The sequence below is a fragment of the Clostridium sp. CF012 genome (assembly GCF_018861755.1).
In the GTDB taxonomy this organism is placed as follows: Bacteria; Bacillota; Clostridia; order Clostridiales; family Clostridiaceae; genus Clostridium_AD.
On record NZ_JAHLEF010000037.1, the window covers coordinates 1 to 49,547 of the forward strand.

47 protein-coding genes, 1 tRNA gene, 2 rRNA genes and 1 other annotated feature are annotated in these 49,547 nt (G+C 31.8%); of the genes, 33 read left to right on the top strand and 17 right to left on the bottom strand.

All coding sequences use genetic code 11. The annotated features are described in order from the left end of the window. Positions 1-43 precede the first annotated feature (43 nt). Positions 44-160, top strand: a 5S ribosomal RNA gene (gene rrf / locus KPL50_RS21925). 6 nt (positions 161-166) lie between these two features. Beyond that, positions 167-242, top strand: a tRNA-Lys gene (locus tag KPL50_RS21930). A gap of 29 nt (positions 243-271) precedes the next feature. On the opposite strand, the gene KPL50_RS21935 is transcribed toward KPL50_RS21930, so the two are convergent. Continuing rightward, the gene (locus KPL50_RS21935; RefSeq protein WP_216300665.1) at positions 272-850 is read right to left on the bottom strand and encodes a tetratricopeptide repeat protein; all 579 of its coding nucleotides are present in this window, start codon (positions 848-850) and stop codon (positions 272-274) included. Between the two features lie 421 nt (positions 851-1,271). Here KPL50_RS21935 and KPL50_RS21940 point away from each other — a divergent pair, with 421 nt between their 5' ends. The 10 genes from KPL50_RS21940 (at position 1,272) to kdpC (ending at position 11,960) form a co-directional block, all read left to right on the top strand. Beyond that, a complete protein-coding gene (locus KPL50_RS21940; protein ID WP_216300666.1) occupies positions 1,272-1,925 on the top strand; it encodes a TrkA family potassium uptake protein in 654 nt (217 codons plus the stop codon). Then, a complete protein-coding gene (locus KPL50_RS21945; RefSeq protein ID WP_216300667.1) occupies positions 1,922-2,581 on the top strand; it encodes a TrkA family potassium uptake protein in 660 nt (219 codons plus the stop codon). Before KPL50_RS21940 ends, KPL50_RS21945 begins: the two co-directional genes overlap by 4 nt. Positions 2,582-2,694: 113 nt before the next feature. After that, entirely contained in the window at positions 2,695-4,230 is a 1,536-nt protein-coding gene (locus KPL50_RS21950) for a TrkH family potassium uptake protein (protein ID WP_216300668.1), read from the top strand. Then, positions 4,206-4,706 carry a hypothetical protein gene (locus KPL50_RS21955; RefSeq protein WP_216300669.1) on the top strand — a complete coding sequence of 167 codons (501 nt, stop codon included), beginning with the start codon at positions 4,206-4,208 and terminating at the stop codon, positions 4,704-4,706. Before KPL50_RS21950 ends, KPL50_RS21955 begins: the two co-directional genes overlap by 25 nt. Before the next feature lie 161 nt (positions 4,707-4,867). Next, positions 4,868-6,499, top strand: a complete 1,632-nt coding sequence (locus KPL50_RS21960; protein ID WP_216300670.1) for a DUF4118 domain-containing protein — start codon at positions 4,868-4,870, stop codon at positions 6,497-6,499. Continuing rightward, the gene (locus tag KPL50_RS21965) at positions 6,468-7,169 is read left to right on the top strand and encodes a response regulator (protein WP_216300671.1); all 702 of its coding nucleotides are present in this window, start codon (positions 6,468-6,470) and stop codon (positions 7,167-7,169) included. Before KPL50_RS21960 ends, KPL50_RS21965 begins: the two co-directional genes overlap by 32 nt. A gap of 298 nt (positions 7,170-7,467) precedes the next feature. Continuing rightward, the gene (kdpF, locus tag KPL50_RS28025) at positions 7,468-7,545 is read left to right on the top strand and encodes a K(+)-transporting ATPase subunit F (RefSeq protein ID WP_375372956.1); all 78 of its coding nucleotides are present in this window, start codon (positions 7,468-7,470) and stop codon (positions 7,543-7,545) included. A gap of 26 nt (positions 7,546-7,571) precedes the next feature. Then, positions 7,572-9,245, top strand: coding sequence for a potassium-transporting ATPase subunit KdpA (kdpA, locus tag KPL50_RS21975; RefSeq protein ID WP_216300673.1), 1,674 nt, complete (start codon positions 7,572-7,574; stop codon positions 9,243-9,245). Between the two features lie 29 nt (positions 9,246-9,274). Beyond that, positions 9,275-11,338: a potassium-transporting ATPase subunit KdpB gene (kdpB, locus tag KPL50_RS21980; protein WP_216300674.1), complete on the top strand. Its 2,064-nt coding sequence runs from the start codon at positions 9,275-9,277 to the stop codon at positions 11,336-11,338. Positions 11,339-11,369: 31 nt separating this feature from the next. Further along, positions 11,370-11,960, top strand: coding sequence for a potassium-transporting ATPase subunit KdpC (gene kdpC / locus KPL50_RS21985; protein ID WP_216300675.1), 591 nt, complete (start codon positions 11,370-11,372; stop codon positions 11,958-11,960). Between the two features lie 135 nt (positions 11,961-12,095). Here kdpC and KPL50_RS21990 read toward each other — a convergent pair whose 3' ends face one another. Beyond that, positions 12,096-13,250 carry a universal stress protein gene (locus tag KPL50_RS21990; protein ID WP_216300676.1) on the bottom strand — a complete coding sequence of 385 codons (1,155 nt, stop codon included), beginning with the start codon at positions 13,248-13,250 and terminating at the stop codon, positions 12,096-12,098. A gap of 340 nt (positions 13,251-13,590) precedes the next feature. Here KPL50_RS21990 and KPL50_RS21995 point away from each other — a divergent pair, with 340 nt between their 5' ends. Next, complete coding sequence (locus tag KPL50_RS21995; protein ID WP_216300677.1) at positions 13,591-14,004, top strand: hypothetical protein; 414 nt, start codon at positions 13,591-13,593, stop codon at positions 14,002-14,004. 150 nt (positions 14,005-14,154) lie between these two features. Here the strand turns inward: KPL50_RS21995 and KPL50_RS22000 are convergent, their stop codons facing one another. The 4 genes from KPL50_RS22000 to KPL50_RS22015 all read right to left on the bottom strand — a co-directional run bounded on the left by KPL50_RS22000 (position 14,155) and on the right by KPL50_RS22015 (position 16,412). Then, a complete protein-coding gene (locus KPL50_RS22000) occupies positions 14,155-14,358 on the bottom strand; it encodes a hypothetical protein (protein ID WP_216300678.1) in 204 nt (67 codons plus the stop codon). Positions 14,359-14,436: 78 nt separating this feature from the next. Beyond that, positions 14,437-15,105, bottom strand: a complete 669-nt coding sequence (locus KPL50_RS22005; protein ID WP_216300679.1) for an ABC-2 transporter permease — start codon at positions 15,103-15,105, stop codon at positions 14,437-14,439. Further along, the gene (locus KPL50_RS22010) at positions 15,105-15,965 is read right to left on the bottom strand and encodes an ABC transporter ATP-binding protein (protein ID WP_216300680.1); all 861 of its coding nucleotides are present in this window, start codon (positions 15,963-15,965) and stop codon (positions 15,105-15,107) included. Before KPL50_RS22010 ends, KPL50_RS22005 begins: the two co-directional genes overlap by 1 nt. A 69-nt stretch (positions 15,966-16,034) precedes the next feature. Then, entirely contained in the window at positions 16,035-16,412 is a 378-nt protein-coding gene (locus tag KPL50_RS22015) for a GntR family transcriptional regulator (RefSeq protein WP_216300681.1), read from the bottom strand. Positions 16,413-16,615: 203 nt separating this feature from the next. On the opposite strand from KPL50_RS22015, the gene KPL50_RS22020 reads away from it, so the two are divergent. The 4 genes from KPL50_RS22020 (at position 16,616) to KPL50_RS22035 (ending at position 20,964) form a co-directional block, all read left to right on the top strand. Then, positions 16,616-17,764, top strand: coding sequence for a mechanosensitive ion channel family protein (locus KPL50_RS22020; protein ID WP_216300682.1), 1,149 nt, complete (start codon positions 16,616-16,618; stop codon positions 17,762-17,764). 155 nt (positions 17,765-17,919) lie between these two features. Next, complete coding sequence (locus KPL50_RS22025) at positions 17,920-18,969, top strand: M42 family metallopeptidase (protein WP_216300683.1); 1,050 nt, start codon at positions 17,920-17,922, stop codon at positions 18,967-18,969. Further along, positions 18,960-19,958: a M42 family metallopeptidase gene (locus KPL50_RS22030; RefSeq protein WP_216300684.1), complete on the top strand. Its 999-nt coding sequence runs from the start codon at positions 18,960-18,962 to the stop codon at positions 19,956-19,958. Before KPL50_RS22025 ends, KPL50_RS22030 begins: the two co-directional genes overlap by 10 nt. A gap of 34 nt (positions 19,959-19,992) precedes the next feature. Next, positions 19,993-20,964 carry a M20/M25/M40 family metallo-hydrolase gene (locus KPL50_RS22035; protein ID WP_216300685.1) on the top strand — a complete coding sequence of 324 codons (972 nt, stop codon included), beginning with the start codon at positions 19,993-19,995 and terminating at the stop codon, positions 20,962-20,964. A 47-nt stretch (positions 20,965-21,011) separates the two neighbouring features. Here KPL50_RS22035 and glgD read toward each other — a convergent pair whose 3' ends face one another. From glgD to KPL50_RS22050, 3 genes are all read right to left on the bottom strand, one after another. After that, a complete protein-coding gene (gene glgD / locus KPL50_RS22040) occupies positions 21,012-22,121 on the bottom strand; it encodes a glucose-1-phosphate adenylyltransferase subunit GlgD (RefSeq protein ID WP_216300686.1) in 1,110 nt (369 codons plus the stop codon). Positions 22,122-22,130: 9 nt separating this feature from the next. Further along, complete coding sequence (locus tag KPL50_RS22045) at positions 22,131-23,276, bottom strand: glucose-1-phosphate adenylyltransferase (RefSeq protein ID WP_216300687.1); 1,146 nt, start codon at positions 23,274-23,276, stop codon at positions 22,131-22,133. A gap of 212 nt (positions 23,277-23,488) precedes the next feature. Next, positions 23,489-24,700 carry an Nramp family divalent metal transporter gene (locus KPL50_RS22050; RefSeq protein ID WP_216300711.1) on the bottom strand — a complete coding sequence of 404 codons (1,212 nt, stop codon included), beginning with the start codon at positions 24,698-24,700 and terminating at the stop codon, positions 23,489-23,491. Positions 24,701-25,252: 552 nt separating this feature from the next. On the opposite strand from KPL50_RS22050, the gene KPL50_RS22055 reads away from it, so the two are divergent. The 4 genes from KPL50_RS22055 (at position 25,253) to KPL50_RS22070 (ending at position 30,033) form a co-directional block, all read left to right on the top strand. Next, on the top strand, positions 25,253-25,837 hold the full coding sequence (locus KPL50_RS22055; protein WP_375372957.1) for a TerD family protein: 585 nt from the start codon (positions 25,253-25,255) through the stop codon (positions 25,835-25,837). A gap of 41 nt (positions 25,838-25,878) precedes the next feature. Continuing rightward, complete coding sequence (locus KPL50_RS22060; protein ID WP_216300689.1) at positions 25,879-26,457, top strand: TerD family protein; 579 nt, start codon at positions 25,879-25,881, stop codon at positions 26,455-26,457. Between the two features lie 65 nt (positions 26,458-26,522). Then, the gene (locus tag KPL50_RS22065) at positions 26,523-27,128 is read left to right on the top strand and encodes a TerD family protein (protein ID WP_216300690.1); all 606 of its coding nucleotides are present in this window, start codon (positions 26,523-26,525) and stop codon (positions 27,126-27,128) included. 127 nt (positions 27,129-27,255) lie between these two features. Next, complete coding sequence (locus KPL50_RS22070) at positions 27,256-30,033, top strand: calcium-translocating P-type ATPase, PMCA-type (RefSeq protein WP_216300691.1); 2,778 nt, start codon at positions 27,256-27,258, stop codon at positions 30,031-30,033. A gap of 86 nt (positions 30,034-30,119) precedes the next feature. Here KPL50_RS22070 and KPL50_RS22075 read toward each other — a convergent pair whose 3' ends face one another. From KPL50_RS22075 to KPL50_RS22090, 4 genes are read right to left on the bottom strand one after another with little or no spacing between them, the layout of a single operon-like run. Beyond that, a complete protein-coding gene (locus KPL50_RS22075) occupies positions 30,120-30,989 on the bottom strand; it encodes an HAD hydrolase family protein (protein ID WP_216300692.1) in 870 nt (289 codons plus the stop codon). A gap of 24 nt (positions 30,990-31,013) precedes the next feature. Then, positions 31,014-32,153: a cysteine protease StiP family protein gene (locus KPL50_RS22080; RefSeq protein ID WP_216300693.1), complete on the bottom strand. Its 1,140-nt coding sequence runs from the start codon at positions 32,151-32,153 to the stop codon at positions 31,014-31,016. A 45-nt stretch (positions 32,154-32,198) separates the two neighbouring features. Then, the gene (locus tag KPL50_RS22085; RefSeq protein ID WP_216300694.1) at positions 32,199-33,575 is read right to left on the bottom strand and encodes a phosphoribosyltransferase family protein; all 1,377 of its coding nucleotides are present in this window, start codon (positions 33,573-33,575) and stop codon (positions 32,199-32,201) included. Then, complete coding sequence (locus KPL50_RS22090; RefSeq protein ID WP_216300695.1) at positions 33,535-34,611, bottom strand: HpcH/HpaI aldolase/citrate lyase family protein; 1,077 nt, start codon at positions 34,609-34,611, stop codon at positions 33,535-33,537. Before KPL50_RS22090 ends, KPL50_RS22085 begins: the two co-directional genes overlap by 41 nt. Positions 34,612-34,909: 298 nt before the next feature. Between KPL50_RS22090 and KPL50_RS22095 the strand changes: the two genes are divergently transcribed. Continuing rightward, complete coding sequence (locus KPL50_RS22095; protein WP_216300696.1) at positions 34,910-35,569, top strand: AIM24 family protein; 660 nt, start codon at positions 34,910-34,912, stop codon at positions 35,567-35,569. 21 nt (positions 35,570-35,590) lie between these two features. Next, positions 35,591-36,406 carry a TerD family protein gene (locus tag KPL50_RS22100; RefSeq protein ID WP_253200756.1) on the top strand — a complete coding sequence of 272 codons (816 nt, stop codon included), beginning with the start codon at positions 35,591-35,593 and terminating at the stop codon, positions 36,404-36,406. 126 nt (positions 36,407-36,532) lie between these two features. On the opposite strand, the gene KPL50_RS22105 is transcribed toward KPL50_RS22100, so the two are convergent. Together KPL50_RS22105 and KPL50_RS22110 are read right to left on the bottom strand one after the other, a co-directional pair. Next, positions 36,533-39,070 (bottom strand): YceG family protein, encoded by a 2,538-nt coding sequence (locus KPL50_RS22105; RefSeq protein WP_216300698.1) that lies wholly within the window; start codon positions 39,068-39,070, stop codon positions 36,533-36,535. Positions 39,071-39,246: 176 nt separating this feature from the next. Then, positions 39,247-39,492 (bottom strand): hypothetical protein, encoded by a 246-nt coding sequence (locus KPL50_RS22110; protein ID WP_253200757.1) that lies wholly within the window; start codon positions 39,490-39,492, stop codon positions 39,247-39,249. A 249-nt stretch (positions 39,493-39,741) separates the two neighbouring features. On the opposite strand from KPL50_RS22110, the gene KPL50_RS22115 reads away from it, so the two are divergent. Both KPL50_RS22115 and KPL50_RS22120 read left to right on the top strand, forming a co-directional pair. After that, the gene (locus tag KPL50_RS22115; RefSeq protein WP_216300700.1) at positions 39,742-40,053 is read left to right on the top strand and encodes a hypothetical protein; all 312 of its coding nucleotides are present in this window, start codon (positions 39,742-39,744) and stop codon (positions 40,051-40,053) included. A 155-nt stretch (positions 40,054-40,208) separates the two neighbouring features. Next, a complete protein-coding gene (locus KPL50_RS22120) occupies positions 40,209-40,910 on the top strand; it encodes a glutaminyl-peptide cyclotransferase (protein ID WP_216300701.1) in 702 nt (233 codons plus the stop codon). A gap of 84 nt (positions 40,911-40,994) precedes the next feature. Here KPL50_RS22120 and asnA read toward each other — a convergent pair whose 3' ends face one another. Continuing rightward, positions 40,995-42,017 carry an aspartate--ammonia ligase gene (gene asnA, locus KPL50_RS22125; protein WP_216300702.1) on the bottom strand — a complete coding sequence of 341 codons (1,023 nt, stop codon included), beginning with the start codon at positions 42,015-42,017 and terminating at the stop codon, positions 40,995-40,997. A gap of 102 nt (positions 42,018-42,119) precedes the next feature. Continuing rightward, positions 42,120-42,369 (bottom strand) — a binding site (T-box leader). Positions 42,370-42,601: 232 nt separating this feature from the next. On the opposite strand from asnA, the gene KPL50_RS22130 reads away from it, so the two are divergent. The 6 genes from KPL50_RS22130 to KPL50_RS22155 all read left to right on the top strand — a co-directional run bounded on the left by KPL50_RS22130 (position 42,602) and on the right by KPL50_RS22155 (position 45,925). Beyond that, positions 42,602-43,069 carry a VanZ family protein gene (locus tag KPL50_RS22130; RefSeq protein ID WP_216300703.1) on the top strand — a complete coding sequence of 156 codons (468 nt, stop codon included), beginning with the start codon at positions 42,602-42,604 and terminating at the stop codon, positions 43,067-43,069. A 289-nt stretch (positions 43,070-43,358) separates the two neighbouring features. Beyond that, positions 43,359-43,817 carry an NUDIX hydrolase gene (locus tag KPL50_RS22135; protein ID WP_216300704.1) on the top strand — a complete coding sequence of 153 codons (459 nt, stop codon included), beginning with the start codon at positions 43,359-43,361 and terminating at the stop codon, positions 43,815-43,817. A 152-nt stretch (positions 43,818-43,969) separates the two neighbouring features. Next, positions 43,970-44,455, top strand: a complete 486-nt coding sequence (locus KPL50_RS22140) for an RNA polymerase sigma factor (protein ID WP_216300705.1) — start codon at positions 43,970-43,972, stop codon at positions 44,453-44,455. Then, the gene (locus tag KPL50_RS22145; RefSeq protein WP_216300706.1) at positions 44,452-45,162 is read left to right on the top strand and encodes a zf-HC2 domain-containing protein; all 711 of its coding nucleotides are present in this window, start codon (positions 44,452-44,454) and stop codon (positions 45,160-45,162) included. The genes KPL50_RS22140 and KPL50_RS22145 overlap by 4 nt, the downstream gene beginning before the upstream one ends. A 126-nt stretch (positions 45,163-45,288) precedes the next feature. Further along, positions 45,289-45,594 carry a hypothetical protein gene (locus KPL50_RS22150; RefSeq protein ID WP_216300707.1) on the top strand — a complete coding sequence of 102 codons (306 nt, stop codon included), beginning with the start codon at positions 45,289-45,291 and terminating at the stop codon, positions 45,592-45,594. 124 nt (positions 45,595-45,718) lie between these two features. Further along, a complete protein-coding gene (locus KPL50_RS22155; protein WP_216300708.1) occupies positions 45,719-45,925 on the top strand; it encodes a hypothetical protein in 207 nt (68 codons plus the stop codon). A gap of 398 nt (positions 45,926-46,323) precedes the next feature. On the opposite strand, the gene KPL50_RS22160 is transcribed toward KPL50_RS22155, so the two are convergent. After that, positions 46,324-47,172, bottom strand: coding sequence for a hypothetical protein (locus KPL50_RS22160; protein WP_216300709.1), 849 nt, complete (start codon positions 47,170-47,172; stop codon positions 46,324-46,326). A gap of 214 nt (positions 47,173-47,386) precedes the next feature. On the opposite strand from KPL50_RS22160, the gene KPL50_RS22165 reads away from it, so the two are divergent. Together KPL50_RS22165 and KPL50_RS22170 are read left to right on the top strand one after the other, a co-directional pair. Continuing rightward, positions 47,387-48,520, top strand: a complete 1,134-nt coding sequence (locus tag KPL50_RS22165; RefSeq protein ID WP_216300710.1) for an alanine--glyoxylate aminotransferase family protein — start codon at positions 47,387-47,389, stop codon at positions 48,518-48,520. Between the two features lie 633 nt (positions 48,521-49,153). After that, a 16S ribosomal RNA gene (locus KPL50_RS22170) occupies positions 49,154-49,547 on the top strand; the annotation flags it as partial.

The following is a 49,547-nucleotide window of genomic DNA, read 5'->3' on the forward strand; positions in this document are numbered from 1 at the left end:
AAAATTTCACTGTGCAATTTTGAGAGAATATTAATTTTCTCAATCTGGTGATTATGGCATGAAGGTAACACCCGTTCCCATACCGAACACGAAGGTTAAGCTTCAATGCGCTAATGGTACTGCAGGGGTGACCTTGTGGGAGAGTAAGTTGTCGCCAGGTTTACATGGTTTACTAGCTCAGTTGGTAGAGCACATGACTTTTAATCATGGTGTCCGGGGTTCGATTCCCCGGTAAGCCACCAAAAAAGCACTTCTTTATGAAGTGCTTTTTTTATTTCCATTGATCTGCCATATTATGAAATATTTCAGCTTTTCTTAAGTCCCCTTGCCTACTATATACTATAGATATTAATTCATAAATTTCAGGAGCATTTGGATCAGTAGATAAAACTACTTTTAGTGTATCTAATGCTTTTTTTAGGTTATTTTCAGCTATTAATCGTTTTATAATCACTATTTGATGTTCCATATTTATTGAATTGGGACTCTCCTCTTCTGTCATCATTTCATCAATAATAGTTTTAATCTTATCTGTAGTAAAGGGTTTCTGTAAGTAAGTAATGGCACCAAGCTTTGTACAATCCACTGCATTTTTAACGGTGGCAAAAGCTGTCATAATTACTACAGGAGCAATTATACCTTTAGCTCGGATTCTTTTTAAGACCTCGGTGCCGCTTATTTCGGGCATTTTAATATCTAAAAAAATTAGGTCTATAGGCTCATTATCAATTATGGATAGAGCTTCATGACCATTAGTAGCCATCAAAACTTCAAAGCCGTTTAGTTTAAGATAAATGCCGAGTAATGTACGAATATTTTTTGTATCATCTACAACTAAAATTTTTTTCATAGTTGACCTTCTTTCCCAAATAAAAAATTATATTATTAAATATATAGAGCTATAATTTTAAACATAATTATCATTTATATTTTTAAGTTTATATATTAGTATAAGATATTTATCAATTATAAGCAATCAAAAGTGAATATTTGTAAGGGTTAGTAGTATAAATACAATGTATTCTTTTAATAAAGCTCATATACAGGAGCATGGATTTAGTACTATGAGCAAAATGGCGTATACCTAATATAAACAAAGAATTCCTATGCTATAGTTGTTAAAGCGCATATAATAACTAGGATAATGATTTTAAAAACAGTTAAACGAAGTTGCGTTATGGCCTAAAATTGCTTAAAATATGCATGTGGTATTTAAATTTATATATCACATGCATATTTTAATAAAAAATTTCAAGTAAGGAGAATATATTATGTATATCGTAATAATAGGTTGTGGTAGATTAGGAAGTGGACTTGCCATGGAGCTTTCTAATGATGGTCATGATGTGGTAATAGTGGACAAATACGCAGAAAATTTAGAACGCCTTAGAAGTGGCTTTAATGGAATTAGAATTAAAGGTGTGGAAATAGATAATGATACATTGATGGAAGCCGGAATAGATAAAGCAGATATATTTTTGGCTATGACACCTGCAGATAATATTAATATTATGGCTAGTCAAATTGCAAAGAATATATTTGGTGTACCTAAAGTAATAGCTAGAATCTTTGACCCGTCTAGGGAATTTATTTATAGAAAACTAGGATTACAAACTATAAGTCCAACTGAGCTAGGTATAAATATAATTAAAAACAAAATAATAGATAAAAAATCTGATACATTGATTACGTTAAACAATGATATATCGATAGAAGAGATTACAATAAATAAACTTAATTTTAAAAATGTTTTAGAAATAGAAGATAAGTTTAATTGTAGGATATGTGCAGTTTGGAAAAATGGTAAATTTATACTACCAAATAAAAATGAACTATTTGAAAAGGGAAATAAAATAGTTTGTAGCATAAATAAGGAGAATAAAGAAAAGTTAGTGAAGGCAGTAATGAGGGAGAAGGCTATATGAGAACAATAATAGTGGGTGGTGGAAAGGTAGGGTACTATCTTGTTAAAGCATTAAAAGAAAAAAAACATCAAGTAGTTTTAATAGAAAAAGACATAAAGATTTGCCAAAAGATTGCTGAAGAAATCCAGGTAGATGTAATATGTGGTGATGGTTCGGATGTTGACGTACTAAAGGATGCAGGTATTGAGGAAGCAGATGTGGTAGCTGCAGTAACAGGAAAAGATGAGGAAAATTTGGTAATATGCCAGATGGCTAAAGTGAATTTTAGTATTAATGAAACAATAGCAAGAATCAACAATCCTAAAAATACAGCAATCTTCAAGGCACTAGGAGTAGATAAGACTGTATGCAGCACGCAAGTAATTTGTAATCTAATAGAAGGAGAATTTAATAGCGAACCACTAAAAGTAATAGAAACTATAAATAAAGGAGAAATGATATTAGTAGAAGCAAAAATAGATAAAGACAGTGCATGGAAAGGTAAATCTATAGAACAGTTAAAGTTGCCTAAGGAATGTCTAATACTATCAATAATAAGAAGTGAGAAAGTGATTTTCCCAAGGGGGTCTATAGATATTAAGGAAGGTGATAAAGTACTTATTATCACAAATACGGACAGAAAGAATGATGTAGAGAAATCTATAATTGGAGGATAAATATATTATGACAAACAAAAAAATTATAGGTGGAGTAATTACAGAGATAGGATATACATTGGTATTTTTATTTGTTTTATATGGCATTAATATGATTTTGGCAAGGTGAGTATATGAAAAAGATAATAAAAAACTTTGATGATTTTAAAATAATAAATTTTTATGTAGGATATGTAATCATAGGAACCGCAAGTTTGATGTTGATACCAATGCTTACTTCATTAGTATTTAAGGAATGGAGTGCACTTTTAGATTTTATTATTAGTATAAGCATAGCTGTTAGTTTAGGTATATTGCTTATGGCTACAGGTAAAAGTAAGATCGATAAAGTAAAGGTACAATGGAAGCATGGGTTAATTATTGCATCTAGCTCCTGGCTTATATTAACTTTTTTATGTGCGGTGCCTTATCAACTTAGCGGGAATACCCAATCTTTCTTAGATGCAATTTTCGATGTCATGAGTGGATTTACAACCACGGGAGTTTTACTTACTCAAAATATTGACCATCTTTCAATGGGATTAAATATGTGGAGACATCTTATTACCTTTGTTGGCGGACAAGGTATGGTAGTGCTTGCTTTAAGTTTTATGGTAGACCATACTTTAGGCGCTTACAAAATGTATGTTGGTGAAGGTAAGGATGCAGAACTCGTACCAAATGTAAAAAACACTGCAAGGATAATATGGAAAATAAGCATTATATATCTAGTAGTAGGTACTATTATGCTTTGGATTAATGGAATGATTATAGGCATGCAACCTGTAAGTGCTTTTTTTCATGGATTATTTATTTTTATGTCTGCTTGGAGCACGGGTGGATTTGCACCGATGTCTCAAAATATCCTCTATTATCATAGTCTTTCTTATGAGTTATTAACAATGGTCTTCTTTGTCATCGGTTCTTTGAATTTTGCATTACATTATGCAGTATGGCAAGGGAAGAAAAAAGAAATATTGAAGAATATTGAAACACAGAGTTTTTTCATAACAGCTTTAATTATTTCGTTTTTTGTAGCGTTAAAACTAACAAATTTAGGTGTGTATAGTAATGGTATATCAGTTTTTAGAAAAGGTGTATACAATGTATTATCAGCACATACAACTACAGGATTTGGTAATCTTTATGCAAGGCAGTTTGCTACTGAATGGGGAGATTTTCCTGTGGTTATGATGATAATAGCCATGCTTATAGGTGGATCAGCCTGTTCTACGGCGGGTGGGTTTAAAGGTCTCAGGGTAGGTTTGGTATTTAAAAGCATAGGCGTAGAAGTAAATAAGTTGATAAATTCTGACAGAAAGATAAGAGTAGCTAAGTTTCATCATATAAAAGAAATTGTTTTAGAGGATGCAATGGTGAAGTCTGCTTATCTTATAATAATATGTTATATAATCTTATTTTTTGTGGGGACCGCACTGGGAACCTATTATGGATATCCGGTGCTCAGTTCAGCTTTTGAAGCTGCATCAGTTACAGGAAATGTAGGATTATCTATTGGAATTACTGCGCCATCAATGCCAACTTTACTTAAGGTATATTATATAATTGCAATGTATTTAGGAAGACTAGAATTTATATCTGTGTTTGCGCTAATAGGAGTTACATTTGGAGGAATTAAGAAATTATGGTTAAGACTTTTAAAACAATAATATTAATATGTATTTTAGTTTTTTCTTTTCCCAGAGCATGTATGGCAAAGGAATATAGTAACTTTAATGATTTAATCGAAAATGGTAAAAAGATTGATAATACTAAAATTACACTAAATGGTGAAGCTATTGGGGAAAGCATGAATAGAGGTAAATATTCATGGGTAAATATCAGTGATGGAAGCAATGCTATGGGTATATGGATTAAAAATGAACAAGTTAAAAGTATAAAAAACTTTGGTAAGTATGGTTATAAGGGAGATACATTAAGAATAAATGGTACTTTTAATAGGGCCTGTCTGGAACATGGCGGTGATATGGATATCCATGCAAGCTCAGTTGAAATTATAGAGGTGGGGGGAAAAGTAATAATCCCTATAAGTAACAATAAAAAAATTATAGCAATAATATTAGCACTTATTACACTTACTTTAATTTTTTCATATAAAAAATTCAATAAAAGCATTTCAAAATGAAATGCTTTTATTAGCAATCTAAAAAAAAATTATATTGTCTCAATTTTTGATTTTTGTCTATACTAATTATGGTACCAGATACCTTTTATCAGTGATTTGTTACTGAAGATTGGTATTAGCAACTTAGGGGTATTTAGATATATTAGGAGGCGATGGGTATTTTGAAAAAAAGCAAATTAAATGAGAAGTTTCTAAAAATTTTTGGTGAGTATGAATATAGTGACTATAAAGAAATTAAACCTAAAGAAATGATAATTGCAAATGTATTTAAAACTATAGTAATTATGACTTTATCAACTATATTATCTTTGATATTTAGGAAAATTGGATTTCATGAGTCAAATGTAATAATAGTATATATTTTGGGAGTATTATTTGTATCAACAAGTACTGATGGATATATTTATGGTATAATGGCTGCGATAATTGGAGTACTATCATTTAATTTTTTCTTTACTGTACCATATTATAGCTTTTTAGCTTATAGATCCGACTATCCAGTAACTTTTATTATAATGCTTATAGCTGCAATTATTACAAGTACCTTAACTTCAAGAGTCAAAACGCAAGTTAAGATATCTTATATACGTGAGAAAAGAATGAAAATTTTATATAAAATTAACAAATCATTGCTTACAGCAAGGAATAAAAAACAAGTAGTTCAATTTTGTGGTGACAATTTAGTTGATATGTTTAGCAGAGATATTATGATAGCTGTATTAGATGATAAAAACAATTTGCAACAGCCAACCACTTATAGAGTTAATGGAGAATTCGATGGAAATATTTTCAATTCAGATGTAGAGGTCCTGGCAATTAAAAAATGCTTTGAGATAGTAAAGTCAGTAGGTATTGAAGCTGAAATTCCCACAAATAGTCTTGGACATTATCATCCAATTAAAGGACAAAATAAAATTCTTGGAATTATTGGTATAGCCTGTTTAGAAGGAAACACCTTATCAAAAAATGAGAAAATCCTTTTAGAGTCCGTTTCTACACAAATTGCTTTAGCTATTGAAAGGGAAGATTTATATCAAAAGAAAAAACATATAAATTTAGAGGCCGAAAGAGAGAGGGTTAGGGGTAATCTTTTAAGATCAATTTCACATGATTTAAGAACTCCACTAACGGGAATATTAGGATCTGTTTCTACAATTACTGATAATTACGATATACTTGATAATGATACCAAAAAAGAGCTTCTTAATATTATTTATGAAGATACAAGCTGGCTTATACATTCAGTTGAAAATATATTAAGCATGACGAGAATAGATGAAGGTAAGCTTGAAATTAAGAAGGATACAGAGCTTGTTGAAGAAATTGTTGCTGAATCCATATCGAGAGTTAAAAGGTTTTCAGGAAGTCATAATATCGTAATTGATTTACCACAGAGTATGGTTATATTATTTGTGGATGGGTTATTAATCGAACAAGTGCTTATTAATTTGATTGATAATGCTATAAAGTATACACAGGATGATTCCATCATAGAAGTTAAGGTTACAGTAAAAGAAGATAATGTGGTTTTTGATATATCAGACAATGGAAAAGGTATACCAGAAGAAGATATAACATCTATATTCGATAGATTTTATACAAAAACTAAGGGTGATTCCCTAGAAAAACGAGGCATAGGACTAGGACTTGCTATTTGTAAGTCTATTATAGAAGCCCATGGTGGATGTATGGAAGCTTTAAATAACTCTTCTGGTGGGGCTACTTTTAGATTTAGTCTACCTGGAATAAGGAGTGATGAAAATGGATATAAAGCCTTTGATTTTAATAGTTGAAGATGATAAACCTATTAAAAAATTTATGAGAGTCTCCCTTGAGGCGCAAGGGTATAAATGCATTGAAACTGAATTTGGAAACGTGGCTATAGCGCTTATTTTCTCCAACAATCCAGATATAATAATTTTAGACTTAGGACTTCCAGATATTGATGGTCTTAATGTTATTGAGAAAGTAAGAGAGTCTACAAAAGCTAGGATTATAGTTGTCTCGGCTCGTGGGCATGAAAGTGAAAAGGTTGAAGCTTTAGATAGTGGTGCAGATGATTATTTGACTAAGCCTTTTAGTGTAGCAGAGCTTTTAGCTAGAATTAGGGTGGCGCTAAGACGGTTTAATGGAGACAGCAATTCACAAAATAGTGTGCAATCAGTATTTGTGGTTAAGGATTTAAAAATAGATTTTGAAAAACGCAGGGTTATGATTTTGCATGAAGAAATACATTTAACACCAATGGAGTACAAATTAATTGAGTTAATGTCAAGATATGCAGGACGTGTGTTAACTCATAAGTATATAATTGATGAGATTTGGGGAAGTTATTTTGAAAGTGAGACGCAGTCGCTTAGGGTATTTATGGCTAATATAAGAAGGAAAATAGAAAAGAAGCCTGCTGAGCCGCAGTATATAATAACAGAGGTTGGAGTAGGGTATCGTTTAGTAGATGAATAATATTTAAAGATGAAGCTTTGGCTTCATTTTTTTTTGCAAAAAAAATTCTGTATATTTTTCTTAACATAAAATTTATGTAGAAGATGGCATCTTTACACTATCTTTATTTTTTTTTTGTTAGAATAATTGCATAAGGTGATCAGAAGGAGGCGACGTAAATTCATGATGGATGTAATATTCATAATGGTAACAGCATTTTGTTTTTTGCTAGTATTGCCATTTATTAATTGGTGTGAAGCACAAATAAATAAGTAATAATCAACATATCACTTAAAGTGATAATTAAATGGAGGATTTTATGAAAGTTTTAATTGTAATTGCAATTTTATTGTTTTTGTATTTAGGGTATGCGTTGTTTAATCCCGAAAAATTTTAAAAGGAATAGATGGAGGGTAGTTATTTATGGACATTTTTCAAATTGTATTAACACTTATAATGTTTGTATTGCTTGTTATTCCAACTGGAAAATATATATATAAAGTTATAAATAATAAGAGATCTTTTGTAGATCCAGTTATGGACAAGGTAGATAACACAATATATAAAATTACAGGAATAACAAAAGAAGAGATGACTTGGAAGCAGTATGCCGTTGCTTTTATAGTATCAAATATGGTTATGACATTAATGGCTTACGTGGTGCTTAGGGTTCAGGGAGTTCATTTCTTAAATCCTAATGGTAACAAAGCTATGGATGCTTCACTTATTTTCAACACTATTTTTAGTTTTATGACTAATACAAACCTTCAACACTATAGTGGAGAATGGGGATTGTCGTACTTAAGTCAAATGATAGTTATAACTTTCTTTATGTTTACGTCTGCAGCATCGGGATTTGCTGTTGCAGCTGCTTTTATAAGAGGTATTACTGGAAAGACTAAAATGCTAGGTAATTTTTTCGTCGATTTAGTAAGAGTTACTACAAGGGTGCTAATTCCATTTTCAATAATAATAGCAATACTTTTAATGGGACAAGGAGTTCCACAGAGTTTTTCAGCAAATAAAGTGATTACAACTATAGAAGGAACTAAGCAGGTTATTGGCCTTGGACCTGTAGCTTCCTTTGAAGCTATTAAACATTTAGGTACTAATGGTGGTGGTTTCTTTGGAGCAAATTCATCACACCCATTTGAAAATCCTACTCCGATTACGAATTTAATAGAAATGTTATCTATGATGTTAATACCCGGAGCGATAGTTTATTGTTTTGGTTTAATGGTAAAAAATAAAAAGCAAGGATGGGCTATATTTGCAGCAATGTCTATATTGTTTGTATTGTCTTTAGTCGTTTGCTTTAATGCTGAAAAAGCTGGGAATCCTGCAATTGCTAATCTTAACTTAAGCCAAGCCATGGGCAATATGGAGGGGAAAGAAATAAGGTTTGGACTTCCAGGCTCAACGCTATTTACAACAGTTACAACAGCATTCACCACAGGTAGTGTAAATAATATGCACGATTCCTTAACACCTCTTGGTGGAATGGTTCCACTATGGCAGATGATGCTTAACGTAGTATTTGGTGGTGAAGGTGTAGGTTTTATGAATATGATAATGTACGCGATACTAACGGTATTCTTATGTGGACTAATGGTTGGAAGGACACCGGAATTTTTGGGTAAAAAAATTGAGGCAAAGGAAATTAAGTTAATATCTTTGGCTATATTAATACATCCTTTTATAATTCTGGTGCCGTCAAGCATAGCTGTGCTTACGAGCCAGGGGCTTGCAGGTATAACTAATTCAGGTTTCCATGGGTTAACTCAAGTACTTTATGAATTTACTTCCTCTGCGGCTAATAATGGTTCAGGTTTTGAAGGATTAGCAGATAATACTATGTTTTGGAATTTAAGTACAGGGCTTGTTATGTATGCAGGAAGATTTTTCGCCATGGTTATTCTTTTAGCTGTAGCTGGTTCGCTCGCAGCAAAGAAGTCTGTAGCAGAATCAAATTCTACATTTAAGACAGACAACACTACATTTACTATAATATTAGTATTTATAGTTTTAATAATAGGAGCGCTAACATTTATGCCAGCTGTAGTATTAGGACCAATAGCTGAACACTTAATGCAATAAAATATTTAATAATGTAAGGAGTAATATATATGAGTAATAAAGATAGTAAAAAGAAGTTTATAAGTGAAAAGATTTTTAAGAATGCAGTTAAAGATTCTTTTAAAAAGTTAAACCCTAAATTAATGATAAAAAATCCTGTTATGTTCATTGTTGAAGTTGGATTTTTTATAACTTTATTTCTTACTTTTGTTCCTACAGCCTTTGGTGATACAGGTACAAATTTAAGAGTATATAATGGATTAGTTGCTTTGATTCTTTTCATTACAGTTTTATTTGCTAACTTTGCAGAAGCAGTGGCGGAGGGACGCGGTAAAGCTCAAGCTGAGAGTTTGAAGAAAACAAAAAAAGATACAATGGCTAAACTTTTAGATAAAAATGGTAAAATAACAGTTACTAATGCGTCGGAAATTAAAAAGGGAGATATTGTTCTTGTTGAAAATGGCGATATAATACCAAATGATGGTGAAATTGTTTCGGGCCTTGCAGCTGTAGATGAATCCGCTATAACAGGAGAATCAGCGCCTGTTATGAAAGAGTCTGGTGGAGATTTTAGCTCAGTTACTGGAGGAACTAAAGTTGTAAGTGATTGGCTTAAAATTAAAATTACAGCTAGTCCAGGAGAGTCCTTCCTTGATAAGATGATAAGTTTAGTTGAAGGAGCTTCAAGGCAAAAAACTCCTAATGAGATGGCGTTAAATATTTTATTAACAGTTTTAACAATGATTTTCCTAATGGTTGTTGTTACGCTGCATCCATTAGGTGTTTACTCAGGTGCGAGCATTCCAACGTCTACATTGATTGCATTACTTGTATGCTTAATACCAACTACAATAGGGGGGTTATTATCAGCTATAGGAATTGCAGGTATGGATAGAGTTACAAGATTTAATGTAATTGCTATGTCAGGTAAAGCGGTTGAAGCTTGCGGAGACGTAGACGTTATGATTTTGGATAAGACCGGTACAATAACTTACGGTAATAGACTTGCAGCAGAATTTACGGCTGTATCTGGGTGTGATCAAAATAAATTAATAAAATATGCATTAATATCTTCCCTAAAGGATGAAACTCCTGAAGGCAGGTCTGTAGTTGAACTTGCGAGTAAACTTGGAGTATCTTTAGATGTAGAGGATTATAAAGAAGCGGAATTTATAGAATTTACTGCTCAAACTAAAATGAGTGGATTAAATTTAGCAGATGGAACTATTATAAGAAAAGGTGCTATTAGTAGTATTATAAAAATGGTGCAGGGACTTGGTGGTAAGGTTTCAAAGGATTTAGAAGTAGTTACAACAAAAATTTCAATGCTTGGAGGAACACCCTTAGTAGTTTGTGTAAATAGTGAAATACTTGGAGTTATTTATTTAAAGGACACTGTAAAACCAGGACTTACGCAAAGATTTGAAAGACTAAGACAGATGGGTATAAAAACTATTATGTGTACAGGGGATAACCCACTTACTGCGGCTACAATAGCAAAAGAAGCTGGGGTAGATGAATTTATTGCAGAGTGTACTCCAGAGGGTAAAATTGATATTATAAAAAGAGAACAATCAGAGGGAAAACTTGTTGCTATGACCGGTGATGGTACTAATGATGCGCCGGCACTTGCTCAGGCAGATGTTGGGCTTGCAATGAATAGTGGTACTGTTGCTGCAAAAGAAGCTGCTAATATGGTGGATTTAGATTCTGACCCTACTAAGATAATTGAAGTAGTAGAAATAGGTAAGCAGTTACTTATAACAAGGGGGGCACTAACTACATTTAGTATAGCGAATGATGTTGCGAAATACTTTGCTATAATACCAGCAATATTTACTGTAGCTATTCCCACAATGAATGTATTAAATGTAATGAAGCTTGCTACGCCTTCAAGTGCGATATTATCAGCATTAGTGTTTAATGCAATAATAATACCTCTGTTAATTCCAATAGCTATGAGAGGAGTAAAATATAAACCATCAAAGGCTGAAACTCTTCTTTTGAGAAATATATTAATTTATGGTGTAGGTGGAATTTTGGTTCCATTCGGTGGAATTAAAATAATAGATATGATAATATTCCCGCTACTCAAAGTACTTAACGTGGCATAAGTACTTAATGTAATAATTGAGGAGGATAACGATGAAAGTATTAAAAAAATCAATATTAGTTAGTTTGACGTTGATGTTTATATGTGGGTTTGTATTTCCTACTGTAGTGACCGGGGTAGGTAAGTTGTTTTTCAATAATAAGGCTAATGGAAGCATGATTACTGTGAATGGACGCGAAGTAGGTTCAGAGCTTATAGGTCAAAACTTTACAGATGCTCGTTACTTTCATGGAAGAATTTCAGCTGTAAATTATAATACGTACAAGGAGGGAGATAAAATTTCATTGTCTTCTGGGTCTGCAAATCTTGCGCCTTCTAATAAGTCGCTAACAGATAGAATACAAAAGGATATGAATGAATTTTTAAAGGCCAATCCTGAAGTGAAAAAAGAAGATATTCCAGCGGATTTTTTAACAAGTTCAGGCTCTGGTCTCGATCCTCACATAAGCCCAGAAGCTGCAAAGATACAAATACCAGCTATTTCAAAAGCTACAGGCATTGCTAAAAGTGATTTAGAACAAATGGTTAAGAATAATACAGAGGAAAGGCAACTTGGTGTGTTTGGGAATAAAAGAGTTAATGTATTGAAACTTAACATTGAAGTTGGAAGTAAGCTTCATTAATTGAGAGTTGATGGTTAACAAAAGAGAATGTAGCTAGATTTGTGTAAACAGACCTAGCTATTTTTTTGCACGATTAAATGGTAGTTGTGGTAATAACATCTAACTATAGCGAGAGACTTTCCTTCTGAAATGTCGTTAAAAGCTGCGATTATCAGGAATCACGTGTATTTCTATATCTTTAGCATGGCGTAAAACCTTTGTGACTGGAGAACCTCTAAATACCATTTGCCAAAAGGAACGGTTAGCATGGCCAATTATAATTTGTGTTATATGCTTTTGTGAGGCAAATCTTACCAGTTCTCTAGAAACACTTTTGCCAGTTAAGGTTATAGTCTCAGCACCGAGTTGCTCAGCTAATTTAAAGTGGCTTGTTAACATATCTAAACCTTTTTTAGAAGGTGTAGTAGCTAAAGCATGAGTACAGTTAACTGTAGCTACAATCCATTCGCATTTATAACGTTTTGCTATGCGGGCACCTCTCCTTATTAATTTTTTTCCGAAAGGATTAGCACTTACACAAACCATAACTCTTTCAGCAGTGTGCCAATTTTGTCTAATATTGTGTTTCTTCATATACTCTTCTAAATCATCATCAACTTCTTGGGCAGTCTGTCTTAATGTTATTTCTCTTAAGGCATTTAAATTTCCACCTCTAAAAAAGTTTTTTAATGCCCTTGCAATATTTTCGTTTTTATAGATATCACCCCTTTTTAATCTGGACTGAAGTGCTGAAGGCGTAATATCGATAACAACCACCTCATCGGCATTTTCAACTATAACATCAGGGATTGTTTCTCTTACTGTTATACCTGTTATTTGTTTTATAACGTCATTAAGACTTTCTAAATGTTGAATGTTTAAAGTAGAAACTACATCTATTCCATGTTCTAGTATTTCTAAAACATCTTCATATCTTTTATTATTTTTAGAGCCCGGTGCATTAGTATGTGCTAATTCATCTATAAGTACTATTTTAGGGTTACGATTTAACACCTCATCTAAATGGATCTCTTCTAAAATCATGTTATTGTAGTTTATTTCTTTTCGGGGTAATACCTCAAGAGCAGCTACTTGAGAATTAGTTTCAGCTCTCCCATGGCTTTCAAGATAACCTATAACAATATCTTGTCCTCTTTTCAACATTCTATTAGCCTCATTAAGCATGGAATATGTCTTTCCAACACCAGGGGCGTAGCCTAAAAATATTTTAAGATGTCCTTTCGAAATTTCTTTTTCTACTACTTTTAATGCTTCTTCAGGTGTAGTTCGGTAAAAAGAATTATTACTCATTTTAAATCAATCCTTTATTTATAAAATTTTGGGTGTTTAACGATTTTGTAGCTTGGAAGAAGATGAATAGCCACGCAGGTGAGGATTTAAGTAAAAGTTATGAATTTAAAACATACATTCATTATACAATTAATTTATATTTTTTGAAAATTACACAATAACAATATGGGGGGTGTGAAAAGCGTTGGTATAGAACGGTTCGTCAAGAAAAACAACATTAAAATATAAAATCTTAACATAATCTTTATACGCTAGGGTTTATCTTTATACCGTCTTAATAACGGCTTTGATAAAATATAATTATCAAATAAAGAGTGAAAGGATAACTTGAGGTGATGGTATGTTAAGAAGTATAAATGAAGAGAATTCTTTTGAAAAAAATATAAAAGAAGCTATTAACGCAATAAAGTCAAATGAATTTGATCTAGCACGTAAGTATTTGTATGCGGGAATGATTGAAAACAACCATTCGGCAGAGATATACAACTTACTAGGGATTATTTCAGAATATAAAAGGGATGAGTCTATGGCGTGCACATATTATAGAGCGGCATATGTATTTGATCCAACTTATAAACCAGCAGATAAAAATTTAGAAAGAGTAACTTCATTTTTTTATATATTTAATAAAGCAAGCATAGACTATGGCGATACTATAGAGAAAGAATGTGAGAAATTATGTTTTTCAGAGTATAGTGGAATGCAGATTGGAAATTTAAAAAATATTCAGGTAGGTAGAAAGTCAGCCTGTTAATTTATAAGTAAGGGGATATCTAAAGTAGTATGTATTGGGAATTGGTGGTGATTCAGTTTTAAGTTCTATGGTAGACAATATTGAGGATTAATGTAAGTAGAATAGGCTTGTCATTTACGATAGGCCTATTTTAAAATATTCTCCTATTTATTATAAATCGGTATTTTCCCTTTCATTGCTAAAAAGTATTCCCCATGCAAGAACCGGTAAAAATGAAAGAACTAAGTAGAGCATACCAAATATATTTCCTAATATACCAAGTACGGCTGATAACCCCAAAAGAAAAATAGTACAACTAGCTTTATAGATATGAAAATTTCGAGTTACAATATTCAAGAATTTGTCTTTTTTCATTAAAATACCTCCAACCTAATTTATTAAGCTTCTTAATAGTAATGTGTACTATAGTACTATTTTAAAAATAAAAGGAGTTTAAAACTCCTTATTTTTATATATGCGTATTGAGATCATTAGAGAAATTAAAAAGAAAATTAAGCCTATTATTAGAGCCAATGAATTATGTGTAAAGCTGGAAGTATTATTTATAAAATAAGTAATTTTTTGAACAAAAATATTGTTTGGATTTTCAGTAGCATACTCAATAGCTGCTGATGGTATGAACAAAAATGACATAAACAATATAACGTTAAAGAAATTCATCTTTATATACCCAAATTTAAAATATACAGGAAAAAACATAGAACTAAATATACATACAGCGGTCAAAACTGAAACAATGTCCAAAAATGAAATTGATCTAGTAAACATTGGAAGTCCAGTAGCTTTTCCTATAAATCCAATTAATATAGAATATATAATGCCTATAATAGCAAATACAAATATTGATAGATACTTTGATATAACAATATCATCTCTTTTAAGTGGCAAACTATTTAATATAATTTCACTTTTGTTTTTTTCGTCATAGCTTGCCGCAAAACTTATGAATATATAGGTAATTGCCATAGGGGGCAAAACATATAAAACAAAGCCACTGGGTTCCATGGAAGAAAAAGCAATTGGTGCAAAGATAGCATAAAGAAGAGCATATAATAAGGTCTTTTTCTGAATAGCTATATCCTTTATAATTAAATTAAACATTAAACATTCCCCCTAACTGAATATACCATTATATCTTCAAGAGATGCCTTTTCAATAAGGCCTTTACCTTTAAATATTTTTCTTGCACTGTTAATATCCTTTGTTAAAGCCTCAAATCCAAAACTAGTTTCTTTTATACTTACAAATTCACGTCTAGTATCATTATCTAAAAGTTCTTTTCCACCTTTGACTAAACCATAATTTTCAATGATTTCGTCTTTAGTTTGGGAGAAAACTAATTTGCCACTATTTATAAAAGTAATATAATCTGCTATCTTTTCAAGGTCAGTAGTGATGTGAGTTGAAAAGAATATACTAACATTTTCATCTTGAATTATACTGTATAAAATATCTAAAAGCTCACTTCTGAATACTGGATCCAGGCCAGAGGTAGGTTCATCCATTATAATTAGCTCTGCATTATGGGAAAGAGCGAGTGCTAGAGAAAATTTCATTTTCATTCCTTTTGATAGGGTTTTAATTTTATTTTTTTTGGGGAGTTCGAATTCTTTTACGAATTTTTCAAACAAGCTGTCATTCCAGCTTTTATAAAAAGGGCGAAGGATATTTTTCATTTCTATGATGTTTAATTGTTCATAGAAGTAATTTTCATCATATACAAAACCGATTTTTTGTTTGATTTCTTTCTCATGTTTTAAATTGTCTAGGCCGAAAATATTTATGTTTCCACTATCCCTTTTAATAAGATTCATTATAAGTTTTATAGTGGTACTCTTTCCAGCTCCGTTTGGTCCTATAAATCCCATTACTGAGCCTCTTTCAACATTAAAAGACAAATCATCTAAAGTAAAGTTTTTATAGGATTTCCCCAGGTTTTTTATTTCTAAAATATTATCCATATTTATCTCTCCTTAATTAGTTTGTTAATGCTCATTTATTATAAATAGTTAAACCATTTTAATTTAATTTTAATTCTCTTCTGTATATAGTAGCAATATCATACTTTGTAATTCTTCTAAACTTAAATTTAAGTGTTTACTCTCAGTTACGACCTCCGTAAGTTTTTCTTCGATAGCTGTTAATCGTTTTTCTCTTATTAGGTCTTTGTTTTGACCAGAAACGTAGGAACCTTTTCCCGGTACAGTTTCTATGAAACCATCTCTTTCAAGTTCTTCATAAGCCCTCTTAGTTGTTATAACGCTTATCTGAAGGTCTTTTGCTAAACTTCTTATAGATGGCAGGGCATCACCTTGTGAAAGTTCCTCCTTCATAATGGCAGTTTTTATTTGAGTTACTATTTGCTCATAAATTGGATGTTGTGATGAATTAGAAATTATAATATTCATAATTTACTCCTTTGTTAATAGTGTATATATACTATACGAACAGTATATACGGATTCTAAATTATTGTCAACGAAGATTTGTAAGTTTTGTTTATGAATATATTAATAAGAATCCACTTTTTCTTGAATAATCCATTGAGAAAATAACATTATTAGCTTAAAATGATTGTATATATAAACGTAAGATAAAAGGAGAGTGATTTTTTGTTCCAATCTATAGTCGATTTTTTTGTAGAAAACAAAATACAATATGTTTTTAATGATGTAGAATCCTATAAATTTAAATATGTAGGTTTAGCTATTGCTGTTTTTGCATTATTTGTATTATTAAAAAAAGTATTTGCAAAATATGTGTTTAAAATAATCTTGAGACTTGTTAATAAGACAAGATTTAACGCAGATACAAAAATAGTAGCTGCGTTTCAAAAACCTGTAACTAATTTTTTTGAGGTATTAGGATTTTATTTTGCTTTTAAAATTTTAACCAGGGCAGGAATTCCAATTAGTTTAATAACTATAGATAAGTTTTTTAGCTCAGCTGTAATATTTCTAATTACTTGGGGAATATATAATCTCACTGGTGAGTCTTCTGTGCTGTTTGAGCGGATGCATAAGGCCTATGATATAAAAGTGGATAAAATATTATTCCCATTTATGTCAAAAACATTAAGGTTAGTAGTTTTAGCATTAGCTATTACTATAATTGCAGAAAAATGGGGATATAATATTCAAGGGTTTGTTACAGGTCTTGGGCTAGGGGGACTTGCTTTTGCACTAGCAGCTAAAGATGCAGCAGCTAATATTATTGCAGGTATTTTTATAATATTAGATAAACCATTCACTATTGGAGACTGGGTTAGTAGTGACTCTTTAGAAGGTAGTATAGAGGATATTTCTTTTAGAACTACTAAAATAAGGGCTGTGGACCAGTCATTAATAATAGTGCCTAATTCAAAATTAACTAATGATGCTGTAATCAATTTTAGTAGAAGAGGCAAACGAAGAGTTAATTTGAATTTAGAACTAGCCTATAGAACCTCTAGAGCAAAACTAGAGATTTGTGTGGATAGCATACGACACATGTTAGAGAATCACCCACAGGTTAGTAAGGAAGGCACCCTTGTTAGATTTGATAAATTCAATGGTACTAGTTTAGATATTTTAATATGTTTCTTTACTGATACAGCAGATTATGATGAATACTTTAAAATAAAGGAAAATGTTAACTTTGCTTTAGTTGAGATTTTGCAGCAACAAGGAATTTCTATGGCATTTAAAAGCACAAGTGTTTATGTGGAAAGCTTGCCTAGTAAAAGTAAAGAAGAAGATTTTATATTAGAAGAAAAGCTCTAGGTTTTACACTAGAGCTTTTTATAATTACGTAGATGAAAATTGTTTCAGAAATCACACAGATATATTGGAGGAAAAAACCATTACATATAGAATACAAATAAGTGTGTGTTTATAATAATATAAGTTTATATTAATAGCTTAAGTAGGAGGAAATTATGGACGAAAAACAACTGTTAAAAACCTTATGCACAGCGAATGCTCCAAGTGGACGCGAACATTGGATACATCCACTAATTAAGGAGGCCTTTGAGCCCTATTGTGAAGTTGTGGAAGGGAAATTAAATAATCTTTATGCTGTAAAAAAAGGCCGCAAAAATGAAATGAAAAAAAGTATAATGCTTATGGCACATTCTGATGAGGTTTTCCTTATGATAACGGAGATAATGCCAAAGGGATTTTTAAAGTTTATTGGTAATGGGATTGATCCTAAGACCTTGGTTTCACAGGAGGTTCTTATTCATGGTAAAAAGCAGATAGATGGTATTATAGGAATTAAGCCGCCACATCTTATGAGTGAGGCTGAAAGTGAAAAATCAGTTACTATAAAGGGATTAACAATTGATACAGGATATAGCACAGAAAAATTACAAGAGCTTGTAAGCATTGGCGATTTTGTAACTTTAAAAAGAGATTTTTATGAACTCTTAAACAATAATGTAACCTGTAAGGCTATAGATGATAGGGCTGGCATAGTAGCTATGTATGCCTGTTGCAAAGAATTAGAAAAAATAAACCATGATTTGGATGTTTATTTTGTAGCTTCTTGCCAAGAGGAAGTAGGTCATAGAGGAGCTAAAATGGCAAGTTATGATTTATTGCCAACCATGGCTATAGCTATAGATGTAACCTTTGACAATGGTCCTATGGGAGATATGGATCGAGAGAACAAACTAGGTGGAGGTCCTGTTATATGTTTTGGACCTAATATACATAGTAAATTTAGGACTAGGCTTATGGAAATAGCTGATGAGTACGCAATTCCTTATAACGTAGAAGTTGAACCAGGCAATACTGGAACTGATGCATGGGATATCCAGGTAACTAGAGGAGGGATTCCTACACTATTAATATCTATACCAATTAAGTACATGCATACTTCAGTTGAGCTTGTTAATATGGAGGATATTATTAATACAGGAAGAATAATAGCCAAGTTTATTGAAAAGGTAAGTGGAAAGGACGTGGAGGAATTACTATGCTTTTAGAAAAATTATCTAATGCTGCAGGTCCTTCAGGATTTGAAGGAGAAGTAAGAGAAATAATAAAAGGTGAAATTGTGAATTATGTAGATGAGATAAAAATAGATGTCATGGGAAATGTTATTGCTCACAAAAAAGGTAGTGGCATAAAAGTACTTATAGATGCCCATATGGATGAAGTGGGTTTTATTATTACGGGATATAACCAGGATGGGACCTTAAGATTTGAATCCTTAGGTGGAATTAACGGCAAGGTGATTCTATCTAAAGTTGTATTAATAGGCCAAAATAAAATAACTGGAGTTATAGGATATAAACCAATTCATCTACAAAATGCCGATGAAAGAAAAAAGAACGTAAAGGCAAGTATGTGTTGCATTGATATAGGGTCTAATTCTAAAGAAGAAACTAAAGAAATCATTAAACTTGGAGAGTTTGTAGTATTCAATATGGAGTATAGCGAGTTTGGGGATGGACTTGTTAAAGGAAAAGCTTTTGATGATAGAATGGGCTGTGCTGTTGCTATAGAAATATTAAAAGAAAATTATAATTGTGATCTTTATGTTAGCTTTAATGTGCAAGAGGAAGTAGGAGAGAGAGGAACCTATGTTTCGGCTTTCAATATACAACCAGATATAGGAGTCGCACTAGAGGGAACTATATGTGCAGATATGCCGGGTATTCCTAAACATTTAAGAGCTACGGAAATAGGTATGGGACCTGCACTATCCATTATGGATAAGACTAGTATTTTTAATGATGACATTTTAAAGGCCATAATAAAGGTAGCGGACTATAAGGACATACCCTATCAGTTAAGGAGAGCTATTGCAGGTGGAAATGATGCAGGAGCTATACTTATGTCTGGAGAGGGAGCGAAGGTGGCTACAGTCTCAGTGCCGTGTAGATATATACATTCCTCTATCTCTGTAGCAAGCATAGTAGATTATAAAAATACTGTAAGGCTTATGGTGGAATGGCTAAAAACATTGTAAAAATAATAAAGTATTATGAAAGTGAGGATTAATTATGGATATAATGCTACAAAAACTAGTTAGTGCCTTTGGTGTTAGTGGCCGTGAGGAAGAGGTTAGAGAAGTAATAAGAGAAGAATTAAAGGATATTGATTGTAATATAAAAGAAGATAAGATGGGGAATTTAATAATTAAATTAGGGCAAGATGAAGTTAAAGCTAGTGGCGCGCAAAAGATAATGTTCTGTGCCCATATGGATGAGATAGGCCTTATAGCTACATATATAGAGGATAGTGGGTTTGTACGAGTGGGTAATATAGGAGGAATTAAGCCTTCTGAAATAGTACATAATTTTGTTACATTTCAAAATGGTGCTATGGGAAAAGTTGGTGCTTCAAAATCAGAACCTAAAGTTGAAGACTTATTTATAGACCTTGGTGTAGCTTCAAGAGAAGAAGCATTAAAGAAGATTAAAGAAGGAGAAAATGCATGTCTTTTATCTGATGGTATGGAAGTAGAAGATAAAATAATAAGTCCATGCTTAGATGATAGGATCGGCTGCTATATTCTTCTTAGAATGATAAAAGAAGTTAAGGAAACTAAAAGTGAACTCTATTTTGTATTTTCTACTCAAGAGGAACTCGGGGGAAGGGGAGCAAGAGCAGCGGCATATGCAGTGCAACCAGATTACTGCATAGTAATAGATACGCAGGAGGCTGGAGATTATATTGGTGCAGAAGGAAAACTGGAACTTGGAAAAGGTCCTATAATTAAGATAAAAGATAGAACTTTAATTATGCATCATGAAATCAAAGAAATGCTAGAGCATGCAGCACAAAAATCTGAAGTAAAAGTTCAATATGGGGTTTCACAAGGAAGTACAGATGGTGGTAATATCCATAAAGAAAATGGTGGAATAAGAACAGGAGTGCTTTCAATTCCTTGTAGATATAGTCATTCTATATCAGAAATGGTATCTATGAAGGATGTAGAGGCTTCAATAACACTACTTAAAGAGCTTATATAAAATTAATTAGCAGCAATAACTTATAAAGCTATTGCTGCTATACTTACTTAAAATAATGCTCTTTTTTCAATTACAAGCGGGAATTCTTCATCACCATTAAGTTGCCTGCCTTTATCGACGATTACGTTTTTATCCATTATGACATTAAAGAGTTTAGAATTCTCTTTGATTTCACAATTTTGAAGGATAATACAATTTTTAATTTCAGCTCCACTATGGACCACAACTCCCCGTGATATAATACTATTTTCAATAATGCCTTCTATAATACATCCATCAGCAATTATGGAATTTTTTACGTTGCTCTTTTGGTCATATTTAGTAGGAGGTTCATCTTTAATTTTTGTATAAATAGGTCCATTATTAAAAAATAATTCTTTAGTTGTCTTTATGTTTAACATGTCCATATTAGCTTTATAGTAAGCACTTATTGAATTAATACATTGAAGGTAGCCTTTGAATTCATAAGCCGTAACCGATAATTCACTAATGCTTTTATATATAGCATCCTTAATAGTACAGTAAGAACCGGTTTGTATACACTTATTAATAAGTGATATTAAAAGGTCCTTTTTCATAATAAACATTTCCATGGAAATATCTAAGCTATCATAAGCACCTATATTTTTCCCCACACTTAGTACATTATTCTTTTCATCTATATTTAACACGTCGCAATTTAAGAAATTTTTAGTACCAGTTTTAATATTTTTATATATTACAGTTATGTTTTGATTCATCTCTTCATGATACTTTACGGCAGCAGTATAATCTATGTTTCCTATCATATAAGAAGGCGAGATAATAACATTTTTTTCTTTACTTCTATATAGATACTCCATGTTGTTCCATACCATTTCTGCATCATTTAAAGAGGTGCCCGCAATTCCAAAATTAAAAACAAATAGCCCATTAAGCCTTCTGTCTAAATCCCAAGGTTTGCCTGAACCTAAATGATCTACTAGTGAACGAGATTTACTTTGAGTAAAAAGTCCAATGTTTTTAAGCCCTGAATTAACCATGTTAGATAATGCGAAATCTATAATTCGAAATCTAGCGGCTATAGGAATAGATGCCAGTGGTCTATTTTTAGTAAGACTTATTATATTTGTTTCATTTTCATTTAGATTTAATATACCCATATAATTAGTAAGCATTTAATCACCTCATCTTATAACTGAATTAGATTTAATTTCAGTGCCTTCTGCAATGAGAGTTATGTCATCTGCAATACCTATAAGAGAGTGACCTCTTATAATAACATTATTACCGATTATAGCTTTATCAATAATAACGTTGTCCGCTATTTTTGTATTAGGCATTATAACAGAATTTGATATTTTAGAGTTTTTTCCAACTGTAACTCCCTGGAATAGTACTGAATTATAAACTTCCCCCAGCACAATACACCCTTCCACCACTAGTGAATTACTAACTTTTGCATTAGGGCCTATATATTGAGCGGGGCTTGTAGGATTTATGGAATAAATTTTCCAAGTTTCATCGTGAATATTTAGCTCGTTATTGTCATCTATTAGATCCATATTTGCTTCCCATAGGCTTTTAATAGTACCTACATCTTTCCAGTAGCCTTTAAAGGGATAAGCATATAGATTTTTTTCATTTTTAAGCATAGCAGGTATTATGTTTTTTCCGAAATCATTGCTAGAGTGTTTATTGTTTTCATCCTCTTTTAAAAAAGTCTTAAGAAATTTCCAATTGAAAATATATACACCCATAGAAGCCATATTGTTTTTAGGGTTTTCGGGTTTTTCTTCAAATTCATATATTTTATTATCTGTAGTTGTATTCATTATCCCAAATCTAGGCGCTTCCTCTATCGGAACTTCAATAACGGCCATGGTAGCATCAGCACATTGTTCTTTATGAAAATGGAGCATTTTGGAGTAGTCCATTTTATAAACGTGGTCTCCAGAGAGAATAAGTACATATTCTGGGTCATAGGAGTCTATAAAATTAGTATTTTGATAGATTGCATTAGCAGTACCTTTATACCAGTCACCTCCTGATTCATCCATATAAGGAGGAAGCAGTGTGACGCCACCATTATTTCTATCTAAATCCCAAGGCGCTCCTACACCTATATGAGAATTTAGTGCTAGTGGTTGATATTGTGTAAGTACTCCAACTGTATCTATTCCTGAATTTGAACAATTACTTAGAGTAAAATCAATAATCCTATACTTACCCCCAAAAGGTATTGCGGGCTTTGCAGTATTTTTAGTAAGCATCTTAAGTCGACTACCTTGTCCACCTGCTAGAATCATAGCTATCATCTCTTTTTTTTGCATCTTTAATACCTCCCTTATCTAAGGCATCTTCAAAAAACAACTAATTAGTAGCTTGTCTATTTTCTAAATATGCTTAAAGCTTAATTATAGTACTTACCTATATATATTAAGAAGAAGGAGATATAATGCCTTTTCGAACAAACATTTGTAATTGAAGCAAATAAAAAGAATTGGGCACATATGCGCCCAATTCTTTTTATATATTGTATAAGTTATAATATAAAACTTAAAAATAGCATTATGTTTAGTCCAGTTACTATAAGTCCAATAATCCAAAGAGCAATTTTATCAAATCTAGTATTGGCATATTTGCCCATAACCTTTTTAGAGGATGTTAAATATATTTGGAGGAATATAGTTATAGGAAGTTGTATACTAAGGAGCATTTGTGAATAGATGAGACCTTTAAAAGGCTCAGATATAAAAAATATAACTATTGCCGCACCAATTAAAGTAATTCCTACTCCAAGTTTGGTATGTATATCATTAATGTCATAAGGTTCACCAAATATTCCTGCGAAAATACTGCCACCAGCCATGCCAGCGGTAACTGAGGAGGAAATCCCTGCAAAGAGTAGGGCTAGTGCAAAGACCACTGATGCTATACTCCCAAGCAAAGGGGTAAGCATTTGTTGAGCTTGACTAAGTTCCGTAACATTAATCTTTTGTGTAAAGAAAGTAGCGGCTGCAATAAGTATCATAGCACTATTTATAGCCCAGCCTACTATCATTGAAAAGAATGTATCCATAAATTCATATTTTAATTGTTTTTTGATAATAACTTCATCTTCTAAATTCCATTGGCGACTTTGAATTATTTCTGAGTGTAAAAATAAGTTATGGGGCATTACAACTGCACCTAGAACACTCATTATTATTGGAATAGAGCCCTTAGGAAAAGAAGGTTTAACCCAGCTTATCATTGCTTTTCCCCATTCTATATGTACAAGACTTAATTCGAATATAAAAGATATTCCTATTATGGAAACAAAACCAATAATCCATTTTTCTAGCTTCTTGTAGGAATTTGTGAATAGCATCCATAATATCAATGATAAAACTAATACTGTTCCCAATTTTATAGGTATACCAAATAGCATGTTTAAGGCAATAGCACCACCAAGAAGTTCTGCAAGAGCGGTAGATATTGCAGCTAGAACAGCTGAACCAAGCACCACTTTGTTTAACTTTGGTTTTAAGGTAGCGGTAGATGCTTCTGATATGCAATTACCTGTAACAATTCCAAGATGGGCTGCATTATGCTGAAGAACAATTAGCATAATAGTTGAAAGGGTTACCATCCAAAGTAGAGTATATCCATAACTTGCACCAGCAGAAACGTTTGCTGCCCAGTTACCAGGGTCTATAAATCCAACAGTCACAAGCAGCCCAGGTCCAATATATTTTATGAAGTCTAATGCCATAAATTTAGGTTTATGATCATCTTTTAAAAGTTTTTTAATATTTGATAATAAATTCACTGTAACACATCCGTCCTATATTATTAGTATACTTTATATTATATAGTAACTATTATTTAAATCAATATTAAAAGCCTAATAAAGGGAAATAGACTATAATAGAGATATTCATTTTTAGCGAATGTTGCATATTTATGGATTATTACTGTATTTGGTAGAAACAATAAGTCAAATATTTAATTGTTCACTAAAAATATACAAAAAATATACAAAAAAGCAAAGGATATTTAGGTACATAATCTAGTGTTTAGTGTGCAATGGTGCTATAATGTTAATAACTGGTCTTGCTTTATTGGAGTTAAATTATATTTTGTAATTTAAACTAGAATAAGGCATTTTTTAAAATGATTACAAAAAATGATTATTGTCTGGATTTCTGGAAACAATTTAAAAGAATCTCTTTATTTTTATGGAGTAAAATCTATTGTTTAAGTACTATATAATATACTATGAAAGTCTAATATAGCCACAATTGTGGCTTTCGAGGAGGAATTTATTATGGCAATTAGTTTGAAAAAAGGTCAAAAAGTGGATTTAACTAAATCCAATCCGGGTCTTGTTAGTGTTATGGTTGGACTAGGTTGGGATACTAATAAATATGATGGAGGAGCTGCTTTTGATTTAGATGCAGCGGCTTTCTTAGTTGGAGCAAATGGAAAAGTATCATCTGATAATGATTTTATTTTTTATAATAACCCAAAGGACTCAGCAGGATCTGTAACACATATGGGAGATAACAAGACTGGCGAGGGCGAGGGCGATGATGAACAAATTAGAATTGAACTAAGTAAAGTACCGGCCTCAGTTGAGAAAATCAACTTTACAGTAACTATTCATGAGGCTGCGGGGAGATCACAAAATTTCGGTCAAGTTTCTAATGCATTTATAAGAATTTGCGATGAAGCTAGTAGTGAAGAATTAATAAGATATGATTTAAGTGAGGATTATAGTGTTGAAACTGCAGTAGTAGTAGCAGAATTATATCGTAATAATGGAGAATGGAAGTTTAGTGCAGTAGGAAGTGGATTTGAGGGTGGATTATCTGCGCTTTGTAGTAACTTTGGAATTAGTGTAGACTAACATCACCTTCGATGATAACTAATAAGTAAGGGGGAATAATCATGACTATTAACTTAAGTAAAGGTCAAAAAATTGATTTAACCAAGACTAACCCAAGTTTAAAGAGAGCGATCATTGGACTAGGTTGGGATACAAATAAATATTCAGGTGGTGGCGATTTTGATTTAGATGCCTCAGCCTTTTTAGTAGGAGCAAATGGAAAAACCAATAATGATTTAGACTTTATTTTTTATAACAATTTAAAACATTCATCAGGAGGGGTTATTCATACTGGTGATAATAGAACTGGAGAGGGAGACGGAGACGATGAGCAATTAATCGTTGAATTTTCTAAAATACCAGCAGATATTGAGAAAATTGCAATTACAGTAACTATACATGATGCAATAGCTCGTGCGCAAAATTTTGGTCAGATTTCTAATGCCTTTGTTAGAGTAGTGAATGAAGAAACTAATGAAGAAATCTTAAGATATGATTTATCAGAGGATTTTTCAGTAGAAACTGCATTGGTATTTTGTGAAATATATCGTAATAATGGAGAATGGAAATTTAGTGCAACAGGAAGTGGTTTTCAAGGCGGTCTTTCAGCCCTTTGTAAAAATTATGGTCTTGATGCATAGAGGTATACAATATTTAAATTAATAAATGAAAGCAAGAACAATATATATTAGAGGAGTTGGGGAAAATGGGTATAAATTTACAAAAGGGTCAAAGAATAAGTCTTACAAAAGATAATCCAGGTTTAAAAAAGACAATGGTGGGCCTTGGATGGGATCCAGTAAAACAACAATCTAAGGGGTTACTTGGGGGCTTATTTGGAGGCAGTCAAGCACAAGTAGATTGCGATGCTTCTGTGTTTATGTTAGATGAAAATGATAAGCTAAAATCAAAAGAAAACATAGTTTATTTTGGAAATTTAAAAAGCAAATGTGGTAGTGTTCAACATATGGGAGACAACCTTACTGGAAGTGGTGATGGGGACGATGAGCAAATCATGGTTGACCTATCAGCAGTACCACAAAATGTAGCCAAGCTAGTATTTGTTGTTAATATTTATGCTGCGGCTCAGCGTAAACAACATTTTGGCATGATACAAAATGCTTTTATACGTTTAGTAAATGTTTCAGACAACAAAGAAATGCTTCGTTTTAACTTGACAGAAGAATATTCTGGTAAAACTGGTTTATATGTTGCAGAAATCTATCGTAACAACGGAGAATGGAAATTTATAGCTGTAGGCGAAGGCGATGCTTCTGCTGGCTTAAATGAAATGTCAAAAAAATACCAATAAGGTTAATTGGATTATAGACTAATATAGCTATATATTTAAAAAAATACTTGTGTAGAAAATGACATGTCCATCATTTTCTACATTTTAATGTAAAAGAAAATACAAAAATTACTGAAAGGTGGATAATATGAAATATTTTAAAGAACAGATTCCAAAAGTTCTAGATGAGCTAAAAGTTGATAGTAGTATTGGTTTATCTAGTTCTGAGGTTAAACAAAGACTAGAAAAATATGGTGCTAACGAATTTACTAAGCAAGAAAGAGGATCTATATGGGATAGCATAAAGGAAGCAATTACAGAACCTATGATGATAATACTTTTAGTTGCAGCTGTAATTAGTGCATTAGTTGGAGAGTTTGCAGATGCTATTGGTATAGTATGTGCTGTAGCAATAGGAATTGGTATAGGAATTTTTACAGAGGGAAAATCACAAAAAGCTGCAGATGCGCTTTCAAAAATGACAGAAAATATAGAGGTAAAAGTAACGCGTAATGGGAAAATTGTTCAAGTTAATAAAAATGATTTAGTACCTGGTGATATAGTTCTAATTGAGACTGGGGATATGGTACCAGCAGATGGAAGACTTGTTAGCAGTATAGATTTAATGGTTAGAGAGGATATGCTTACAGGGGAATCAGAGGATGTAAGTAAAGATTCACAAGTGGTAATTGAGATGGAAAATATAAAAGCTAAAGATAAAAATATTGTACAAGACCCTATTCCAGCAAAACAATTGAATATGGTTTTCGGAGGGACACTAGTTGCTTATGGTAGAGCTAGCTTTGTAGTTACTTCCACAGGAGATAGCTCTCAAATGGGAGAAATAGCTAAAAATCTTGAGGATAGTGATTTACCAACACCTCTTCAAGCAAAGCTGGGAGATTTAGGTGGTAATATTTCAAAACTTTCAAGTGCAATAGCTGCTATATTATTTGTAGTTATGATTATAAAAATGGTTGTAGCAAATGAGATATCACCAGATACTTCAGGTGTATTTGCATTTTTAGAGTCTGTTGGACCCATAAAAACTGCTTTTGTTGTATGTGTTGCACTGATTGTTGCAGCTGTTCCAGAAGGACTTCCAACAATGATAAATATGACACTTGCAATTACTATGCAGAAAATGGCTAAGATAAATGCACTTGTTACTAAAAAGGAAGCTTGCGAGACAATAGGATCTGTAAGTGTTATATGTTCTGATAAAACAGGTACACTTACTCAGAATAGAATGACTGTAGAAAAAGTTTATTTAAATGGTAAATTCAGAGAAAGAGGTGAGCTCACCGAAAGTAATAACTATTTTATAGATAACTGTCTTGTAAATTCAACAGCAGACATTGAAAAGGACGATTCAGAGGTTAAATATTTAGGTAGTGCAACAGAATGCGCCCTTCTTTTATACAATGATGCTTGTGATTATGTACAAGAAAGACAAAATGCAAACATAGCTCATCAAATTCCATTTAGTTCAAAAAGTAAGAGGATGAGTACCGTTATAGAAGAGGAAGAAGGGTCCACAGTACTCACAAAGGGCGCACCAGAAATCATTCTAGAGTTATGTAAATATGAACATATTAATTGTGTTGAAAAAGAACTAGATGCAGCTAGAAGACGTGAGATATTAGCTGAAATTGAAATACTTCAGAAAAAGTCAATGCGTGTACTTGGCTTTGCATATGGAAATATAAGTGGAGAAGTAGCTATGGCAACCGAGCAAGGTACACTAGAAGATGATTTAGTGTTTACAGGCTTCGTAGGAATAAGAGATCCTCTAAGACTTGATGTTAAAGAAGCCATTGAAACTGCTAGAAAAGCAGGGGTTTCTACAAAAATGCTTACAGGAGATAATATTAATACAGCTATTGCTATAGGTGAAGAATTAGGATTACTTGAAGGAACTAATAGGGCAGTAGAGGCTACTTATATAGATACATTATCTGACGAAGAACTTAGAGAAGAAATAACTACTATTTCAATAGTAGCACGTTCGAAACCTGATACAAAAATGAGAATAGTTATAGCGCTTCAAAGTAATGGAGAGGTAGTTGCTGTAACGGGAGATGGGATAAATGATGCTCCAGCACTTACAAAAGCTGATGTAGGTATAGCTATGGGTATAGCTGGAACAGAAGTTAGTAAAAATGCAGCAGATATAATTTTGACAGACGATAGTTTTGGAACTATTGTAAAGGGTCTTAAGTGGGGAAGAGGTATTTATGAAAACTTCCAAAGATTTATACAATTCCAGATAACTGTAAACATAATTGCATTCTTAACAGCAATTTTATCAGTAGTATTCGACTTTCAAATGCCATTTACTACAATACAACTCTTATGGGTAAATATTATAATGGATGGGCCACCAGCACTTTCCCTTGGACTAGAACCAGTAAGAGATGCTGTTTTAAACAGAAAGCCTACAAATAGAAATGCCAGTATTATAACAAAGCAAATGATGAAAAGCATGGTAGCCAATGCTATATATATAACTTGTATTATAATGATTCAGATGAAATTTGACATATTAGGAGCTGGATTCCCAGAAGATGGGGTTACAGGACCAAATCAAATGCAGACAGTATTATTTGCATTATTTGCTTTTAGTGCATTATTCAATGCATTTAACTGTAGAGAATTTGGAGCAAATAGCATATTACCTAACCTTCTAAAAAACACTATATTCTTAAAGATAATTACTGCTACAGCAGTTGCACAAATATTTGTAACTGAAGTATTTGCAAAATTCTTTAATGCAGTACCATTAAGCACTACTATGTGGCTAAAGATAATTATTTTATCTTCACTTGTAATAGTGGTAAATGAAATTGTAAAATTAATTATGAGGCCTTTTACAAAAAAAGAGCAACAAATCGAATCAGAATCAGAAGAAAAGATAGCAGCGTAGATTTATAGATATAAAATCGTAAAAATCCACATTATTGAGTGAAATCAATAATGTGGATTTTTTTATATTAAAGAAAATATATAATATTAGCCGATATTGGAATCTTCTTTATCTTGTGAGATATTTTTAATTTTATGGAATTTTTCATGTACAATATCTAAAATTTCTTCACCTGCAAAGATACCAGATGTTTTTGTAATATATACAATATCTTTAAGGTTTTTCATGGGAAGGTTTTTTAGCAATTCTCCATGTGAGGGAACTATCCCATAATTTGAACCTTCAATCATAGGGTAGTCTAGTAGGGAATCGCCAGCAGCTATAAATGTATCTATATGCTCTAGGTTCATTATATACTTTATAGGATCGTATTTATTTATACAACTCGGAACTATATATACCTTTTTACCTTGTTTTGATAGACTATAATTATGCTTTGAGCAAAAGGCACGTAATACTTCAAAATAATCTATTGATATTTCTCCCTTTAAAAAGGTATTAGCTAACTTGTCTTCATCCACGATGGAGTATATAAATAAATCTTCACAAGTTTTATATGATTTTATGAAGTCACTTTCTAAAAAAAAACTACATAATTTTATCATAGTAAAAATAGATACAACACTATTGATTTTAGCAGAACTTATATCTGACCAAGCTTTAAGTTCCTTGCCGTCCTTAAGTATGATACCTCCATTGGCTACCACTGCGTATTTAGGTCTTATTACATCATAAAAGTATTTCATTCGCATATATTGCGCTGACGAGCGGGTGGTGACAGGTATAAAAAGCATAGTCTCATTTATATGCTCCAGTTTATCCTGCATGGATTTAGTAATAAAACTACTGTTACAATTATTATAAAAATCCACAGGAACAAGTTTTTTCTCATTAATAAGGGTGCAGTGCCTTGAAGAATATATAAGTGTGCTATCAAGGTCCGAGGCAAATATCATATAGTCACATCCTTTGATTACTTTTTACATATCTTCTTTTTCTTTAGATTTAATAATTCCACAACAAGAATAGCACATATCATTGTATATTTCTACAGGGATATGCTTTTCCTCTGCTAACTTATATATATGCAATAAATTAGGATTATCAAAAGAATCTACTAATATTTTCCAAGGAATTCTCCTTAAAAGTACCCTTGTGGCTTCTCCAATTCCTGGTTTTATAAGATTAATATTATCAATGTAAAACTTATGTTTAATACTTTCAATATCGCGAAGTCCCTTGCAGTTTAAAAAATTACCATCAAACTCAATATCCGTAGCAATTTCGGAAGTATTTAGCGGATCTAAAAGCTCAGACATATAATTTTCATCTATATCATTAAAACAGTTAGATATTTCATCAATAAAGAAATTAGAAACATCCACGGGTAATAATTCACGGTAGAACTTTGTACCGTGAAAATCATCTCCAGAAATATATTTATCATTAAGTACAGTTCTACTTACAAGCCCTGAAACTGTGGAATTAAGACAAGCACTTGGAATTAAAAAATCCTCTCTTGTACCGTAAATAAGTGTACAGTGCGCGGGATCAGATAATACTGCTAGGTTTGAATTAAGGGTTATATTAAATTCTTCATAAAGCTCTTTGCAAGCTTTTGCTAAAGTATGTTGGATAACACCTTTACCTGTCCACCCATCAATGAATTGTATTTCCTCAGGCGAATGGTTTTTCAATATATGGGCAATGGCATTTTTATCTATGCCTTTATCACGTATTATGGAAATACTGTAATGAGCAGTAGAGATATCATATTTAAACTTAAGATATCTCTTAATTAATATTCCAATAGGAGTACCAGCTCTAGCAAGAGAAACTAAAACAATGTTTTTACCGCGAGCTTCTATAATTTTCTCGCTTAATATAGAAACTAGAGAAGCAAGTTTGGTTTTTGAGCTTTGTAGAGTGCTATAGAAAATATCCATGTATTCTTTTGAGGGAGTATATTCTATTGGTAACATCTCGGAATAATGAATTCCGCTTTGGATAGCATTTTCTCTAAATTCATTATCTTGTTCTACTATAAGACTTGATATGTCTTTAAGAAGAAATGTAACATCTTCCGCGGGGTAGCTTCCTGAAAAAATACATTGATTCATTTAAATACACCTCTTTTATATATTATTTGTGAAAATTAAAAGCTGTTAGCCTTTCCAGCATACGAAGATAATAGATTTAATATGAAAATATGAAAAAAGTCTATTGAATTCTTCTTTTTTCTCTTTTGTTAAAGGCTTTTCAGAAAAGAAGAATACCTGATTATAAAAATTATCAGGGATGTTGTAAAGGTAGTTAGTTATAGTGCCATCTTCCGGACTTTGAAAAGAAATCTTGTTTTTATTTCCATAATAATCTATGTTTCTAGCGTGAACAGGGCTTCTCGTAGTGGAATGAAAATATACATTATCACCAAGCTTTTCACTTATACTACAAGGTAAATATATAAACTCTCCAGTTCCTATACAAAGACAGTTGCCAGTAGTTCTTTCTTTTTTTAGTATTTTAGATATTGATTTAATCTCTTCGAAAACTTTGGGATTATCTTGCGAACTAAGTCCAAATCTACCCGTAGATTTGTTGTAGCCCTCAATGCACTCAGCTATTTCAAAAACATGCTCTTTAGAGGGAATTAATTTAGTAGAGCTTGGGGGCATAGTTATAGCGTCGCTAACAATATTTTTTGATTTACTGCACTGGATATCCCCCTTTACCAAGGAACAAACTCTAACATCTATATCTTTTTCGCCTTCAAACATTTTATAGCTGCTAGTATCTCTCCAATCTAGTATGGACAATATACCAAAAGATTTACCAGGAAGACATTTTATTAAATTTAATGCAGATTTACCGGTAGTAAGCTCATCATCTATTAAAACTATATCCTCAAAATCGTTGAAAAAGTCCTTATCATAAGGGAAAAGTGAATGTTCTACTGCGTGAGAATGTTCTTCGTTAAAAAATAGTGCAGGTTCTATAGAAGTTATTTTTTCTCGTGTAGTGTGTATATAAGAAGCGTTTGAAAAGTTTTGAAATACCGCTTGAGCAAGACCCGTAGCAGTTTCTGCAAAACCTATAAAAAGAGTTTTGTTTGCAAGGTTTATAGGGGTGTCTAAAATGCAATTTGAATTGCAGGCGTTAACAGAGAAATCATGATTTTTAACAATTTCCTGTCTGTTTTTTAAATTAAGATCGCGTAACTTAAGAGATACATCTAAAGAAATAAGCTTATGAACTAATTCCGTAGTGGGATAATCATTAGAGCCCTCTCTTTCATTAATCCATAAGCGAGCCAAAATTCCTCCAATGATTTTTAGGGTATCTGGGATCATTGGCATATGTTTACCTATAACCTTACTTACAAACAAGAAATCTCTCTTTTTATTTTCTCTAGCTGACATAGTAAAAAGCTTTGACAGGGGTATGTTACATTTGTTTTCGTTAATATTAAGTGATATTTTTAGTCTATCATCTATGTTGTAATCAATCGATCCGTTGTAATAATTCTCTGTGAGATTTTTCATCTTCAAATACCCCCATTATTTTAGCTTTTAATAATATTTCCTTAGCCCATTTTTCATGGGGTTTTACCTCATTCATTTTATTTTCGTAGTTGCTCTTAATTACACCATCCAGGGATGAATCTAAAATGTTAATTGCATCTATATAATTTTCTTTAGAAACCACCATAAGAGAATTCACTAAATTTACTTGGGTTGGGTGTATAACTGTTTTACCAATTAATCCATTAGTTCTATCTAAAAGAGTTTCTTTAATAAGAATATTATTATTGAGATCTAAAACTTTACTATAGTATTCGTAAACTACTCCAGAAATGACATAGTTATCTCGTTTAAAGATGTTTATTATATCACAAATACAATCTTTTACTACGGCTAAGTCGTATACGGTAAAATCCTTACTTCGCCGAAGACTATATAATCCGGAAAAATCTGTTCCTCCAATTCGAATGTTTAAAACATATTCGCTATAGTAATCAATTATTTGTTTTACGTGAATAAGTTCTTTTACTCGAGTTTCACTATGGATTATGGCCGGTGTTTCCAGTATTGGCATTCCGTACAAAATTCTTTTATTAGACCTATTATATTCTTTTAGTACAGAAAAGTATTTTTCTCCAAATTCAACATCAAATTTAGGGAAAATAAAACCACAAAGCCCTATTAAGAAAGATTCATTAAGCAGCTTTTGAAGTTGGCAGACATTTCGAACTCTAATAAAAATAAGAGGCAAACTGTCCATAAAAGAAGAGTCTTCTTTTAAACGCTTTTCTATACTCATAAAGAGGCCAAGAATATTATGTTCAGCTTGTACAACTTCGTTTGTTGATACAGAATCTTCAATACAAAGAGTAATAGTATGAGCCCCCATAATTTTGCTAGAAAGTACGTCCTTAAGTAAATTTTTCCTTGTTCCTGGCATATATAAACATGCACCTAGTGCATAGGACAATTCTTCTCTTGAGGAAAACAATCCGTAAGATGAAGGTGTTTTAAAAAAAATGTCTTGTGAATTATTAATATTATTAAAATATCGCATAAGTCTTCTCCATTTATCATAATAAATTAATCAGTAATTCCCAAAGGCCATAAATTACTGATTGTAATGCTTTATTATAACATAGTTCGTTGAACAATTACACAATATACAAGTAGTTACTTTTTATTCAATATCTTTAAGGATAACCAATAATGTTGAAGTTATAGGATTAATAAATTGTTAATCATATTATGATATAATATGTATATAGTACATAAAAATTGTAAATCAATAAAAAATTAAAATGGATATCGTCAAAGATCCAGTTATATTGTAAAAATGAAAGGAGACAACGTGTATGTTTAATTTTAGAAATCATCAAGAACTTACTTGCGTCGCGGAGGGAGAGGGTCACTTTTTTGCAAAATTAGGTGCTATGGTGGCTTATAAGGGAAGTTTTACTTCTGAAAAGGTATTATTAGATACAAATAGTAATCAAAGCTTATTCAAATCCGTTCTGAATCTAGCATCTAGAAAACTCACAGGAGAAAATATTCCTATTATGAAAGTAAATGGTAGTGGTAGCTATTACATGGCGAATAGAGCACAACATGTTAGTATAATTACACTTGAGCCAGGTCAGAGCATAGGGGTTGAAGGAGAAAATTTACTTGCTTTTACCGATGGCTGTAAATATGGCGTTAGATTTATGGGGTCAGGTGTAATATCTCAAAAGGGCATGTTTACATCAAATCTAACAGCCATTTCTAATAATCCGGAGGTCGCTATAACTACTAATGGTAACCCGATTATTTTACAAACACCCTGCGTAGTGGATCCTGATGCAGTAGTATGTTGGACAGGCCCTGACCCTCATTTCAAAACGGATGTTAATTGGAAAACTTTCCTTGGACAAACCTCAGGTGAATCCTATATGTTAGAATTTAATTCTCAGGGGGAAACAGTAATTATCCAGCCGTATGAAAGAGTCTCAGGACTTAACGTTGCAATAGATTAAGGGAGGGATGTTTTTGTGGCTATGATTATTGAAAATGGTAATAAAAAAATAACGTCCCAAAAGAAACATTATGGGAATTTAACTGTTGAAACCAGCATCAGACCAGAAAATAATTCAACAATAATTTTAGGACAGCACACAAATCAATGCAATATCCAAAGCGAAAATAATAAAGGAACTAAAATTTCTGGAGCACCTACTGTGAATACCAATGTAAAACCAAATAACGACATGGAAAAAAGAAAACTTGTGGATGTTACTAAAAGCATTAAGCTGGGAAAAGGACAAAAATTGAGCTTAAATCAAAATGCTAAAAATCTTTCAAAATTAATAGTAACATTAGACTATAATGCAATTTCGAAGGGTAATAATGATTTTGATTTAGATGTATCAGTATTTATGGTGGATGTAAATGATAAAACAGTAGAAAAAGACTTTATTTTTTATGAAAACACCAAGAGTACTTGTGGAGGGATAGTTATTAAAGCGGATCACAATACTTCTCTTAAGGACGCTTACAATGAAAGCATTCAGTTAGACTTAAATCTAATACCAGCTCACATTCAAAAATTAGCCTTTACTGTAACTATTTACGAAGCTACTGAAAGGCTTCAAAGCTTTGGACAGTTATCAGATGGATATTTTAGAATTATAGCTGGTGACAGTAATCAAGAAATTTTAAACTATAAATTTAATGATAATTTATCTGTAGAAACAGCCATGGTAGTAGCGGAGATATACAGATATAAAAGTGAGTGGAAGATTAATTGTATAGGTAGTGGATTTAAAGGTGGACTGGAAGCACTGTGTGATAATTATGGAATAGAGACTACTTAATATATTATGCGATAAAAATATAATAGGTAGAGTATATATAGAATAAAACTATGTATACTCTACCTATTATTTTATTTAAGCTATAATCGATGAGTTTATGGTTGTTTTTAAAGAAAATCTTTTAAATTACTTAAAGTTAAAAATATTAGACAAAAAACTTTTGCCCTTTTCTTTGGTGTATTTTTTTTCGTCGTTAAAATCAGGTAAGGATAAATTGAAATTTACTTCTTCTAATCTATGAGTATCGTAGAATTTTTCTGAGATTTTTTCCTCTATATTATTATAGCCAGTAGGAGTTAGTATACTAATGTCAAGTCCAAATAGGTTTAAGAAGCATAACATAATGGAATCCTCATCACTAAAAATACTTTCATTATTATCATAAATTAGAAGTTTAGGTACTTTTGAAGGATAATCATACTGCTGAATCAGTTGTAGTATCTTTTTATCGGTATTTAATATAGTCATTAAAATCCTTAATTTGAAGTCCTTATCTATAGCTTTTTTTAGCATATCAGTTTTCATTAAATAATTTATTTTTTCTATAATAATATGTTGCAGGGAAGTTTTTAAATAAGAAAATTTATAACAGCTATGAGTTATTAGTTTTTCACTATCAACAAACCCACTATTATTAAGGACAAAGGCTAAGGAGTATAAATCGGTTTTAGAGTAAGTTACATTAGTAAAGGGAATTGCGGATATAAATAATGTATTATCCGAGGATTTTAAATGAAAAAAGTCCTTCCAATATAATGTTAAATCACTGGGAACACCGCTTATTTTTGCGAATAAGTTTGGTATATATACAGTATTATTCTCTACTCTAAATCCTGTGCGAAGGCTAGAGTCTTCATTCCATAAAAGTTTAAACTCGTGAAATGTAGTTGTAAGGGTAGCAGGCTGAGTTTTATACTCCTCAAATTGCCAAGGCCTATAAAAACCATCTCCATCAGTATAAAGCGAGTTTGATAATTCTCTGGAGGCGCGTACAGCAATAGTTTCCTGGCGAATTAGTTTTTCTTCTATTGGAAACTCCTTTAAATCAGATTTATAGGGGAGTTCAAAGCACTCCGAAAATATATCACTATATTCAGTAAGCTCTGAAACTCTATCACATAAAGAATTTATATATAATACATCGCAGCCTAATTTAGACAAAAAAATTAAAAATAAAAGCTCATGCTTTTTAATGTCACCATAATATATTATTTTAGGGTTTGAAATTTCATCAGAAGAAGTATCTTGAAAGTGAAAATTCTTAACAAGTGTTGGAACAAAATAATGAACCCAAGAAAGTAATTTCAGTGAAAAATTCTTAACTTTAGATAAGTTTAAATGATTCTCTTCCTTACAGTATAAATCTAATATGTAACTAAAACTATTTGCCATAGAACAATTTAAAGTATTATTATTGGTGGGAAAAACCTTGTGTTCCATAAGCAGTGCAGCAATTTTAGTAGTTTGTGATGAGTCAAAAGGATCTACATGCTGCCATATATTTAGAGTGCTAGTGATTAATTTAGGCACAGTGCGTATAGGTATAGCGTCTGTAAATTTTAAATATAAACCATCGAACATACTAAGGCTTTTATCTAATCTAAATAAGTCATTATAATAATCATCTTCATTTTCGGTTATTCCTATATATCTATAAAAATATACTGGGACGAATGGCACAGTGCCACCTATAAATCCAATCCTTTTATTGACAGGCAGAATTAAATCATTAAATATATTCATACTACTTTTAAGTAAAGTGTTAATAGAACCTTTAAAGCTTATATCAGCAGGAGAATCAGGCGAGTTTTTATGTTCTATAACAGCGTGGCCGTTTTTAATATCAGTTTCTTTAAATTTACTAGTATCATCCACAATAGCTTTCTTAAAATCCAGGTTTATTTTTAAATCAAGATCTGTTAAGGGCTTAGTTTTTGGTAACTCTATAAGTTTTGAATACATATTTCGGATATCGATTTTTGAAAAATCCATATCCGATAGCGTATTAATATATATTACATCGCAACTTAGTTTAGATAAGAATATTAAAAAATAAATTTCATGTTTTTTAATCTCACCATAAAAAAGCACCTTAGGGTTTGTAATATCAATATTTTCCCTGGAATTATAATTAGAGCTATGGAGTAGTCTTGGAGCAAAGTCCATCATCCATCCTAATAACTTAATAGCAAAATTCTTCAGTACAGTTTCTGTACTATTAGGCTCATTTGATAAATAAAGAGCCATGGTTTCATCGAAGCTATTTTGGATGTATTCATCAAAATAGTTGTTCTTAAAATCTGGGAATAGACCTTTATTTTTAAGAATATTAATTAATGTGTTTCTTTGCTGAGCATTAGAACTTAGAAGTCCTTCCCAAGGTATTTGGCTTATAGATGTAGATAAAATTTTTACTGGAATTCCAGAAGTAAAGTTTATATATAAGCTTCCAAGTGAAGTTAGCTTAGCATTTAGTTTATGCAAATTCTCATAATAGAGTTCACTATTTTCACTAATACCAATATATCTATAAAAATAAACAGGTATTTTAGGGGATTTTGATTTAATAAATCCCTCCCTCTTATTTACAGGAACAAATATATCTTGAAATAAATTTTGAGATTCTAAGATAGATGTACTTATTTGTTTTCTAGTATTAATCAAAGCGTAAACCTCCAATCTTATTTTTACATCTATGATATACAATGACCATAGATGTAAAAATACAATGTAACCTATATAAAAAATTAATAATAAAGTCAATTTTACTTATTAAAAAATACATTTATTATAACTAGTTTACCATTAATTTTACTATTAGGTAATAGAATATTGCGATACTATTTTTCTTTTTTTCGCCTGCGACTTAAGGACAGCCCACCGAAACCACTAATAATAGCCATATAAAATCCGAAATCATACCACCAACCAGAATTTACAACCTCGTAAACCCTGTGACTCTTATTAAATATGCCTAAGATTAAAGATATGGGTGCAATCCATCCATGCCATATACCAGATAAGAAGTTAGCAGGGTTGCCTTTGGAGTAACTGCCATCACCCGGCGTACAAGCAACCATAAACATAGATAGGCTTAAAAGTCCTAAAACTAATAGTGTTTTTTTAGTTTTTATTTTCATTAAAAAATCCCCCTTTTTATTATGTATAGTTATTAAATTAGTTTTCAATTAATTTTATGAAGGTGTTTAATTTATAATACATATTTTATCATTTAATGTATAAAAATACTATAAACATCTATGGATAATAAGAAGAATAGGAAATAAAAATAAACAAAGACTATAAATATAATAAGATAGAAAGGAAGTAATAAATTGAAAATAAATGAATCACTTAAGTGTCCAAAATGTAAAAGTGAAAATTTCGAAATAAAACATGAAGCCTCTTACCTCTATACATATAAAATTGACCTGGTAAATACAAATATGGAAGATGAGGAATTAGAAAATCTACCATTTTTATTTGATAACAGAGAACAAACTTGCTTCAAGGAATATATAGAATGTAGCACATGTGGCACCAAATATCCTTGCTCCATTGATAAAGATAACCAAACTATAGATCTTACTATAATGAAAAAAGCTATAAGAGCTGATAATGTGGAAACACCAGAATTCCTTGGGTAAAAATTAAGCGTAAAGTTTTATAATTTATGTAGTTGTGCACATATTGTAAAAAGATAGAGTAACATATCATTTTTGTTTTAGATTAACATAAGTATTGAAATATACATATAATAATCACAACAACACATTAATTAAGTAGGGATGTGAGGTTTATAGTGTATTTCAATAATATCCCAATATATTCTTACGATATTATAAACACTTATCCACATGATGTTAGTGCTTTTACTGAGGGGTTAGTGTACGAATCTGATTGTCTTTATGAAAGCACTGGAAAATACAATGAATCCACGCTGCGCAAAGTAAATTTACAAACAGGTGAGATTTTAAAAATACACAAATTAGGTGAAAATTATTTTGGTGAGGGGATTACACTTTATCATAATAAAATTTTTCAGTTAACATGGAAATCGAAGGTAGGGTTTATTTACGATAAAGATAGTTTTGCCCTAATTAATAAATTTTACTATAATACAGAGGGTTGGGGAATTACTCATAATGATGAGCATTTAATTATGAGCGATGGTACAGATGAAATATTTTTCTTAAATCCCCAAAGTTTTAAAAAGGTGTATAGTATTAGAGTTCATGATGAATTCAGGCCTATTACAAAGCTGAATGAACTGGAGTTTATTAAAGGAGAAATTTATGCTAATGTATGGAAAAGTAATAAAATTGCTAGAATTTGTCCTCATAGTGGCAAAATAACTGGGTGGATAGAGCTTAAAGGGTTGTTAACTCCTAAGGAATATAAAAATGCAGGTACACTTAATGGAATAACCTATGATAGTGAAAATAATAGATTTTTTGTAACTGGGAAAATGTGGCCTAAAGTATTTGAAATTAAACTAATTTAAATAGTAATATTTTATAAAAATTACACGAAAAACTTTAAAACCACTGAAAATAATTAGTTATTTTCAGTGGTTTTCTAAATGCTACTAAAGTAAAACTATATTTGCATTCATACAATCCTCAATCATTTCATCTGTCCATATTGAAGCCTGAACTTCCCCAATGTGAGCTTTATTTAAGAGATACATACATATTCTAGATTGACCTATACCACCGCCTACGGTATATGGGAGTTTACCTTCTAATAGTAGCCTATGGAATTCAAAGGAACTACGTTCCTCACAACCGGATACTTTAAGCTGCTCTCTTAGTGCTGTTTCATCAACTCTTATTCCCATAGAGGAAAGTTCAAAGGCTTTTTCAAGTACTGGATTCCAGAATACTATATCTCCATTAAGTGACCAATCATCATAGTCCGGAGCTCTACCATCGTGCTTTTCACCAGATTTTAATGCACCACCAATTTGCATGATAAATACGGCAAGTTTTTCTTTACATATAGCATCTTCTCTTTCTTTTGGAGTAAAAGAAGGGTATAGATCCTCAAGCTCTTGCGTAGTTATAAAGAAAATTTCCTCAGGTAGAAATTTTTCTATTTTAGGATATAACTTGTGGACATGATCTTCTGTATCTATAAAAACTTTATAAAGGCCAGTTACTATTTCTTTTAAATTATCTAAAGTTCTTTCTTCTCTTAAAATAACCTTTTCCCAATCCCATTGGTCCACATATATAGAGTGAAGGTTATCTAAATCTTCATCACGTCTTATAGCATTCATATCAGTATATAGGCCTTCTCCTACTTCAAATCCATATCTATACAAAGCCATACGCTTCCACTTAGCTAGTGAATTAACAATTTCAATATTTGTACCAGCTAAAGCTTTCATATCAAAGGAAACTACACGCTCAATACCGTTTAGGTTATCATTTATACCAGTATCAGATTTTACGAAAAGAGGGGCTGAGACTCTGGTAAGACTTAACTCCTTAGCAATCCTACTTTCAAAGAAATCCTTTATTTGTTTAATGGCAATTTCTGTATCTTTGAGTCCCAGACGCGGGTTGTATCCAACTGGAATTGCAAGTTCTTTTTTGTATGTTATCATAAATAAAACCTCCTAGTAGTTTTGTGATATATTCTAATGATTAGCATGGCCATGCTATAAATCCAAAATTGATACAAAAAACAAAAAACCTTTCATCCTTGTTTCTAGGACGAAAGGTTAAACTTCCGTGGTACCACCTAAATTAGCTTTAAAAGCTCACTCGTAATCAGTACGGAAAAACATTCGATACTGCCCTATATATAACGGTTAGGCTCCGTCCAGACCTAATTTCACAAGGATTTCAGCTGGAAACTCAGAGATGTTCTTCAATATAGGCGTCATATGGAACTTTCACTATAATCCACTCGCTTTAACTACTTCCTATATGTACTCTTCTCGTCACAGTCTTTATAAAAATAACTTACATTTATTTTAACTTGCAAGTTAGGATTTGTCAACATGCAAAATTAATATTTTTAGGCCAATTCACAAAATTGTAAAATCTAAGTTTATAGGCTAATTACGTATCTCTACTAGAATCTAATTACTAATGTCCTTTCAGAAGGAATATTGACAAGTATATTTACATAAATCATAATAAAAGTATTAATAAAGAACTTTTGAAATACTTAAGGGGTGCATATATGAAGAAAAAACATATAAATTGGCTTTTGGCTATAGGTTGGATGATATTGATATTTCTCTTTTCTAGTCAACCTGGGGAGGTATCAAGCGAAAATAATAAATTTGTTATATATATATTCAAATTTATTGGGCTGGACTTAAATAGTATACTTGGCACTCTCAGTGATTTTATAGTTAGAAAAGCAGCCCATTTTACCGAATATTTTATTTTGTATATTCTGTTATATAGAGCTATAAACACAAAGAAAAGTTTGAACATTAAAGTATTTATTGGGATTCTGATAATGGTATTTTTATATGCATGCTCAGATGAGTTCCATCAAGCATTTGTTCCGGGCAGAGGACCTGCCTTTAGAGATGTTATGGTAGATACATGCGGTGGGCTTACGGCATTTCTGACTATGTACATTATCACATTAAAAAAAAGACCTAATTCTTCGAATAAAGTCCTGACTAAATTAAAATAAAGTTTTTCTAAAAAAGCTAATCGGCTCCGCACTCGATTAGCTTTTTTCGCGTTTACCCCCTACCTTTCTCAAAAAAAACCAGATCCCCATCCAAAATAAATGTACCTAAAAACAACCCGAGAATTTTGTTTATTCTTTTAAATTAGAAAAATCAGGTGCTACGTACGCTAATATAAAGTTGTTTGTAAATATGGAGCTTTAATGTAATAAATGGTATAATAATGTAAATATTTGATGCTAAACATGTAGATTTAATTAAATAATTTAGTTATTCATTAGGAGGGTAAACATGTCTGAAAATGCTGTAAATAGTGATCAGAAGGTATTCGGAGAGAAAATTGATGGAGTGGAATACATTAATAGAGTGGGTGTATATGGAATTGTTATTGATAATGAAGGTAAAATTGCTACTATAAAAACACCAACAGGATACTTTTTACCTGGTGGTGGAATTGAGGATGGAGAAACACATAAAGAATGCATTGAAAGAGAATTTATAGAAGAGACGGGATTTGAAGTTTCAATAGAAAAGTACATTGGTAAGGCTTCATTGTACCATGTATCAAAGACAAATAAATATTTGCATGGAATAGGATATTTCTATATCGTGAATTTGAAAAGTATGACCAATAAAAAAGTAGAAGAGGACCACGAATTAATATGGATTGAATCTGTTGAGTGTGTTAAGGGTTTATTTTTAAAACATCAAGCGTGGGCGGTTTCTGAGACTTTAAGGGGAAAAGGTTAATTCAAACTTGTAATCAAATGCGTAATGAATGTTAGTTATATTACTAGAATAAATAATAATTGTATAGACAGAATTTATTACTTTTAATTTTTTTTGATTTTTTGTAACGAAACATCTTTAATTCAGTCTTATATATGTGAGGAGGTGAGAATGTGGCGAATTTTGAAAACATCTATAATCAATATTTCCAAGATGTTTACTCATTTGTGTTGTCTTTAAGTCGTAATGAAACAGTTGCCGAGGAAATCACACAAGAAACTTTTTTTAAGGCTTTGAAAAACATTGATAATTTCAAGGGTAATTGTAAAGTTAGTGTTTGGCTTTGTCAAATTGCAAAAAATACTTACTTTTCCTACATTGACAAACAGAAGAGCTTCGAACCCAGTAATATATATGAAAAAGTAATCAATAATGGCATTGATGAAGTGATATTGAATAAAGAAGACGCTTTCTATATTCATACGGCTTTACATTACTTAGGTGAGCCATATAAAGAGGTGTTTACCTTGAGAGTGTTCGGAGAATTATCATTTGCCAATATAAGTCTAATCTTCGGGAAAACCGAAAGTTGGGCAAGAGTTACATTTCACCGTGCTAAACTAAAAATACAAAACTATCTAAAGGAGGTACAAAAATGAGCAAAGTATCCTGTGGAATTATTAAAGACTTACTGCCCTTATATTATGACAGGGTGTGCAGCGATGAAAGTAATAAAGTAGTTGAGGAACATCTTGATGAGTGTAACAACTGTAAAAACGAATTGGACAGAATTGGAGTTGATATCAAATTACCGAAAGAAACTATAGAAGAAAATCGTAGTAATGCTAATGCGATAAAAGACATAGCAGATTCCTGGAACCGTTCAAAAATAAAAGCGTTTACCAGAGGATTAATCGGTGCTACTGTAATATTCACGGTTTTATTTTTGGGGTATATAGGTTTGTTTAAATGGAACATTATAAGCGTTCCTACTGATGTGGTAAAGGTATCGGGAGTTTCTCTATTGGCAGATGGTCGAATCGCTTATCATATTGAATCAACAGACCGTTTTGAGTTACGTAGGGTTAAATACGATATGGACGGGGATGGAAACTTTTATCAAAATCCTTTGCGTCCAATAATTAAGACAGAAGTAAAATTTAATATGACTGTAAACAATAATGATTTTTTTGATATTAAAGCTCAAGAAATGAATAGTAATGGTGCGGAAATTAAGGCGTTATATTGGGGAAATCCAAAAGATAATATACTGATTTGGAGAAAAGGGATGAATCTACCAAAGGCTAGTGAGAAAGTTGAAGCAGAGTTAAATGTTAGTCCTGGACAAGTGCGTGTACAACCATAAACGGTAGTTTGTGAACTAAAAGAGTGCAGAATGTGGATTATGTAATGATTATATTTATAGCTTTTCACATTATGTTTTCATCCTTGATGCTAGTAAGGGGAGATGGTATAGGGTTTTCTACTCTATGTGGAAGGTATAAGCTTAGAGATGTTAAAGGTTTTGAGCGACTTGATTAACAGATATTTAATTTCTACTATAGATAAAAGTGAAATGGTGGAGCAATTGATTGGAAAGATAAGTCCGAGTGATGTGACTGAATATGAAGATGAATTGCTAAATGAGGGTTTCTTCACTATATATCATATTAATGGAAATTATTATGACGCTTTAAACTCTGAGCCGTTATGTTTAAGAGCGTGTTTAGAAGACAGACATAGGTTTTCAAGAGTTGAAAGAGATAGCATTATTAGTGAATATAAAAAAAGGTTTTAAGCCGGATTAGTAGAAAATGATTCTTTAATCGTGAATCTACGATATTTGAATAATAATGACAAAGAGTGAATTATTTATAAATATACGAAGATTATTTATATAACTGGAAGTTGAGGAGGGTATGATGAAAAGGAAAAAATTAATTGAAATATTAAAACAGCTAAACCCTTTAATAATAGAAAATAATGGACCAACTGCGATTTTTATTGATGGTAAAGATAATAAAAAGGTAAATATATCTGCTTTGTCAGTAGATAAGGATTTTATTATTGTTACAACAGGGAAATACCTGTTTAAACGTAAATACCGAATTAACAGAAATGAACTATAGTATGGCCTGTACCAAATGAAATTAATTGGATGGTGTGTTTAAGTCGCATGTTTCTTAACGGGCGACACAAGTAGAAAACCCATATCAAATAAGATGTGGGTTTTTGATATATCAGTTCTATATTTATATTAAGAGGCCTGAGAATGGAATGTGGAAGTTTCTCCTTTTTACATACTTTATGGTTATATATAGTGTATAAGATATATATAACATATATAAATATTGAGAATATAATAAAAAAGAGTGTTGATGTTAAAGCAAAGTCCTAACAAAGTGCCCCAAACCTTAGAATAACTGATAACGAGGAAGAGCTACATTATATAAATAATTTATAAAAAAATTAATGTATCCCTATAAAAAAATAAAATTGTATGAGGATACATTAAAGCAGAGTTAATTTATTTCCAATAAGAAATATTATCTTCAAGTTGATTAAAAATCGAGCGGACAGCTTTTGACCAATTTTTATCTTCAGAGTATTTTCTATTAATCCAAGTAAAGGCATCTATGTTGTTAGGTTTATTTTTACATAAATTGACTACAGTTCTTGCAGCAATACTGGCAGAATCTTCAATGCTTGTATTATATCTTTTCCAGCTATAAAACACATTAAAGGGATTGTTAGCGATTTTATAGGCATTTTCATCATCTTTGGGTACGAAGGATTGTTCTTGCCCTGTAATAGCGAACATAACAAGTGGATTAAGATTAAAATCTTTGCTTACATCTAATATTGCTGAAAAATAGGGTTCTTCAATTAAGAGGGAGTTCTTAGATTTCAAAAATTCTTTTAAGCTTGTTATATTAACATTCTTGTACATTAAATAATTTGGAAGGTGAGCATTAACAACTGGATTTTCATTAGGCATAATATTGGTTGAGCTAATGTTAGCCTTTTTTGTATTATAACTTTCAAGGAGGGCAGATTCATTTAATGTATAGAGATCATCTTCATAATTATAGGATTCAATTTTTTTTGATAAATTCATATCTAGTGGTTCAATGTAACCGCGACTTAGAGTAAGAGATTTCTTATCCCTTGGTGATAGGGTCGTGGCATATGGCAATTTATTTGAAAGCGCTGTTTCATAGGCAGGGGTAGTAATAATGATTTTGGAATTTCCTTTTTCAAAATCATTAAAAATTATACTAGTATAGCCTGTAAAATTTTTAATAAATACTATGCAAATTACACTATAAATAATTGTAAGTAATAGAAGTTTCCAATTAATAAGATTATGTTTCATACTTATATTTTTACACCTACTTTTAAATTTGTAATATTTCTATGCAAAACACTAAAATACATAGCTTTATCCCAAATATGCCCAAAAAAATAAAAAATATACAATGAATGTAAAATTAAAAATCCTATTTGTATGGATACATTTTTTAAAATCCATTAACAGTGTTATAATTTTAAATATGATATTGTATACTACAGTTTAAGGAGTGAAAATTATGAAAGTGTCTCAAATAATGACTCCAGGACCTACGGAGGTAAGAGAGAACGTCAGAATGGCCAGAGCTTTAGCTACAACTAATCCAGATTTAGATTTACAGTTTTATGAATTTTACAAACAAACGTGTGAGAAAATAGGTCAGTTTTTAAAAACTAATAATCAAGTTAGAATACTAAGCGGTGAAGGGATTTTAGGCCTTGAAGCAGCATGCGCATCCCTAACGGAAGCTCATGATAGGGTACTCGTAATTGATAATGGAATATTTGGAGAAGGGTTTGCGGATTTTGTTAAAATGTACAGTGGAGAAGTGGTTTTTTTTAAAGGGGATAGGAAATGTAAGATAGATATAATAGAACTAGAGAAGTTTTTAGAAAAAGATCATAATTTTAAATATGCTACTGTAGTACATTGCGATACTCCTTCAGGAGTTTTAAATGACATTGATAAAATATGCCCTTTGCTAAAGAAAAACGGTATACTAACTGTAGTAGACAGTGTAGCTGCAATGGGTGGACAAGATATAAGAGTAGATGATTGGAAAATAGACATAGCATTAGGAGCTTCCCAAAAGTGTGTTTCGGCTCCAGTGGGGCTAACTTTTATAAGTATAAGTGAAGATGCATTTAACTTAATGCAGCAGAGAAAAACCCCTATAGCTTCTTACTATTGCAATTTACTTGTATGGAAGGATTATTACGAAAACAAATGGTTTCCATATACGCCACCAATAAGTGACATTGTTGGACTAAGGCAGGCTATTGATAATATATTGGAGGATAAAGAGGTAATTAAAAGACATAATTCTATTGGTCGAGCTACAAGGAAAGCAGTAATTGCAGCAGGTCTTAATCTATACATTGATGAGGGATATTCTAATACTGTAACAGTTATAGAAATACCTAAGGGTATAGATGATAAAGAATTATTAAAATATATGCTTGATGAGTTTAATGTTTTTATAGCTGGTTCATTTGGGTATCTACAAGGAAAAGTAATAAGAATAGGTCATATGGGTGAAAATGCGAAAAAAGATAAAATGGTATATACTCTATTAGCATTACAAAATTCATTAAAGGCACTAGGCTTTCAGTGTAAAAAAGATATTGTTAAGGTTTTTTTAAACGAGATATAATTGTTTTTAAAGGAACATGAGTGGTAAGTATATATGTAGAATAAAGTATAAGTCGGTGAGAAATCATCGGCTTTTTTATATCGCTTCATATATATAGATGGAATAAAAATATAGGAATCTAAGTGGAAAGAGTTCATACAGTTAGTGCTTTTAGGACTAAAGAGAGTATACTAATCCTAGTGTATCAGTATCAAGGAAACTTCAAAATTAGTAGTATTATAAAGAATATTGCATATAATTGTCGTATTTGAGGAGTTAGTATAAGTGACTTATATATGTATATGATAGAATACTCCTTGTCGTCGCGAATGATGGCGAAGAACGCTAGATACTAATTACTATTTAATAAGTTTTCATATGAAAACTTAATTTTAAAAAGTTGTTGACAAAACAAGCAATACCTAGTAATATAGTAGAAGTCGTCGGTTGACGATTAACACAAAACAAACAGTTGGTCTTTGAAAATTAAACAGAGAAATAGGTAAAATAGCGAAATAATATTTCGCTTGACCAGTTAATTACTTTAGATAAAGAAGTAATTTTAGTCGTAAGACTAAAAAGTATGTAATGAGCTTGCTAACCAGCTTAACAGTTGGCGCAGATTATTCATTTCAAATAAAAAGTGTAAACTTTTAAATTGAGAGTTTGATCCTGGCTCAGGACGAACGCTGGCGGCGTGCCTAACACATGCAAGTCGAGCGATGAAACCCTTCGGGGTGGATTAGCGGCGGACGGGTGAGTAACACGTGGGTAACCTGCCTCAAAGAGGGGAATAGCCTCCCGAAAGGGAGATTAATACCGCATAATATGTTTTGATCGCATGATCGAGACATCAAAGGATTCTCTTCGGAGATTCCACTTTGAGATGGACCCGCGGCGCATTAGCTAGTTGGTGAGGTAACGGCCCACCAAGGCAACGATGCGTAGCCGACCTGAGAGGGTGATCGGCCACATTGGAACTGAGACACGGTCCAGACTCCTACGGGAGGCAGCAGTGGGGAATATTGCGCAATGGGGGAAACCCTGA

What these genes read in the sequence shown, in the direction of transcription:
- KPL50_RS22075 (WP_216300692.1), bottom strand. Translation starts at nt 30,989, where the DNA reads ATGATATTTGCCTCGGACCTTGATAGCACACTTATATATTCTTCAAGG.
- kdpB (WP_216300674.1), top strand. Translation starts at nt 9,275, where the DNA reads ATGAGTAATAAAGATAGTAAAAAGAAGTTTATAAGTGAAAAGATTTTT.
- kdpA (WP_216300673.1), top strand. Translation starts at nt 7,572, where the DNA reads ATGGACATTTTTCAAATTGTATTAACACTTATAATGTTTGTATTGCTT.
- glgD (WP_216300686.1), bottom strand. Translation starts at nt 22,121, where the DNA reads ATGCTTACTAATTATATGGGTATATTAAATCTAAATGAAAATGAAACA.
- KPL50_RS22100 (WP_253200756.1), top strand. Translation starts at nt 35,591, where the DNA reads ATGATTATTGAAAATGGTAATAAAAAAATAACGTCCCAAAAGAAACAT.
- KPL50_RS22085 (WP_216300694.1), bottom strand. Translation starts at nt 33,575, where the DNA reads ATGAAAAATCTCACAGAGAATTATTACAACGGATCGATTGATTACAAC.
- KPL50_RS22015 (WP_216300681.1), bottom strand. Translation starts at nt 16,412, where the DNA reads ATGAATATTATAATTTCTAATTCATCACAACATCCAATTTATGAGCAA.
- KPL50_RS22005 (WP_216300679.1), bottom strand. Translation starts at nt 15,105, where the DNA reads ATGTTTAATTTAATTATAAAGGATATAGCTATTCAGAAAAAGACCTTA.
- KPL50_RS21990 (WP_216300676.1), bottom strand. Translation starts at nt 13,250, where the DNA reads ATGAGTAATAATTCTTTTTACCGAACTACACCTGAAGAAGCATTAAAA.
- KPL50_RS21995 (WP_216300677.1), top strand. Translation starts at nt 13,591, where the DNA reads ATGTTAAGAAGTATAAATGAAGAGAATTCTTTTGAAAAAAATATAAAA.
- KPL50_RS21940 (WP_216300666.1), top strand. Translation starts at nt 1,272, where the DNA reads ATGTATATCGTAATAATAGGTTGTGGTAGATTAGGAAGTGGACTTGCC.
- asnA (WP_216300702.1), bottom strand. Translation starts at nt 42,017, where the DNA reads ATGATAACATACAAAAAAGAACTTGCAATTCCAGTTGGATACAACCCG.
- KPL50_RS21935 (WP_216300665.1), bottom strand. Translation starts at nt 850, where the DNA reads ATGAAAAAAATTTTAGTTGTAGATGATACAAAAAATATTCGTACATTA.
- KPL50_RS22090 (WP_216300695.1), bottom strand. Translation starts at nt 34,611, where the DNA reads ATGCGATATTTTAATAATATTAATAATTCACAAGACATTTTTTTTAAA.
- KPL50_RS22135 (WP_216300704.1), top strand. Translation starts at nt 43,359, where the DNA reads ATGTCTGAAAATGCTGTAAATAGTGATCAGAAGGTATTCGGAGAGAAA.
- KPL50_RS21945 (WP_216300667.1), top strand. Translation starts at nt 1,922, where the DNA reads ATGAGAACAATAATAGTGGGTGGTGGAAAGGTAGGGTACTATCTTGTT.
- KPL50_RS22110 (WP_253200757.1), bottom strand. Translation starts at nt 39,492, where the DNA reads ATGTTTATGGTTGCTTGTACGCCGGGTGATGGCAGTTACTCCAAAGGC.
- KPL50_RS22145 (WP_216300706.1), top strand. Translation starts at nt 44,452, where the DNA reads ATGAGCAAAGTATCCTGTGGAATTATTAAAGACTTACTGCCCTTATAT.
- KPL50_RS22165 (WP_216300710.1), top strand. Translation starts at nt 47,387, where the DNA reads ATGAAAGTGTCTCAAATAATGACTCCAGGACCTACGGAGGTAAGAGAG.
- KPL50_RS22030 (WP_216300684.1), top strand. Translation starts at nt 18,960, where the DNA reads ATGCTTTTAGAAAAATTATCTAATGCTGCAGGTCCTTCAGGATTTGAA.
- KPL50_RS22095 (WP_216300696.1), top strand. Translation starts at nt 34,910, where the DNA reads ATGTTTAATTTTAGAAATCATCAAGAACTTACTTGCGTCGCGGAGGGA.
- kdpC (WP_216300675.1), top strand. Translation starts at nt 11,370, where the DNA reads ATGAAAGTATTAAAAAAATCAATATTAGTTAGTTTGACGTTGATGTTT.
- KPL50_RS21950 (WP_216300668.1), top strand. Translation starts at nt 2,695, where the DNA reads ATGAAAAAGATAATAAAAAACTTTGATGATTTTAAAATAATAAATTTT.
- KPL50_RS21955 (WP_216300669.1), top strand. Translation starts at nt 4,206, where the DNA reads ATGGTTAAGACTTTTAAAACAATAATATTAATATGTATTTTAGTTTTT.
- KPL50_RS22010 (WP_216300680.1), bottom strand. Translation starts at nt 15,965, where the DNA reads ATGGATAATATTTTAGAAATAAAAAACCTGGGGAAATCCTATAAAAAC.
- KPL50_RS22155 (WP_216300708.1), top strand. Translation starts at nt 45,719, where the DNA reads ATGAAAAGGAAAAAATTAATTGAAATATTAAAACAGCTAAACCCTTTA.
- KPL50_RS22060 (WP_216300689.1), top strand. Translation starts at nt 25,879, where the DNA reads ATGACTATTAACTTAAGTAAAGGTCAAAAAATTGATTTAACCAAGACT.
- KPL50_RS22160 (WP_216300709.1), bottom strand. Translation starts at nt 47,172, where the DNA reads ATGAAACATAATCTTATTAATTGGAAACTTCTATTACTTACAATTATT.
- KPL50_RS22065 (WP_216300690.1), top strand. Translation starts at nt 26,523, where the DNA reads ATGGGTATAAATTTACAAAAGGGTCAAAGAATAAGTCTTACAAAAGAT.
- KPL50_RS22050 (WP_216300711.1), bottom strand. Translation starts at nt 24,700, where the DNA reads ATGGCATTAGACTTCATAAAATATATTGGACCTGGGCTGCTTGTGACT.
- KPL50_RS22080 (WP_216300693.1), bottom strand. Translation starts at nt 32,153, where the DNA reads ATGAATCAATGTATTTTTTCAGGAAGCTACCCCGCGGAAGATGTTACA.
- KPL50_RS22000 (WP_216300678.1), bottom strand. Translation starts at nt 14,358, where the DNA reads ATGAAAAAAGACAAATTCTTGAATATTGTAACTCGAAATTTTCATATC.
- kdpF (WP_375372956.1), top strand. Translation starts at nt 7,468, where the DNA reads ATGAAAGTTTTAATTGTAATTGCAATTTTATTGTTTTTGTATTTAGGG.
- KPL50_RS22045 (WP_216300687.1), bottom strand. Translation starts at nt 23,276, where the DNA reads ATGCAAAAAAAAGAGATGATAGCTATGATTCTAGCAGGTGGACAAGGT.
- KPL50_RS22035 (WP_216300685.1), top strand. Translation starts at nt 19,993, where the DNA reads ATGGATATAATGCTACAAAAACTAGTTAGTGCCTTTGGTGTTAGTGGC.
- KPL50_RS22130 (WP_216300703.1), top strand. Translation starts at nt 42,602, where the DNA reads ATGAAGAAAAAACATATAAATTGGCTTTTGGCTATAGGTTGGATGATA.
- KPL50_RS22025 (WP_216300683.1), top strand. Translation starts at nt 17,920, where the DNA reads ATGGACGAAAAACAACTGTTAAAAACCTTATGCACAGCGAATGCTCCA.
- KPL50_RS22070 (WP_216300691.1), top strand. Translation starts at nt 27,256, where the DNA reads ATGAAATATTTTAAAGAACAGATTCCAAAAGTTCTAGATGAGCTAAAA.
- KPL50_RS21965 (WP_216300671.1), top strand. Translation starts at nt 6,468, where the DNA reads ATGGATATAAAGCCTTTGATTTTAATAGTTGAAGATGATAAACCTATT.